The 56,353-nt window shown below is 69.5% G+C and carries 56 protein-coding genes and 2 pseudogenes (1 of these 58 cut by a window edge); 26 read left to right on the top strand and 32 right to left on the bottom strand.

Going from position 1 to position 56,353, the window contains the following annotated elements; all coding sequences use genetic code 11:
- On the bottom strand, positions 1-2,261 hold the 5' portion of the coding sequence (locus tag ON31_RS24060) for an ATP-binding protein (protein WP_063821559.1). Its footprint begins 949 nt before the window's first position; 2,261 of the gene's 3,210 nt are visible here — the first part of the coding sequence; its start codon is at positions 2,259-2,261; its stop codon lies beyond the left edge, outside the window.
- A gap of 121 nt (positions 2,262-2,382) precedes the next feature.
- Here ON31_RS24060 and ON31_RS24055 point away from each other — a divergent pair, with 121 nt between their 5' ends.
- From ON31_RS24055 to ON31_RS24040, 4 genes are all read left to right on the top strand, one after another.
- Positions 2,383-2,955, top strand: a complete 573-nt coding sequence (locus ON31_RS24055; RefSeq protein WP_039817028.1) for an NADPH-dependent FMN reductase — start codon at positions 2,383-2,385, stop codon at positions 2,953-2,955.
- Between the two features lie 19 nt (positions 2,956-2,974).
- On the top strand, positions 2,975-4,402 hold the full coding sequence (locus ON31_RS24050; protein ID WP_218007380.1) for an MFS transporter: 1,428 nt from the start codon (positions 2,975-2,977) through the stop codon (positions 4,400-4,402).
- A 105-nt stretch (positions 4,403-4,507) separates the two neighbouring features.
- Complete coding sequence (locus ON31_RS24045; RefSeq protein WP_039817186.1) at positions 4,508-4,870, top strand: hypothetical protein; 363 nt, start codon at positions 4,508-4,510, stop codon at positions 4,868-4,870.
- Positions 4,871-4,971: 101 nt separating this feature from the next.
- Entirely contained in the window at positions 4,972-5,367 is a 396-nt protein-coding gene (locus ON31_RS24040; RefSeq protein WP_039817027.1) for a RidA family protein, read from the top strand.
- Between the two features lie 118 nt (positions 5,368-5,485).
- Here ON31_RS24040 and ON31_RS24035 read toward each other — a convergent pair whose 3' ends face one another.
- Positions 5,486-5,908: a limonene-1,2-epoxide hydrolase family protein gene (locus ON31_RS24035; RefSeq protein ID WP_029931370.1), complete on the bottom strand. Its 423-nt coding sequence runs from the start codon at positions 5,906-5,908 to the stop codon at positions 5,486-5,488.
- 44 nt (positions 5,909-5,952) lie between these two features.
- Positions 5,953-6,666, bottom strand: coding sequence for a TetR/AcrR family transcriptional regulator (locus ON31_RS24030; RefSeq protein WP_039817025.1), 714 nt, complete (start codon positions 6,664-6,666; stop codon positions 5,953-5,955).
- A gap of 91 nt (positions 6,667-6,757) precedes the next feature.
- On the opposite strand from ON31_RS24030, the gene ON31_RS24025 reads away from it, so the two are divergent.
- Entirely contained in the window at positions 6,758-7,936 is a 1,179-nt protein-coding gene (locus tag ON31_RS24025; RefSeq protein ID WP_039817024.1) for an FAD-dependent monooxygenase, read from the top strand.
- A 286-nt stretch (positions 7,937-8,222) separates the two neighbouring features.
- Here ON31_RS24025 and ON31_RS34860 read toward each other — a convergent pair whose 3' ends face one another.
- The 3 genes from ON31_RS34860 to glpX all read right to left on the bottom strand — a co-directional run bounded on the left by ON31_RS34860 (position 8,223) and on the right by glpX (position 11,677).
- Entirely contained in the window at positions 8,223-9,056 is an 834-nt protein-coding gene (locus ON31_RS34860) for a PASTA domain-containing protein (RefSeq protein ID WP_051037678.1), read from the bottom strand.
- Positions 9,057-9,097: 41 nt separating this feature from the next.
- Positions 9,098-10,501, bottom strand: coding sequence for a class II fumarate hydratase (locus tag ON31_RS24015; protein ID WP_039817022.1), 1,404 nt, complete (start codon positions 10,499-10,501; stop codon positions 9,098-9,100).
- A 144-nt stretch (positions 10,502-10,645) separates the two neighbouring features.
- Positions 10,646-11,677: a class II fructose-bisphosphatase gene (gene glpX, locus ON31_RS24010; protein ID WP_029931375.1), complete on the bottom strand. Its 1,032-nt coding sequence runs from the start codon at positions 11,675-11,677 to the stop codon at positions 10,646-10,648.
- 171 nt (positions 11,678-11,848) lie between these two features.
- Between glpX and ON31_RS24005 the strand changes: the two genes are divergently transcribed.
- Together ON31_RS24005 and ON31_RS24000 are read left to right on the top strand one after the other, a co-directional pair.
- Positions 11,849-12,385: a DUF4245 domain-containing protein gene (locus ON31_RS24005; protein WP_370450327.1), complete on the top strand. Its 537-nt coding sequence runs from the start codon at positions 11,849-11,851 to the stop codon at positions 12,383-12,385.
- Between the two features lie 229 nt (positions 12,386-12,614).
- The gene (locus tag ON31_RS24000; protein WP_039817019.1) at positions 12,615-12,854 is read left to right on the top strand and encodes a hypothetical protein; all 240 of its coding nucleotides are present in this window, start codon (positions 12,615-12,617) and stop codon (positions 12,852-12,854) included.
- 30 nt (positions 12,855-12,884) lie between these two features.
- Here ON31_RS24000 and ON31_RS23995 read toward each other — a convergent pair whose 3' ends face one another.
- The 4 genes from ON31_RS23995 to ON31_RS23980 form a co-directional block, all read right to left on the bottom strand.
- Complete coding sequence (locus ON31_RS23995) at positions 12,885-13,229, bottom strand: VOC family protein (protein ID WP_039817017.1); 345 nt, start codon at positions 13,227-13,229, stop codon at positions 12,885-12,887.
- 4 nt (positions 13,230-13,233) lie between these two features.
- Positions 13,234-13,455 carry an exodeoxyribonuclease VII small subunit gene (locus ON31_RS23990; RefSeq protein ID WP_039817016.1) on the bottom strand — a complete coding sequence of 74 codons (222 nt, stop codon included), beginning with the start codon at positions 13,453-13,455 and terminating at the stop codon, positions 13,234-13,236.
- Positions 13,442-14,746 (bottom strand): exodeoxyribonuclease VII large subunit, encoded by a 1,305-nt coding sequence (gene xseA, locus ON31_RS23985; protein ID WP_255222237.1) that lies wholly within the window; start codon positions 14,744-14,746, stop codon positions 13,442-13,444. The genes ON31_RS23990 and xseA overlap by 14 nt, the downstream gene beginning before the upstream one ends.
- Before the next feature lie 391 nt (positions 14,747-15,137).
- Complete coding sequence (locus ON31_RS23980) at positions 15,138-15,872, bottom strand: lipid droplet-associated protein (protein ID WP_039817015.1); 735 nt, start codon at positions 15,870-15,872, stop codon at positions 15,138-15,140.
- 113 nt (positions 15,873-15,985) lie between these two features.
- Here ON31_RS23980 and ON31_RS23975 point away from each other — a divergent pair, with 113 nt between their 5' ends.
- The gene (locus tag ON31_RS23975; RefSeq protein ID WP_039817014.1) at positions 15,986-16,990 is read left to right on the top strand and encodes a 4-hydroxy-3-methylbut-2-enyl diphosphate reductase; all 1,005 of its coding nucleotides are present in this window, start codon (positions 15,986-15,988) and stop codon (positions 16,988-16,990) included.
- 461 nt (positions 16,991-17,451) lie between these two features.
- On the opposite strand, the gene ON31_RS23970 is transcribed toward ON31_RS23975, so the two are convergent.
- Together ON31_RS23970 and ON31_RS23965 are read right to left on the bottom strand one after the other, a co-directional pair.
- Entirely contained in the window at positions 17,452-18,348 is an 897-nt protein-coding gene (locus tag ON31_RS23970; RefSeq protein ID WP_218007379.1) for a DUF6542 domain-containing protein, read from the bottom strand.
- 67 nt (positions 18,349-18,415) lie between these two features.
- A complete protein-coding gene (locus ON31_RS23965) occupies positions 18,416-19,579 on the bottom strand; it encodes a DNA recombination protein RmuC (protein ID WP_039817011.1) in 1,164 nt (387 codons plus the stop codon).
- Positions 19,580-19,723: 144 nt separating this feature from the next.
- Here ON31_RS23965 and ON31_RS23960 point away from each other — a divergent pair, with 144 nt between their 5' ends.
- Both ON31_RS23960 and ON31_RS38410 read left to right on the top strand, forming a co-directional pair.
- Entirely contained in the window at positions 19,724-20,920 is a 1,197-nt protein-coding gene (locus ON31_RS23960; protein WP_039817010.1) for an exonuclease SbcCD subunit D, read from the top strand.
- Positions 20,917-24,231, top strand: coding sequence for an AAA family ATPase (locus ON31_RS38410; protein WP_039817009.1), 3,315 nt, complete (start codon positions 20,917-20,919; stop codon positions 24,229-24,231). The genes ON31_RS23960 and ON31_RS38410 overlap by 4 nt, the downstream gene beginning before the upstream one ends.
- A gap of 548 nt (positions 24,232-24,779) precedes the next feature.
- Here the strand turns inward: ON31_RS38410 and ON31_RS23950 are convergent.
- The 4 genes from ON31_RS23950 to ON31_RS23935 form a co-directional block, all read right to left on the bottom strand.
- On the bottom strand, positions 24,780-25,331 hold the full coding sequence (locus tag ON31_RS23950; protein WP_051037677.1) for a methylated-DNA--[protein]-cysteine S-methyltransferase: 552 nt from the start codon (positions 25,329-25,331) through the stop codon (positions 24,780-24,782).
- Entirely contained in the window at positions 25,328-26,815 is a 1,488-nt protein-coding gene (locus tag ON31_RS23945; RefSeq protein WP_039817008.1) for an AlkA N-terminal domain-containing protein, read from the bottom strand. The genes ON31_RS23950 and ON31_RS23945 overlap by 4 nt, the downstream gene beginning before the upstream one ends.
- A 58-nt stretch (positions 26,816-26,873) precedes the next feature.
- Positions 26,874-27,053 (bottom strand): YbdD/YjiX family protein, encoded by a 180-nt coding sequence (locus ON31_RS23940; protein ID WP_029931389.1) that lies wholly within the window; start codon positions 27,051-27,053, stop codon positions 26,874-26,876.
- Positions 27,054-27,138: 85 nt separating this feature from the next.
- Entirely contained in the window at positions 27,139-29,478 is a 2,340-nt protein-coding gene (locus ON31_RS23935) for a carbon starvation CstA family protein (RefSeq protein WP_039817007.1), read from the bottom strand.
- A gap of 207 nt (positions 29,479-29,685) precedes the next feature.
- Here ON31_RS23935 and ON31_RS23930 point away from each other — a divergent pair, with 207 nt between their 5' ends.
- The 3 genes from ON31_RS23930 to ON31_RS23920 all read left to right on the top strand — a co-directional run bounded on the left by ON31_RS23930 (position 29,686) and on the right by ON31_RS23920 (position 32,897).
- Entirely contained in the window at positions 29,686-31,029 is a 1,344-nt protein-coding gene (locus ON31_RS23930) for an ABC transporter substrate-binding protein (protein ID WP_039817179.1), read from the top strand.
- A 93-nt stretch (positions 31,030-31,122) separates the two neighbouring features.
- On the top strand, positions 31,123-32,052 hold the full coding sequence (locus ON31_RS23925) for a carbohydrate ABC transporter permease (protein WP_051037722.1): 930 nt from the start codon (positions 31,123-31,125) through the stop codon (positions 32,050-32,052).
- A gap of 8 nt (positions 32,053-32,060) precedes the next feature.
- Positions 32,061-32,897 (top strand): carbohydrate ABC transporter permease, encoded by an 837-nt coding sequence (locus ON31_RS23920; protein WP_039817177.1) that lies wholly within the window; start codon positions 32,061-32,063, stop codon positions 32,895-32,897.
- Between the two features lie 7 nt (positions 32,898-32,904).
- Here the strand turns inward: ON31_RS23920 and ON31_RS23915 are convergent, their stop codons facing one another.
- Positions 32,905-33,858 carry a helix-turn-helix transcriptional regulator gene (locus tag ON31_RS23915; protein WP_085996480.1) on the bottom strand — a complete coding sequence of 318 codons (954 nt, stop codon included), beginning with the start codon at positions 33,856-33,858 and terminating at the stop codon, positions 32,905-32,907.
- A 100-nt stretch (positions 33,859-33,958) separates the two neighbouring features.
- Between ON31_RS23915 and ON31_RS23910 the strand changes: the two genes are divergently transcribed.
- Positions 33,959-34,567 carry a TIGR03086 family metal-binding protein gene (locus ON31_RS23910; RefSeq protein ID WP_051037676.1) on the top strand — a complete coding sequence of 203 codons (609 nt, stop codon included), beginning with the start codon at positions 33,959-33,961 and terminating at the stop codon, positions 34,565-34,567.
- A 35-nt stretch (positions 34,568-34,602) separates the two neighbouring features.
- Here ON31_RS23910 and ON31_RS23905 read toward each other — a convergent pair whose 3' ends face one another.
- Positions 34,603-35,967, bottom strand: coding sequence for a tetratricopeptide repeat protein (locus tag ON31_RS23905; RefSeq protein ID WP_147286996.1), 1,365 nt, complete (start codon positions 35,965-35,967; stop codon positions 34,603-34,605).
- A 134-nt stretch (positions 35,968-36,101) separates the two neighbouring features.
- Here ON31_RS23905 and ychF point away from each other — a divergent pair, with 134 nt between their 5' ends.
- The gene (gene ychF, locus ON31_RS23900) at positions 36,102-37,181 is read left to right on the top strand and encodes a redox-regulated ATPase YchF (protein WP_039817005.1); all 1,080 of its coding nucleotides are present in this window, start codon (positions 36,102-36,104) and stop codon (positions 37,179-37,181) included.
- Between the two features lie 127 nt (positions 37,182-37,308).
- Here the strand turns inward: ychF and ON31_RS23895 are convergent, their stop codons facing one another.
- The gene (locus ON31_RS23895; RefSeq protein WP_039817004.1) at positions 37,309-37,662 is read right to left on the bottom strand and encodes an HNH endonuclease; all 354 of its coding nucleotides are present in this window, start codon (positions 37,660-37,662) and stop codon (positions 37,309-37,311) included.
- 520 nt (positions 37,663-38,182) lie between these two features.
- On the bottom strand, positions 38,183-38,317 hold the full coding sequence (locus ON31_RS38140; RefSeq protein WP_255222235.1) for a hypothetical protein: 135 nt from the start codon (positions 38,315-38,317) through the stop codon (positions 38,183-38,185).
- Between the two features lie 213 nt (positions 38,318-38,530).
- On the opposite strand from ON31_RS38140, the gene ON31_RS38135 reads away from it, so the two are divergent.
- Positions 38,531-38,659, top strand: coding sequence for a VOC family protein (locus ON31_RS38135; protein WP_255222234.1), 129 nt, complete (start codon positions 38,531-38,533; stop codon positions 38,657-38,659).
- Between the two features lie 86 nt (positions 38,660-38,745).
- On the opposite strand, the gene ON31_RS23885 is transcribed toward ON31_RS38135, so the two are convergent.
- Complete coding sequence (locus tag ON31_RS23885) at positions 38,746-39,126, bottom strand: DoxX family protein (protein ID WP_039817003.1); 381 nt, start codon at positions 39,124-39,126, stop codon at positions 38,746-38,748.
- A gap of 153 nt (positions 39,127-39,279) precedes the next feature.
- A complete protein-coding gene (locus tag ON31_RS23880) occupies positions 39,280-39,870 on the bottom strand; it encodes a TetR/AcrR family transcriptional regulator (protein ID WP_039817002.1) in 591 nt (196 codons plus the stop codon).
- Positions 39,871-39,954: 84 nt separating this feature from the next.
- Between ON31_RS23880 and ON31_RS23875 the strand changes: the two genes are divergently transcribed.
- Positions 39,955-40,560, top strand: a complete 606-nt coding sequence (locus tag ON31_RS23875) for a TetR/AcrR family transcriptional regulator (protein WP_039817001.1) — start codon at positions 39,955-39,957, stop codon at positions 40,558-40,560.
- Between the two features lie 56 nt (positions 40,561-40,616).
- Here the strand turns inward: ON31_RS23875 and ON31_RS38130 are convergent.
- The 3 genes and pseudogenes from ON31_RS38130 to ON31_RS23865 all read right to left on the bottom strand — a co-directional run.
- Positions 40,617-40,770: pseudogene (locus tag ON31_RS38130) on the bottom strand (dihydrofolate reductase family protein); the annotation flags it as partial.
- 35 nt (positions 40,771-40,805) lie between these two features.
- Complete coding sequence (locus ON31_RS23870) at positions 40,806-41,126, bottom strand: LmrA/YxaF family transcription factor (protein WP_051037673.1); 321 nt, start codon at positions 41,124-41,126, stop codon at positions 40,806-40,808.
- Positions 41,127-41,317: 191 nt separating this feature from the next.
- Positions 41,318-41,704 (bottom strand): winged helix-turn-helix transcriptional regulator, encoded by a 387-nt coding sequence (locus tag ON31_RS23865; RefSeq protein ID WP_157533765.1) that lies wholly within the window; start codon positions 41,702-41,704, stop codon positions 41,318-41,320.
- A gap of 46 nt (positions 41,705-41,750) precedes the next feature.
- Here ON31_RS23865 and ON31_RS23860 point away from each other — a divergent pair, with 46 nt between their 5' ends.
- The gene (locus ON31_RS23860) at positions 41,751-41,936 is read left to right on the top strand and encodes a hypothetical protein (RefSeq protein WP_039816999.1); all 186 of its coding nucleotides are present in this window, start codon (positions 41,751-41,753) and stop codon (positions 41,934-41,936) included.
- A 112-nt stretch (positions 41,937-42,048) separates the two neighbouring features.
- On the top strand, positions 42,049-43,035 hold the full coding sequence (locus ON31_RS35795) for a M48 family metalloprotease (protein ID WP_081592689.1): 987 nt from the start codon (positions 42,049-42,051) through the stop codon (positions 43,033-43,035).
- Here ON31_RS35795 and ON31_RS23850 read toward each other — a convergent pair whose 3' ends face one another.
- The 5 genes and pseudogenes from ON31_RS23850 to ON31_RS23830 form a co-directional block, all read right to left on the bottom strand.
- Positions 43,036-43,476 (bottom strand): SRPBCC family protein, encoded by a 441-nt coding sequence (locus ON31_RS23850; protein ID WP_039816997.1) that lies wholly within the window; start codon positions 43,474-43,476, stop codon positions 43,036-43,038.
- A gap of 89 nt (positions 43,477-43,565) precedes the next feature.
- A pseudogene (locus ON31_RS23845) lies at positions 43,566-43,979 on the bottom strand (arsenate reductase ArsC).
- A 16-nt stretch (positions 43,980-43,995) separates the two neighbouring features.
- Positions 43,996-44,730, bottom strand: a complete 735-nt coding sequence (locus ON31_RS23840) for an MIP/aquaporin family protein (protein WP_039816996.1) — start codon at positions 44,728-44,730, stop codon at positions 43,996-43,998.
- The gene (locus ON31_RS23835) at positions 44,727-45,098 is read right to left on the bottom strand and encodes an ArsR/SmtB family transcription factor (RefSeq protein WP_039816995.1); all 372 of its coding nucleotides are present in this window, start codon (positions 45,096-45,098) and stop codon (positions 44,727-44,729) included. The genes ON31_RS23840 and ON31_RS23835 overlap by 4 nt, the downstream gene beginning before the upstream one ends.
- Before the next feature lie 82 nt (positions 45,099-45,180).
- Positions 45,181-46,203 carry an NADP-dependent oxidoreductase gene (locus tag ON31_RS23830; protein WP_039816994.1) on the bottom strand — a complete coding sequence of 341 codons (1,023 nt, stop codon included), beginning with the start codon at positions 46,201-46,203 and terminating at the stop codon, positions 45,181-45,183.
- A 128-nt stretch (positions 46,204-46,331) separates the two neighbouring features.
- On the opposite strand from ON31_RS23830, the gene ON31_RS23825 reads away from it, so the two are divergent.
- The 3 genes from ON31_RS23825 to ON31_RS23815 all read left to right on the top strand — a co-directional run bounded on the left by ON31_RS23825 (position 46,332) and on the right by ON31_RS23815 (position 48,382).
- On the top strand, positions 46,332-47,234 hold the full coding sequence (locus tag ON31_RS23825) for a YobF C-terminal domain-containing protein (protein WP_039816993.1): 903 nt from the start codon (positions 46,332-46,334) through the stop codon (positions 47,232-47,234).
- Between the two features lie 96 nt (positions 47,235-47,330).
- A complete protein-coding gene (locus ON31_RS23820; RefSeq protein WP_039816992.1) occupies positions 47,331-47,723 on the top strand; it encodes a hypothetical protein in 393 nt (130 codons plus the stop codon).
- Positions 47,724-47,755: 32 nt separating this feature from the next.
- Positions 47,756-48,382 carry a MerR family transcriptional regulator gene (locus ON31_RS23815; protein WP_039816991.1) on the top strand — a complete coding sequence of 209 codons (627 nt, stop codon included), beginning with the start codon at positions 47,756-47,758 and terminating at the stop codon, positions 48,380-48,382.
- Positions 48,383-48,400: 18 nt separating this feature from the next.
- On the opposite strand, the gene ON31_RS23810 is transcribed toward ON31_RS23815, so the two are convergent.
- Positions 48,401-49,762, bottom strand: a complete 1,362-nt coding sequence (locus ON31_RS23810) for a wax ester/triacylglycerol synthase domain-containing protein (protein ID WP_081592716.1) — start codon at positions 49,760-49,762, stop codon at positions 48,401-48,403.
- A gap of 241 nt (positions 49,763-50,003) precedes the next feature.
- Between ON31_RS23810 and ON31_RS23805 the strand changes: the two genes are divergently transcribed.
- From ON31_RS23805 to ON31_RS23795, 3 genes are all read left to right on the top strand, one after another.
- Positions 50,004-50,699: a hypothetical protein gene (locus ON31_RS23805; protein ID WP_051037672.1), complete on the top strand. Its 696-nt coding sequence runs from the start codon at positions 50,004-50,006 to the stop codon at positions 50,697-50,699.
- A 187-nt stretch (positions 50,700-50,886) separates the two neighbouring features.
- Positions 50,887-51,564, top strand: coding sequence for a GNAT family N-acetyltransferase (locus ON31_RS23800; RefSeq protein ID WP_029931415.1), 678 nt, complete (start codon positions 50,887-50,889; stop codon positions 51,562-51,564).
- Positions 51,565-51,754: 190 nt separating this feature from the next.
- The gene (locus ON31_RS23795) at positions 51,755-52,285 is read left to right on the top strand and encodes a hypothetical protein (protein WP_039816989.1); all 531 of its coding nucleotides are present in this window, start codon (positions 51,755-51,757) and stop codon (positions 52,283-52,285) included.
- Between the two features lie 18 nt (positions 52,286-52,303).
- On the opposite strand, the gene ON31_RS23790 is transcribed toward ON31_RS23795, so the two are convergent.
- Positions 52,304-52,819 carry an MmyB family transcriptional regulator gene (locus tag ON31_RS23790; protein WP_147286995.1) on the bottom strand — a complete coding sequence of 172 codons (516 nt, stop codon included), beginning with the start codon at positions 52,817-52,819 and terminating at the stop codon, positions 52,304-52,306.
- 172 nt (positions 52,820-52,991) lie between these two features.
- On the opposite strand from ON31_RS23790, the gene ON31_RS23785 reads away from it, so the two are divergent.
- The gene (locus ON31_RS23785; protein ID WP_169335035.1) at positions 52,992-56,339 is read left to right on the top strand and encodes an ATP-binding protein; all 3,348 of its coding nucleotides are present in this window, start codon (positions 52,992-52,994) and stop codon (positions 56,337-56,339) included.
- Positions 56,340-56,353 lie beyond the last annotated feature (14 nt).

Below are 56,353 nucleotides of genomic sequence, written 5' to 3'. Positions count from 1 at the left end.
AGCACCTCGCCGAGGATCCATTCGGTGAACGCACGGCCCGACGGATCGCTCACTCCGTCGAATCCCGCGAGTCCGGCCTCGACCAGATCCGGCCGGTCGGGCGCGGCAATGCTGAGCAGCGTGAGCGCCGAGCGCCAGCCATTGGCCCGCGCCCACAGTGTGGGGGCGGCCTCCCGGCCGGTGCCGAGCGCCGCGTCGAGTTGTCGGATGCCCTCCCCGATCCGGCCGCGGAGAAACCAGTACCAGGCCAGCGCGCCGACGAGGCGCAGCGCGACGCCGGAATCGCCGCGCCGCACCGAATCCTCTACGACGGAACGCAGATTCGGGTACTCGATATCCAGCACTGCCAGCCAACGCCGCTGGTCGGCCCCCCGAAGTTGTGCGTGCGCCCGCTCGGACAACGCCGTGTAGTACTCGTTGCGCACCGTGTGCAGCAAGTCGGTCTCACCGGCCTCCGACAGTCGATCCGAGCAGTACATCGCGACCGATTCCAACAGCCGGTAGCGTGGGCCCGCTGCGGTGTCGGTCATCGCGACCAGCGAGCGGTCGACCAGGCGGGCGAGCAGGTCCGCGATCCGTTCCGGGGCGAGATCCTTACTCGCACAGACGCATTCGGCCGCCGTCAGCCCGAACCCGTCGCTGTGGACCGAGAGCCTGCGTAGCACGGCCTGTTCCGGTTCGGTCAGCTGCTCCCAGCTCCAGTCGATGACCGCGCGCAGTGTCTGCTGGCGGCCGGGCCCGCTCCGGCGTCCGGCGACCAACAGCTCGAATCGATCGTCCATCCGCGCCGCCAATTCGCGGACGCCGAACGCCCGCACCCGGGCGGCGGCCAGCTCCAGGGCCAGCGGGATTCCGTCGAGTCGGCGACAGATTGTCGCGACGGCCGCGGCGTTTCCCGCGTCGATGGCGAAACCGGGGGAAGCGGCCGCCGCGCGAGCCGTGAACAGCCGGACGGCACTGAACTTCGGCAGTGCCGCCACGCCGATATCAGCGGGCGAGTACGGCAGTTCGAGCGCGGCGACCGGATAGACGGCTTCACCGGAGACGCCGAGTGGTTCCCGGCTGGTGGCCAGGATCCGGAGACCGGGCACCGACCGCAGGAGTTGCTCGGTCAGGTCGGCGATCACGGCGACCAGATGCTCGCAATTGTCGAGGACGAGCAGCACCTGTTTGCCGTCCCACGCGGTGACGAGTCGGTCGAGCCGACCGGCGGCGGTCCGGCTGTCACCGCGGATTCCGATCACCGCGTGCAAGGTGTCCAGAATGGAAGTGCGGGCGACGGTCGTCGGGTTCATCCCGGCGAGCTCGACGAACCACACGCCGTCGGGGTGGTCGGTGATCAGTCCGCGCGCCGCCTCGATCGAGAGTCGAGTCTTGCCGACTCCGCCGGGTCCGACGAGGGTCACCAACCGGTAGTCGCCGACCAGGCCGTGCACCTCGTGCACCGCTTCGGCCCGACCGATCAGTTCGGTCAACTGGCCGGGCAGGTTCGTCGGTATGGTGGTCGGACGCGGCGTGAGCGCCGGGTCCTGCGTGAGGATAGCCCGATGCACCTCGGCGATCTCGGGGCCGGGATCGATGCCGAGTTCGGCGCGCAATCGTTCCCGCAACTCGGTGAAAGCGGCGAGGGCCTCACTCTGCCGCCCGGATCCGTACAGCGCGCGCAGATACGCGGCGCACAGCCGTTCCCGCAGCGGATGTTCGGCGACCAGCGGCGCCAATTCCGCTACCAGATCGGTGTATTCGCCGAGTTCGAGCCTTGCGGCGGCCCAGGCTTCCACTGCCGAGATCCGCAGTTCCGCCAAGCGCGCCGTTTCGACCGCCGCGAACTCCGCATCGGCCACATCGGCGAAGGGGGTGCCGCGCCAGAGACCGAGCGCGGTGGTCAACGCATCCGCCCGCGAGCGCGCGTCCAGGCCCGCAGTCGATGCCAGCATTGCCTCGAACCGGCCCGCGTCCACCGCGTCGGCCGTGACATCGAGACGATAACCCCCGGGCCCGGATGCCACCAGAGCGCGAGCGCTCGGCTCGGCGGCGGCGAGCACACCGCGCAGTTGCGAGACCTTGACCTGCAAGGCGGCCGCGGCGTCCCGGGGAGTCCGCCGCGGCCACAGCACGTCGACGAGGCGATCGGTGGATACCGAATGACCGCGGTGGGCCAGGAGTACGGCGAGCACCGTTCGCAACTGCCCGGCCGGGATCGCGACCTCTACTTCCCGATCCGTCCACACCTCTAGTGGGCCGAGCACACCGAACCTCATCCCCGTGACGATACGGACCGCACGGGCATGGTCGACCGGCGTGTAGGTCGGTCGTAGGGGTCCTGTAGGCCCCGGACGTGAAGGTCGTGGGGATCGACTTCACTGTGGAAAGGCAGACGCGATGCAACCAACCGATCCCCTGCGCGTGGCGATCATCATCGGCAGCACGCGAGCACAGCGATTCGGACCGACGGTGGCGACCTGGTTCCACGGTCACGCGAGGGCGCACGGCGGGCTCGACCTCGACCTGATCGATCTCGCCGACGTCGGTCTGTCCGATGTCCTGGACGAAACCGACGCCGCGACCGATTCGCTGGCTCCGCGCCTGGCCGGCGCAGACGCCTTCGTGATCGTCTCGCCCGAGTACAACCGCGGTTATCCCGCCCCGCTCAAGACCGCCATCGACTCCTACGTCGACGAGTGGAAGGCGAAACCGATCGCCTTCGTCAGTTACGGCGGAGTCTCGGGGGGACTGCGCGCCGTCGAGCAATTGCGCCAGGTGTTCGGCGAACTGCACGCGATCACCATCCGCAACACCGTGAGCTTCCACTCGTGCTGGAACAGGTTCGACGACGCGGGCCGCCCGCTGGACGCCGCCGGCGCGGAAGCCGCCGCGACCGCACTGCTCCACCAACTCACCTGGTGGGCCCGCGCACTACACGACGCCCGGGCCACCCGGCCGTATGCGCACTAGTACCGGAGAAGGACAGACCATGAGACGCCCTGCGACAACCCTGGCCCTATTGGCCTTCTCCAGCCTGATCACCTCGCTGGACTTCACGATCATCTATGTCGCTCTCCCCGATATAGCCAGCGACGTCGGCTTCTCCGGCCACTCGATGCAGTGGGTGGTCAGCGCCTACGCCGTCTTCTTCGGCGGCTTGCTGCTGCTGGGCGGACGCTCCGCGGATCTGCTCGGCAAGCGGCGGATGTTCGTCCTCGGCATGGTGGTTTTCGGCGCCGCGTCGCTGCTGGGCGGCCTGGCCACCACCACGACCGCGCTGATCGTCGCCCGGGCGCTGCAGGGGGCCGGTGCGGCGCTGCTGTTCCCCGCGACCTTGTCGCTGGTCAACACCATGTTCGCGGAGGGTGCGCAGCGGATTCGCGCGCTCGCGGTCTGGGCGATGGCCGGTGCGGGCGGGCTCAGCCTCGGTGCATTGCTGGGCGGCGTGCTGACCAGTGCCTTCGGGTGGCCGGCGGTGTTCTTGATCAATATCCCGCTGGTCGTCATCGGCGCGGTGGCGGCATTCGGGTTGCTGCGTCCGGACGGCCCACGCGATCGGGGCCGCGGGTTCGACGTGCCCGGTGCGCTCACCGGAACCGTGGGAATCACCCTGCTGGTATTCACCGTCGCGCAGGGGCCGGAGTCCGGCTGGACCTCGACACCTGTCCTCGGGGGTGCCGCGGCGGCGGTGGCGCTGCTGGCCGCGTTCGTGGTCATCGAAGCGCGCAGTGCCAGCCCGCTGATGCCGTTGCGGCTGGCCCACGCGCTGGGACCGGTGCTGGCGGTCATCTTCGTGTTCGGCGCGACGGTGCAGAACATCGTCTACTTCCTCACGCTGTTCCTACAGAACGTGTGGCGCTACAGCGCACTGGTCACAGGACTCGTGTTTCTGAGCCTGTCGCTGGTCATCGCGGTCGCGAATTTCGCCGCAGAGTGGCTCATCGTGAGAATCGGCCTCCGCGCCGCCCTGGTCATCGGCTTGGTGCTCGCGGCGGCCGGAGGTGCCCTGCTCGCGGTGGGAATGGTCACCGACGGGTCCTATCGGACGATCCTGGCTGGAATCGCGGTGTACGGCATGGGGACGGGCACGGTCTTCCCGGCCATGTTCGCCGCGGCCGGAACCGGCGTCGCCGCGCGGGAACAGGGCACCGCCGGTGGGATGGCGAACACCGCGATGCAGGTCGGTATCGGCACCGGACTCGCGATTCTGGTCGGCGTCGCGAACGCGGGCACCGCCGGGCTCGACGGCGAAGCCCTGCGGGTCGCGGCCGGGGACGGCCTGCGCACCACGGTCGTCATGGCCGCCGCACTCACCCTGCTCGGCGTGCTCGCCGCGGCGGCGCTGCCCGGGCGTCGCGCGGCGCGGCACGAACACCCCACAGCGGCGAGCGAGCCCGCTCCGGTCCGGGGCGGGTGAGCGCCGGAGCGGGACGCACAACCGGCGGGGGCGACCGCGCACCCACCATGCGGATTCGTCGGGTCACCGCTCGACGAAAACCACCGAGAAACAGGAGGAATCATCATGAAGAAGGCGATCATCACGGCGGCGCGACTCGCTGTCGCCGGCATTTCGGGCCTGGCCCTCACGGCGGTCGTCGGTTCCGGAACGGCGCCGGCGGCGCCGCACGATTGCGTGGTCGAACGGGATCTCACCGGAGCCTCTGCGATCTGTCTGCCCGACGGTGGAGACAACTATGTCCTGCGCGTCGAGTGCTTCGGTCTCCACGCCGCCGGCCCGTTCCCGCTGTACGCCGTCGGTCCCTACCATTCGCTCAGCTACCCGTTCACACCCTCCGGCGACCGAATCACCGCGAGCTGCATGGGAGCCGGTCCCGGCCTCCTCGCCATCACCACCAACGCCTACGTAGAGATCTATCGGGGCTAGAGCGCCGGGCGGGGCCGCCGCCGCGAGCAGCGGCCCCGCGACCTGGCGTGCGGGGCCATCGATCGCACGTAGAAACATGATGTGAGGAAAGAGATTCCGCTGTGACCGTACAACGCGCGGAGAAGATCGCTACCAGCCCCGACTGGTACGTGCCGTACAAGATCTCGCAGGCCATCAAGGCGAACGGCCTCATTCACGTGTCCGGACAGGCGGGCATAGACGAGCGGGGCCGCACCGTCTCCGATGAATTCCTGGCGCAGGGGCGGCAGGCGTTCGCCAACATCCGGCGGGTGCTCGCCGAGGCTGGGGCCGATCTGGACGATGTGGTGAAGGTCGGCATCTTCGTCACCGATATGGCCGCCAACCTCGACAAGGTCATTGCGCTGCGCGGAGAATTCCTCAGCGAGCCGTACCCGGCCGACACCTTGCTCGAGGTGTCGGCCCTCGCCCGGCCCGACTGGCAGATCGAAGTGGAAGTCACCGCCCTCGCCCGCTGACCCGGTTACAGGCTGGCGATCGCCCGTGTGACTCGGGCGGTCGCCGGTCGGTCATGGGAGCGGATGTCATGGCCGGGCGGGCTCGGATCATCCGCGTGAGTCGGCCCACCCGATGCGCTCAGCGCGAGAACAGCGCCCGCGCCACTCCCACGACGGTCCCCCGCACGAAGTTCTCCCACGAGAAGTGGTCGTGCCACACGAAGATGCGCCCGTCGACGAATTCGAATGTGCCGCACACCCAGAAGGCCACTTCCACCGACCCCACCCGCAGGTAGTCGGTGCGTTCGGTGAGCACGACGCCGTCCTCGGTGGCCGCGACATGGTGCATATCGGCGCGGAAACCGTACCGGGGTCCCGCGAAGCGATTCAGCACCCATCGCACGCGGTCGGCCCCGCGCACATCCGGCAGTGAGGTGTTCTTCCAGACGATTCCGGGATGGACGAGGTCCATGGCCTCGTCGAGGGCGTTGACCTCGAGGGCGGCGAAGAATTCGCGCACCGTCGTGACGGCGTCCTGCCGCAGTTCGGGTAAGTCGGACATCTTCCGACTCTAAGCCCGGGCGCTGCCGGACAACAGTATTCGGCTCACTTCCGCCGTGCGACCAGTGCCGCCACCCCGTCGAGAATCCGGTCGATACCGAATCTCAGCGCGTTGTCGCGTCCGGACTCCCCGGTCGGCCCGGCCGTCGCCGCGGCCAGCGCGGCGACCACGTGCGGGAAATCCCGACCGTGCGCGGCCAGCACCGCCGCCATCTCCCGCTGCAACCGTCCTTCCGCGTCCGCGCCGTCGCCGCCGCCGATCTGCTGGACGAGGCTGCGCACGTGTCCGATCAGCAGCACCACGGTGTCGAACTGTTCGGCGGCCGTCAACCCGGTGTCGGCGAGCGCGTGCAGCGCGGTCTCCACCCAGCTCATCTCGTGCGGGCCCATGACGTGCGCGCCGACGGAGAGTTCGATGGTCCACGGATGGGTGTGCATGCGCTGATACAGCGTCTCCGCCCACCGGCTCAGATAGTCGCGCCACGGTTCGTCGGCGTCTAGGTCCGGCGGTGCGCCCACGGCGGTATCGAGCATGAGGGCGGTGAGTTCGGCCTTCCCGGGCACATAGCGGTAGAGCGCCATCTTGGCGCAGCCGAGCCGCTCGCCGAGCCGCGCCATGGACAGGCTCGCGAGCCCCTCCGCATCGGCGAGGGCGACGGCCTCGGCGACGATGCGTTCCAGCGTGAGCGAGGGTTTGGGGCCGCGTTTGGGCCGCTGCCGGGTGCCCCACAGCAGTTCCGTGGTGGTGGGTGCCGCCATGGGGGCCATCCTTCCGGAAAACAGCGTTGACGTCTAACTGCGTCCGACATACGCTTTAATGCGTCCATGGGACGCAATTGAAGGGAACGTCATGCGCAATACCTCCGTCCTCATCTCCGGCGCGAGCATCGCCGGGCCCACGCTCGCCCACTGGCTGCACCGCTACGGCTTCGACGTGACCGTGGTGGAGCGGGCTCCCGCGCCGCGGCCCGGAGGTCAGGCGGTCGACTTCAAGGGGGCGACCCAGTTGACCGTGCTCGCGCGCATGGGCGTGCTCGACGACCTGCGCGCTCGCCGCACCGGCACCACCGACACCCGGTTCGTCGACGCCGACGGCACCGAATTGGCGTTCATGTCGGGAGATTTCACCGGCGGCGAGCTCGAGATCCGGCGCGGTGACCTGGCGCGTGTGCTGTACGACCACAGTGCGGCGAATTGCGAATACGTCTTCGGGGATCGGATCACCGGTCTGCGAGCGGATTCCGACGGTGTGCACATCGAATTCGAGAAGGCTCCGGCTCGGGTTTTCGACCTGGTTTTCGGCGCGGACGGAATCCACTCCGGCGTACGGCGATTGGCATTCGGTCCGGAGCGCGACCATGTGCGCCATCGCGGCTGGTATTACTGCATCGCCGGTGACCGACCGATCGACCCCGACACGCCGCGAACGCGGGAAACGGCCTATGCGTACAACACCCCCGGACGGCTCGTCATCGCGGGCGGGCCGAAATCACCGCAGCTGTATATGTTCGCGTCCCCGGAACTCGACTACCCCCGGGACGACACCGCCGCACAGAAACGCATCGTCATCGACAGGTTCACCGGAATGGGTTGGCGAGTACCCGAAATGCTCCGCGAACTCGAAGCCGCCGACACCTGCTATCTGGATTCGATCAGCCGGGTGCGAATGAAGAAATTCACCACCGGGCCCGTGGCGCTCGTCGGCGATGCCGCCCACGGCAATACGCTCGCCGGTTTCGGTACCGGGCTAGCGGTGGTGGGCGCCTACGTTCTCGCAGGTGAGCTCGCCGTTGCGGGCGGTGACCACACGGTGGCCTTCGCGCGCTACGACGAGGTCATGAAGCGATACCTGCGCACGGTCGACGGTGCCAACCCGGGACCCTTCCTGGCCCCGAAGACCGCGCTGGGAATTCGTTTCCGGAACCGGTTCCTGAGTTCGCGCGCCTTCGCGTGGATGGTGAAGTACAGCGACAGCGCCGCGAACGACATCGACCTGAGGGACTATCCGGAAAATATCGGTGCGAGATGACATTTGTAGCACTCCGGTGCGTGGGTATGGCGACCTACGCCACCATACCCACCGACCGAGATATTCAAATGATGATGCCCAGTGTCGCCAGGGCGGCCACGAGTCCGGCCGCGCCGAGAGAGACGAGGAGGGCAGCGAGTCCAGTCAACATTGTTCTTTCCTTTCGTGGAACATCCGTTGTTTTCACGGACACCCAGCTAATCGGGAGCAATGCGTGAGCTGTTTCACTTTCCCCGCCCGATATCGTAAATAGGGTTTTGACCGGGCGGATACTCGCGCGCAGATTTCAGCAGCTGCCCGCGCCGAATCCCACCTCACCGGTGGTGAGAGTAACCAAAGTCCCAGCAGTCACTTTCGTACCAGCGGCGGGATCCTGTTCCGCCACCACACACTGCCCGTCGTGCGGCCCGCGATCGGTGCCGCCCACGACCTTCGCCAGCAGTCCGGCCTCGGCGAGCAGGTTCTCCGCGCGGATCGGCCGCTCACCGCGCACATCGGGCACCGCGACCAGGGTCGCATCCGCCCCGCCGGAGCTCTCCAGCCGACTGGATTCCTTCGAGACGAAGAACGAAGCCCCGGACTCCCGCTGCTCGCAGGTTATGCCCACCTCGCGGGACAGACACCGCACATTCCCGACCTCCAGATAGGAGTCGTACGGCAGCGCCGCGATATCGCCCGGACCGTAGAACAATCCCTCGGTGGTGCAGGCGAACCGCGGCCCGTCCAGGCTCAGGCCGAAGGCGGGCATCGGCGGCTGCGCCCCGGATGTCTCCGCGCACGGCTGCTCGCCGTCCGGAACCGCCGCGACGCGGCCTTGGCAACCGGCCTCGACGGCCGTATCGGCGAGCGCCAGCGGTTCGTCGAAGATGGCGCAGCGGAAATTGCCGCTGGGCGTCCGGAAGTAGTACCCGGGCGTGCCGGTCGGCGTATCCGCCAGGTGGTACGCCGCCGCATCGACGGGCTCGCCCGTACTCGGTGCGGTTGTGGTCGGTGCGGTGGTGCCCGTCGTCGGTGCGGCGGTTGTCGTCGCGGTCGGCTCCGTCGCGGTGTCGGGCTGTTCGCTCGAGCAGCCGGACAGCAGGGCGGTCAGTGTCGCCGCGACCGCGACGACAACGCGCATTCTCACAAGCATCCCTTCGGGTAGGTCATACCCGCACGAGATTATTTGTCGTCGTTGACTTTTGCCATCGACAGCACATCCAGGCGGCGGTCGAGTTCCGCGACGGTCAGCGCGTCGCCGATGAGGCCGCGATCGATGACGGTCTGGCGAATCGTCTTGTTCTCCTGCAATGCCTGCTTGGCGACCGCGGCGGCCTCCTCGTAGCCGATGGCGGAGTTGAGCGGCGTCACGATGGAGGGTGAGGATTCGGCCAGCCGCTGCAGTCGCTCGACATCGGCGGTGAGGCCGCGCACGCACTTGTCGGCGAACAGGCGCGAGACATTCGCCAGCAGCCGGATCGACTCCAGCACATTGCGGGCCATCATCGGGATGTACACATTGAGTTCGAAATGGCCGTTGCCGCCGCCCCAGGCGACCGCCGCGTCGTTGCCGATCACCTGCGCGGCGACCTGGGTAACCGCTTCGGGGAGAACGGGATTCACCTTGCCCGGCATGATGGACGAGCCCGGCTGCAAGTCCGGCAGCTGCAATTCGGCCAAGCCGGTGAGCGGGCCCGAACCCATCCAGCGGATATCGTTGGCGATCTTGGTGAGGCTGATGGCGACGGTGCGCAGCGCACCGGAGACCTCGACCAGCCCGTCCCGGGCGGCCTGCGCCTCGAAGTGGTCCTTGGCCTCCGACAGGGCGTCGAGTCCGGTCGACTTCTTCAGTTCCGCAACGACTTTCGCCCCGAACCCAGCCGGGGCATTGAGGCCGGTGCCCACCGCGGTTCCGCCGATGGGCAACTCGCCCAGGCGCGGCAGGGTGGCGAGCAGCCGCTCGATCCCGGCGCTCACCTGCCTGGTGTAACCGCCGAACTCCTGCCCCAGCGTGACCGGCACGGCATCCATCAGATGGGTGCGCCCGGACTTCACCACGTCGCGCCATTCGGCGGACTTGTCCAGCAGCGCCAGCCGCAGATGATCCAGTGCCGGAACCAGATCCTTCACCACGGCCTCGGTGGCGGCCAGATGCGTGGCGGTCGGGAAGGTGTCGTTGGACGACTGCGACATGTTCACGTCGTCGTTGGGGTGCACGGTCACACCGGCCCGGGCGGCGATGGTCGCGATCACCTCGTTGGCGTTCATATTCGAACTGGTGCCGGACCCGGTCTGGAAGACATCGATCGGGAACTGATCGTCGTGTGCGCCGTCGGCGATCTCAGCGGCGGCCGCGATGATGGCATCGGCCTTGGCGGTGTCCAACCGGCCCAGATCCCGGTTCACCACCGCGGTAGCGGCCTTCAGCAACCCCAGCGCCCGGATCTGCGCCCGCTCCAGCCCGCGCCCGCTGATCGGGAAGTTCTCCACCGCGCGTTGGGTCTGCGCCCGCCACAGCGCGTCGACGGGGACGCGGACCTCGCCCATGGTGTCGTGTTCGATGCGGTACTCGGTCTCCTCGCTCATGCACTCGACCCTAGGCCCGTGCGGGGGCCCGTGGGGATGCCACGCCTGAGGGGATCGGCACACCGAAGACGATGGCGCACTGGGAATAAGCGGGGTGTCGTTCGGCCGCCCGCCGCCGGGGCGGAGCGGGCGGCCGCACGCGGGTCAGGGCATCGGGGGAGCGGCGTCCTCGTCGCCGACGAAGTCCACCGAGGAGTACTCGCGCAGTTTGGTGAGGCGGTGGTAGGCGTCGATGATGCGGACGGTGCCGGACTTGGCGCGCATGACGATGGACTGGCTGTAGGCGCCGCCGCCGAAGTAGCGCACACCGCGCAGCAGATCGCCGTCGGTGACGCCGGTGGCGCTGAAGAACACGTCCTCGCCGGAGACCAGGTCCTCGGTATTGAGGATGCGGTCCAGGTCGTGTCCGGCGTCGATGGCCTTCTGGCGCTCCTCGTCGTCCTTGGGTGCCAGCTTGCCCTGCAACGCGCCGCCCATGCAGCGCATGGCGGCCGCGGCGATGATGCCCTCGGGGGTGCCGCCGATGCCGATCAGCATGTCCACGCCGGATTCGGGGCGGGCGGTGGCGATGGCTCCGGCCACGTCACCGTCGGAGATGAGGCGGATGCGGGCGCCCGCGTCGCGCACCTCCTGGATGTGGCGGGCGTGGCGCGGGCGGTCCAGGACGACGACGGTCAGGTCGGAGACGGCGGAGTTCTTGGCCTTGGCGACGCGGCGCAGGTTCTCGCCGATGGGGGCCGACAGGTCGATGACATCGGCGGCCTCGGGGCCGACGGCGATCTTCTCCATGTAGAACACCGCGGAGGGGTCGAACATGGCGCCGCGCTCGGCCACCGCGAGCACGGAGATCGCACCCGCCGAACCCTTGGACATGAGGGTGGTGCCGTCGATCGGGTCGACCGCGAAGTCCAGCTCCGGGCCGGTGCCGTCGCCGACCAGTTCGCCGTTGTACAGCATGGGCGCTTCGTCCTTCTCGCCCTCGCCGATCACCACGATGCCGCGCATGGAGACGGTCGCCACCAGCTGCCGCATGGCGTCGACGGCGGCACCGTCGCCGCCTTCCTTGTCGCCGCGCCCCACCCAGCGTCCGGCGGCCATGGCCCCGGCCTCGGTGACTCGGACCAACTCCAGGGCCAGGTTGCGATCCGGAGCCTCGCGGCGGCTGGATGCGGTCATGACGGGTGCCTCCTTGGTTGTCAACTGCTGCGTGAATTGTCGCATTGAGGTCGACGGCGGCATTCAGGTACTCACGTTCCAATTCCGTAAGTACGGGAGGCGCACCTGTGTGCCGGGTCGCAGTACCCGGCCGTGGATACTGGGTGCGTGTCGTATCAAAAGCCGCGGATCATGAACGACTGGAAGGACCTGTTCTGGTCGTTGTTCCCGCTGGTGCTGATCTGCTTGGTCATCGCCGGGATCGCCAGCCAGTGCACCTTCTCGGCGAAAGGTCCGACGCCGGGGCAGATTCCGGACTTCGACGTGAGCGCCGCGCTGGCCGACGACGCCGCGAACATGCCGTTCGCCATTCGGGAACCGGTGCTCCCGGAGGGGTGGACGCCCAACTCGGGACATCGCGACACCATCGCGGGCACCGGCGGCGGCCCGGTGAGTACCGTGGGGTACATCACCCCGCAGGGCACCTACATGCAGCTCTCGCAGACCGACGCCACCGAGGAAGCCCTCGCCAAACACGTGGTCGACACCCGCTACGCCACCGGCACCGAACAGATCGGCGACCGCAAGTGGGTGGTCTACGCCGAGCCCGGCACCGAAACCGCCTGGATCACCGACTTCGGCGACTCCCGCGTCCTCATCAAGGGCGCGGGCAACCCCGCCGCCTACACGACGCTCGCCACGGCCATCGGCAGCGCCGACCCGCTGTAGCGTTCGGGACCACGGGGGCTGTACTCGCGCCCGACTGCACTCGCGCGCGACTTCGGAGCCGCGCTCGCGCTGGGTTGCGGGGGCTGTGCTCGCGCCCGACCGAGGGGCCCTACTCATGTCGGACCGTAGGGCCACGCTCACCCTCAGCTCATGCTCGGCCCCAGGGATTCGGGGCGTGCCGAATCTCGCGCACCGGCGAATACTCCTCGTCGTGAGAAGAGCCTGTGCCGTGTTGGTGACTTCCGCCGCCCTGCTCATCCCCGCCGGGTTCGCCGCCGCGGCCCCGGTCACGCTGGACCCCGCGCCGTCCGTGTCGGAGTCCGAGCCGGTCGCTTCCCCCAGTACCGGTTCGGCGGTCGACGCTGGTTCCGCCAACGGGCTGGTCAACGCCGTCTGCGGGCTGATCTACATTCTGAAGATCGGCTCCGTGGACAGCTCCGGCGGCCCCAAGTGCGGCACTCTGTCCTGATCGCAGCACGTCGCCGCGCTCGCGCGGCGGTCAGCGGTGACCGACCACGTTGACGACGGTCCCGTTCGGATCGCGGACGAAGAACCGCCGCACTCCCCACGGCTCGTCGCGCAGGGCGTAGACGATGTCCGCACCGGCGGCGACCATGGCGGCGTGTGCGGCGTCCACGTCGTCGACCTCGACGCTCATATCCGGCTGCGGTCCCTCCGCGTCCGGACCGATCAGCAGCACCTGGGCGGTCGGATTGTCGGGGCTGGCCAGGGTGACGACCCACCCGAGGTCCATGACCTCCTCGAAGCCGAGTTCCCGGTAGAAGGCTCGGCTGGCGGCCATGTCCGCGGTGCGGATGTCCGGGACGGCGCGGCGGATGCTCATCGGCTCACTCCTGATCGCGCCGCGCCAATGCGTCCTCCACACGCTGGCGCGCGCCCGCGAGGTGCTCCTCGCACCGGGTGGCGAGCGCCTCGCCGCGCTCCCACAGGGCGAGCGAGTCGTCCAGGTCCATGCCGCCCTGTTCGAGCATCTTCACCACGTTCACCAGCTCGTCGCGGGCGCGTTCGTAACCGAATCCGGCGATTTCGGCGAGGTCACTCTCGGTCATCGGTGGACTCCTTTCGGGGGCGGGGGCCGAGGGGTTGGCTGCCGAGCGCGGCGGCGGTGACCGCGCCGTCGGCGACGCGGATGCGCAGCTGACTGCCGGCCGGGGAATCGTCGATGGAGCGGACCACATGCCGCTCGCTGCCCGTAACCCGTTGCACCACCGCGTATCCGCGCGCCAGGGTGGCGGCCGGGCCGACGGCGGTGAGCTTCTCGCGCAGGTGCCGGGTGGTGGTGGATTCGGCGGTGAGCAGGTGCTCGACCGCGCGGCGGCCGGCGCTGCGCAGCCGCTCCGCCTCGTCGTAGCGCTGGTCGAGCAGGCGCAGTGGCTCGGCCAGCACGGGGCGGGAGCGCAGCTGCGCCAGGGCACGGGATTCACGGTCCACCCAGCCGCGCAGGGCGGCGGCGGCGCGTTCGGTGAGCTCGCGCAGCAGCGCCATTTCGGCGGCGGCGTCGGGGACGACCCGCTTGGCCGCGTCGGTGGGGGTGGCGGCGCGCAGGTCGGCCACATAGTCGCTGATCGGGTTGTCGGGTTCGTGCCCGATCGCGCTGACTATCGGCGTCTTGGCGGAAACGATTGCCCGGCACAGGGTTTCATCGGAGAAGGGCAGCAGGTCCTCGACGCTGCCGCCGCCGCGCGCCAGCACGATCACATCCACCTCGGGGTGTGCGTCGAGCGCGGCGATGGCCTCCAGGATCTGCGGTACGGCGGTCGGGCCCTGCACGGCGGTATTGCGAATCTCGAATTTCGCCGCGGGCCAGCGCTGGGTCGCCACGGTCACCACATCGTGTTCGGCGGCCGAGGCGCGGCCGGTGATGAGCCCGATTCGTCTGGGTAGGAAGGGGATCGGCCGCTTGAGCCGCTCATCGAACAGTCCCTCGGCCGCCAGCAGCCCCTTCAACCGTTCGATGCGGGCCAGCAACTCGCCGATGCCGACGGGGCGGATTTCGGTGACGCGCAGCGAAATGGTCCCGCGCCCGGTGAAGAAGGAGAGCTTGCCGTACACGACGACGCGGCTGCCCTCCTGCAAGGGCACCGGGGAATTCCGCAGCAGCTCCGGATCACACGTCACCGACAGCGACATATCCGCGGCCGGATCCCGCAGCACCAGAAACGCCGTCCGCGTCCCCGGCCGCAGATTGATCTGCGTGATCTGCCCCTCCACCCACACCGCACCGAGCCGCTCGATCCACTGCGCCACCTTGATCGAAATGGTGCGCACCGGCCACGGATTCTCCGGAGAGCTCGCCCCCCGCTCGGACTTAGCGGCATTCACCGCACCAGTGTCGGTCACCGCACCATTGTCACGGTCCCCACCGACACCCCCGACGCCCACCCACGAAACTCCGCGCATCCCACCTCCCGACCAGCGTCCAGTCCGCCCCATACGTCAGCGTTCGACGAAGGGGAACTGGTGGCGGCATCGCCCGAGAAGGGACCGCCACCAGTTCCCCCTCGGTGGTATCGGCCCTTCACACTCGCCTCCGAGCGCAACAACTGATCTCGCGAGCTTCGGGGTAACTCACCGGGCACGCCCATGGATTCGCTCCCGGACCGCCGGCACGCGTGCGCGACGGTCAACGGCTCTCCGCCGCGCGCTGAAGTCCCGGGGAGGCGGCACAGCACAGCACAGCGCCGGTCGGCCCGGCGGGTTGTCCGGGCGACCGGCGCTGGCGAGGGGTCTGCTACTTGGCCTGCACGGTGGCGATGCGGTTGGTCAGCATGGTGACGAACGGCGCACGCGCCTGGGTCTGCTGTTCGAAGGCGAGCAGCTGGGAGAGCTCCTCCACGCTGAGCATGCGCAGGCGGGCGCGCAGCTGTGCCAGCGTCATGTTCATGTAGTCGTAGCGGGAGGCGACCTCCGGCTCGACCGCCGCGAGACTGCCGTTGTGGCCATTGCCGGACGCGCTGGAAGTGCTTGCGGGGGTGCTGCTTTCGGCGGGAGCGGCCTCGGCGGGTTGCGGTGCGGCGGATTCGGGGTCGGCGGCCGGGGCCTCCTGCTCCTCGGCGACGACGGATTCCGGCTGGCTCGCGGGTGTTTCCGACACCAGGGCCTGCGGGGCCGAGACCGCGATCGGTTCCGGCTCCGGTGCGCCCGCGTCTTCGGGGCTGTACAGGTCGAAACGGCTCCTGCGTACCGGTTCCGCGGTGGTGCCGGGGAGTTGCGCGTCGTCGGCGTCCTCGTCGAAGGTGGCCCACTCGGGCTGTTCCTCGGGACGGTTCACGAAGCGGTCGAAAACCTCGTCGCCCTTGAGGGCGAGGCTGGTCACGAACTGCTGCACGTGCATGAAGTTCTGCAGCAGCTGGCTGACGGCGGTAATCGGGAGGTTGACCGCGGTATTCGGTAGCCGACGGGTTTCCTCGAGGGCATAGACGGCGGCCCCGGCGGCGACCCGGGCCAGGAAGGGAGGTCGAAACATGGTCCTAGCCTGCCCGAAACGGCGTGTGATGCAAAGGACGGAATTCGCCGGAAGTGATTATCGTCGCGCCTCCGACCCGATGCGGTTCATTCCGCACACGTATTCTGTGGGGCATGTCCTCGGCTATCCCATTGAACGTCGGAATCACCCGGTCGGCCGTCTCGGGTGCTGCCGACTCGCCGAAGCGGGTGCTGCTCGCCGAACCCCGTGGTTACTGCGCCGGTGTGGACCGCGCGGTGGAGACCGTGGAGAAGGCGCTCGAGAAGCACGGCGCGCCCATCTACGTCCGTAAGGAGATCGTGCACAACCGGCACGTCGTGGAGACGCTGCGGGAGCGCGGGGTGATCTTCGTCGACGAGACCGACGAGGTGCCCGAGGGGTCGGTGGTGGTGTTCTCCGCCCACGGCGTCTCGCCCATGGTGCACTCCTCCGCCGCCGAACGCAGCCTGCACACCATCGACGCCACCTGTCCGCTGGTGACCAAGGTGCACCAGGAGGCCAAGCGCTTCGCCCGCGACGACTTCGACATCCTGCTCATCGGCCACGAGGGCCACGAGGAGGTGGAGGGCACCGCCGGTGAGGCCCCCGACCACGTGCAGCTCGTGGACGGCCCCGACGCGGTGGACAACGTCACCGTGCGCGACGAGAACAAGGTCATCTGGCTCTCCCAGACCACGCTGTCGGTGGACGAGACCATGGAGACCGTGCAGCGCCTGCGGGAGCGCTTCCCGAGCCTGCAGGATCCGCCCAGCGACGACATCTGCTACGCCACCCAGAACCGCCAGACCGCCGTCAAGGCCATGGCCCCGGAATGCGATCTGGTGATCGTGGTGGGTTCGCGCAACTCCTCCAACTCGGTGCGCCTGGTCGAGGTGGCGCTGGGCGCGGGCGCGCGGGCCGCGTACCTGGTCGACTACGCCCGCGAGGTGGACCCGGCCTGGCTGGAGGGCGTTCGCACCATCGGCATCACCTCGGGCGCGTCGGTCCCCGAGATCCTGGTCGAAGGCGTGCTGGAACTGCTGGCGGACCACGGTTTCGGCGATGTGCAGCCGGTGACCACCGCCAACGAGACCCTGGTCTTCGCCCTGCCCCGCGAACTGCGCGCCGCCCGCGCCTGATCGCGCTGCTTGCGGTTGACCGTGCTGCTTGCGGTTGATCGTGCTGACCGCGCTGCGTGCGCCTGACTGTGCTTGACCGCGCCGCCCGAAGCCAACCGTGCGCCCCGTGCGAACCGCACGGGGCGCACGGCTGTCCGTGGTTCATGCGTGGCGCATGCTGTTGTCGCAGGGGCTGAAGCGGTTACCGGGGGTAGCAGGACCGCGACGACGCTTGGCCGCCGTGCGGCGGCGGGCCGAGTGTGCTGCGCGCGGGTGGCGGGGCGATCGAGCGGGTCGCGCGTGTGTGGAGTGGATCGCGCGTGTGGCGTGGGTCGCGTGTGTGGAGTGGATCGCACGTGTGTCGGTGCGGCGAGTTGAGTGGGTCGCGCGTCCGTACCGCGTATGCAGTGGGTCGAGCGGGGGCGTGTGCAAGCACCGGGGGCGGGCGTGGGGTGGCGCGGGTGTGCGTGGGGCCGGGTGGCTCAGCGTTCGATGCGGCCCGAATCGCGGTCGCGGTAGCGCACATTGGGGCGCGGGTGCGGGGGTACCTCGCCGCTCGCGGCGGCGCGGCGGCGCGGTGGCTGGTCGCCCCGGGGCTTGCGGGCCGCGGCGGCGGAGGGTGTGCGGTCGCCGGACCTGCGGTCGGCGGGGGGCGTGCGCTCGCCGGCGGGCTTGCGGTCCACCGGGGTGCGTTTGCGGTCGGCGGCGGTGCGGTCGGAGCCGACGCGGGGTGGGCGTTCGGCCACGCGGCCGGTGGGGCGGCGGCCGCGGGATCCGGATTTCGGTGCGGGATCGTCGAATTCGGCATCGGCCGCGCGGGCGGCGCGGCTGCGTCGCCGGGCCGGGTCCTGCTCGCCGGTGCGAGAGCGGCGGGCACGTGGGGCACCGCCGGAACGCCCGCCGCGGGTACGTGAGCGCGGTCGGTCGTCGCCGGGCATCCCCTCATGCCGGTGCAGGTATATGCGTAGGCCCCCGATAGCCAGAACCAACACGGTGGCCAGCGCCATGGTGGGGAAGCGGTTGACCAGCGGGATGGCCAGATTCAGCAGGATGTCCTTGAGCTTCAGGCTCCCGGCGTTGCCGAGCAGCTGCTGATAGGCCAGCGGCACCGCGAAGAACAACAGCAGCGGCGGCAGCACCAGCACCGTGAACAGACCCCGGTAGCGCACCGCCAGCACCGCCAGCACACAGCCCAGCACGTACAGCGACGAGAACGTCAACGTGAGCTCGGAACCCCCGCTGGCATCGATGAAGAAGCCCAGGAAGGTACAGGTCACCGCGATCAATACCGCCGCTCCGGCGGGGATGCCCGGCACCGTCGGCAGAATCGAACGGTGCGACACGGGCACCTCTGCTCGCTCGCTTGGGGTAACTGCCACGTCAAGCACACTAAAGCATGTAGCTATTCCGCGAGGGAGGCGACTCGAGCGGCTTGCCGAGTGCGCGTCACCCGCGCTGGTCGATACTGTCGGCATAACCGTCCGGCGCGTCGGTGAAACCCACCGCTCGCGGCCAATGGTCCACCCTGTCGATATCGGGCACGGGGGTCTCGGCGATTTCCAAATCGTGCAGTTTGCGCGCGGTCACCATGACCCGCGCCTCCACCGATGCCACGGCCTTGTTGAAGGCCATCACCGTTTTTCCGAGCTGTGCGCCCAGATCGTCCATATGCCGCCCCGCGACGCTCAACCGCGTGTACAGCTCGCGTCCGAGTTGATGCACCGTCGCCATATCGCGAGACAGCGCCTCCTGCCGCCAGCCGAGCGCCACCGTCCGCAGCAGGGCGACCAGGGTGGTCGGCGTAGCCAGGATCACATTCCGGCCGAAGGCGTATTCGAGCAGGCCCGAGTCGGTGGTGAGGGCCGCGTCGAGAAAGGGATCGCCGGGCACGAACAGCACCACGAATTCCGGTGACGGATCGAAGGCCCGCCAGTACTCCTTGTCGGCGAGTTGATCGATGTGCACGCGCAGCTGTTTGGCGTGCTGGGTCAGCTGCTGTTTCCGAATATGCGGATCCTCGGCGGCCGCGGCCTCCAGATAGGCGGTGCACGGCACCTTGGCGTCCACCACGATCTGCCGTCCGCCCGCCAGCCGCACCACCAGGTCGGGCCGGATCACCGTATCGCCGCGCCGGGTCACCTGGGTATCGAAGTCGCAATGCCGGGCCATTCCGGCCAATTCGACGACGCGTTCCAATTGGATCTCGCCCCAGCGGCCGCGCACCTGCGGCGCTTTGAGCGCCGCCACCAATTGACCGGTCTGGGTGGAGAGCTGATGCGAGGTGCGCTGCATTCCCGCGACCTGTTCGCGCAGTCCCGAATACGCGTTGATGCGGTTGTGCTCGACTTCCTGAATGTGGCGATTCAGATTCCCGACCGCTTCGCGCAGCGGTTCCACGAGGTTGCCGATGGCGTAGGACTGCCGTCGTGCCGCGTCCTCGCTGGCCGCGCTGAGCGACTGGCGTAGCAACCGCTCGTTGTCGTGCATGGCGGCGAGTCGCGCCTCGGCGGCCGCGGCGCGTTGACCCGCCCGCGCGGCGTGCGCGAGCCAGCCGACGGCCAGTCCGGCGAGGAACACCAACAGCAGCGCAAACAGCATCGGTGCGGTCATACCGCAGATAGTGCACTACGTCACCGACACAAACCCGGAATCGGGCAATTCGCAGCGAGTTTCCAGCAACCGACCGGCACGCTTCGGATCGCGGCACCGCCGCCGCTGGATAGTTGTCGGCCCCATCGCCTACCGTTGCGCGACATGCGGATACTGCACACCTCCGACTGGCATATCGGCCGCACCTTCCACGGTGTCGATCTGCTGGCCGATCAGGCGTGTTCGCTCGATGCCATGGCCGAGTTGGTGGCGGCGGAGGGGGTCGACGTGGTGGTCGTGCCCGGTGACGTATACGACCGTTCCATTCCGAGTGCCGACGCGATCGCGGTGTGCAATCGGGGGTTCGAGGCCATGCGGGCGGCTGGGGCAACCATCGTGGCGACCTCGGGCAATCACGATTCACCCACCCGGCTGGGGGCGCTGGGGAGTTTCGCGGCGGCGGGCGGGCTGCATCTGCGAACCACCATCGCCGAGGTGGCGCGGCCGGTGGTGCTTCCCGACGCCCACGGTGACGTGGCTTTCTACGGTATCCCGTATCTGGAACCGGATATCACCCGCGCCGAATTGGGCGTGCCGCAGGCGCGTTCGCACGCCGAGATTCTCGATGCGGCCATGCGGCGCATTCGCGACGATCTGGCCGGGCGCGCGGGCACGCGGTCGGTGGTGCTGGCCCACGCCTTCGTGGTCGGCGGTGAGGCCACCGGCTCGGAACGGTCCATCGCGGTGGGCGGGGTGGAGACGGTGCCGCTGCGCGCCTTCGACGGCATCGACTATGTGGCGCTGGGTCATCTGCATTCGCCGCAGATGCTCTCGGATTCGGTGCGCTATTCCGGGTCGCCGCTGCCGTATTCGTTCGGGGAGCGCTCCCATCGCAAAGCGGTGTGGATCGTCGACCTGAACGCCGACGGGCTGGGCGAGGTGCGCCGCGTCGACCTGCCGGTGGTGCGCGGGCTGAGCCAATTGGCCGGAACTCTCGATGAACTGCTCACCGAACCGGAGTTCGCCGCCGCCGAGAATGACTATGTGGCAGCGACTCTCACCGATCACGCCCGCCCGGTGGACGCATTGCGCAAACTGCGTACCCGATTCCCGCACGCCGTTCACGTGGAATGGGTTCGGCCCGAGGGCAATCCGGAATTGCGCTACCGTGAGCGCGTGCAGGGACGCCGGGACATCGAGATCGCGCACAGCTTCCTCAGCGATGTCCGCGGCGAGCCCTCCGGCAGCGAGCTGCAGTGGGTGGAACGCGCCCTGGCCGCTGCCGTGCGGGAGCCGGAGCGGGAGTCGACGGCGGCGGAAGGACTGTTCGCGGAACCGGGCACCACGGAACTCACCGCATGAGGCTGCACCGCTTGGAGTTGACCGCCTTCGGTCCGTTCGCGGAGACCACCGTGGTCGATTTCGATGTGCTCGGGGCCGATGGGCTCTTCCTGCTGCACGGGCAGACGGGGGCGGGTAAGACCACGGTGCTCGACGCCATCGCGTTCGCGCTGTACGGCCGGGTGCCCGGGGCGCGGGGGGAGAGCAAGCGGCTGCATTCCGATCACGCCGACGAGCAGACTCCGCCGCGAGTGGTGCTGGAGGCGACCCTCGGCGGGCGGCGGCTGCGGTTGACTCGGTCGCCGGAGTTCCAGCGGCCCAAGAAGCGCGGCACCGGCTGGGTCACCGCACAGGCCAGTGCCACCCTGGAATGGCTGGACGGGCGTGGGCTGAACCTGTCCCGCATCCCGGATATCGGCGACGAGGTCGTGCGCCTGCTCGGCATGAGCGCCGACCAGTTCTTCCAGGTGGTCCTGCTGCCGCAGGGCGATTTCGCGCGTTTTCTGCGCGCCGACAACGAGGATCGCGAGAAGCTGCTCGAAAAGCTCTTCGACACCGAACGTTTCGGCACCGCCGAACAGTGGCTCATCGACAAGCGCCGCGCCTCCGCCGCCGAGCTCGACACCCGCCGCCAGAGCATCGACCGGCTGATCGCGCGGATCGGCGGCGCGGCGGGCCTGCCCGCCACCGAGACCGTCGGACCCCTCGAAGCCGTCGAATGGTCCCAGGACCTGCTGGCCACCGCCCGCGCCGCCCTCACCGCCACCGCCACCGACCTCGAACGCGGTGAGGCGGCCGCGACCCTGGCCCGCCGGACCACCGAGGACCAGCGCCGCCTGCATGACCTGCACCGTCGCCTGACGGCCGCCCGCGACCAGCTCGACCGGTACGCCGCCGGAGCCGATCGCCGCACGCAGGCACAGGCCGAACTCGACCGGGCCCGCCGCGCCGAACCGGTCGCGGCCGCCCTCTCCGACGCCCGCGCCGCCGCCGTCGCCCTGCGCCGCCGCGAGGAGGCCACCAGCCGCGCCGCCGAAGAACTGGCCGCCCACCTCATCGAACCCGCGAGCCTGGAGCTGCCCGGAACCTACTGGGCAGCAGCCGATCTCATGCGCGGAGAGCTGGCCGGAACCGATCTCGCCGATGAACTCGCCATGATCGAACCCATGGCCGAGGGGGGCGTCGGCGACTCGGAACCGCTCGCACCGGGTGCCGGCGACTCCGAACCGGTCGCGGGCACATCGGGCGAAGGAGGCGCGTCACCGAGCGGTGGCCCCGGGCCGCTCGACCAGGCTGGTTCACCGGGTCGCGCGAACGTGGCCGAATACGGGGGGATGCGGGGGCAGTCCGAAACGGCCGGAGGTACCAGGACTGGGCTGGAGTCGGCCATTGCGCGCTGGACCGCGCAGATCGGCGCGCTGGACGAGGTGCGGGCGGATGCGGAGACGGCCCGGCGGCTGGCGGGGGAGATGACGCGGCTGCGGCGGGAGCAGGAGGAACTGGCGGGGCAGGCGGAGAAGCTGCGGCGGCTGCGGGCCGAGCTGCCGGAGTCGATCGCGTCGGCGGAGGGGCGGTTGCGCACGGCGTCCGATGCGGCGGCCAGGCTGCCGGTGCTGGAGGCCGACTGCGAGCGGTTGCGCACCGCCGCCAGTGCCGCGCTCGAATTGGCGACGCGGCGTGGGGAACTGGCGCGCGCACAGGCGGCGTTCGAATCGGCGCGCGGCGCGCACCTGGATGCCCGTGAACACACCCTGGCCCTGCGTGAGCGGCGACTGGCGGGGATGGCGGCCGAGCTGGCGGAGGCACTGGCCGAGGGGCAGCCGTGCACCGTGTGCGGCTCCACGGACCACCCCGATCCCGCCCGCGCATCGGGCGCGCCGGTGTCGAAGGATGCCGAGGACAAGGCATTGCAGGCCGAGCGGGTGGCCGAGGCGGCACGCGAGCGGGCGCAGCGGCAGGTCGCCGACCTGGAGCGCGCCATCGAGGTGCTGGTGGAGCGCGGCGGCGACGCCGACAAGGCCGAACTGACCGGTGCCCTGAACGCCGCCACCGAACGGTACGAGTCCGCGCGACGGCAGGCCGAACGCGTCGAGGCGCTGACGGCCGAGCTGACGCGGCTGCGCACCGATGAGACCCGCCTCCAGGACGAGTTGCGCGACTGTGAAACCCGCGCCGGTGCGACCACGGAGCGGATCGTGGCCACCGACCGTCGCCTCGCCGAACTCACCGAACGCCTGCGCACCGCCGCCGGTGCGGACGGCACCGTGGAGCGCCGCCGCGCCCGCCTGCGCACCCTCGTCGACGACGCCACCGCCGTGCGGTCCGCGCGCGCGGAGGCGGCGTCGGCCCGCGAGCAGGTCGCGGCAGCGGCGCTACGCGTCGAAACTCTCTCCCGCGACGCCGGTTTGGTGGAGTCGGCCGTTCCGGTCATGCGCGCCGACGGCAGCGGCCCCGACTACACCGTGCTCGCCGACTACGCCCGCGTGGTGGACGCCGCCGCCCGCACCGCACAGCAGCAGGCCGACCTCGAGGACGAACTCGTCGCGGCCGATCGCGCTCGCGCCAGCGCCGAATCGGTGCTCGCCGAACCGGAGGTCCGTGCCGCCGCGACCGCCGAGCTGGGCGATCTCGAGCAGTTGGAAGAGGCGGCGGCACAGGCACAGTCGCAGCTCAAGGACGCCGTGGCCGCACACGCGGACGCCACCCGCCGGGTCGAACAGCTCGAGGAGCTGTGCGGCCAGCTCTGGGCGGCCGTGGACCGGATCGCCCCGTTGCAGCGCGCCCACGAGGAGCTCTCGGGCCTGGCCGATGTGGTGGCGGGTCGCGGGGAGAACAACCGCAAGATGTCGCTGCGCTCCTATGTGCTCGCCGCCCGGCTCGAGGAGGTGGCACTCGCCGGTTCCGTGCGACTGCGCCGAATGTCCGGAGGCCGTTACGAATTCGTCCACTCCGATGCCGCCGGTCCGCGTGGCCGCCGCGGCGGTCTGGGCTTGGACATCCGCGACGACTACACCGGAGCCATCCGCCCCGCCAAAACCCTCTCCGGCGGTGAGACCTTCATGGCCTCGCTGTCCCTGGCGCTGGGCCTCGCCGACGTGGTGGCCGCCGAATCCGGCGGCCTGGTCCTCGACACCCTCTTCATCGACGAGGGTTTCGGCAGCCTGGACGCCGACACCCTCGACGCCGTCATGGGCGTGCTCGACGAACTCCGCTCCGGCGGCAGGGTGGTCGGCGTCGTCAGCCACGTCGACGAGATGCGCCAGCGCATCCCCAGCCGCCTGCACGTGGTGCGCGGCCGCACCGGCTCGTACCTGGAAACCAGCGTGGCATAACGGTTTCCGGCAGACACGGCACCGGCTCGGCCTGATCCGTCGCAGTCCCGGTCGGCAGCGGATCGTGCTCGATCGGTTGCGCCGCGGGCTCGGTCGGCTGCGTTGCGTGCTCGATCCGTTGCGCCGCGTGCTCGATCGGCTGCGTTGCGTGCTCGATCGGTTGCGCCGCGGGCTCGATCCGTTGCGCTGCGGGCTCGATCGGCTGCGATATGCGCGCGATCGGTTGCGTCGCGGGGCAGAGCAGCGGCGGCTTGGCGACGAGAAGGGCTCGACCCGTCGCGGCACGGGTACGACGGTCGCGCTACTCCTGCCGCAACCGCGATGTGAACCAACCGACGTCGCGGCTGCTGAGAGAGCTGGTGCCGAGAGGCGGACGTGGCGGTGCCACCGCCTACACGGGGGCGGCACTGCCGCGTGCGGGTCGCGGTGGCGTGTACACATTCTCGGCAGAACGGAGGTCGGCCGAGAGCCGTGCCCCGGAGCGGCCTATGACCGCGCCTCACGGGATCGCGGTCGGGCGTGGGGTTGCGGTCGTGCGGACTGCGTCGTCAGTTCGTCGCGGCGCTCTCGTGAACCAGCAGCCAGCGCTTGATATCGAGCCCCCACCGGAATCCGCCCAGGGTGCCGTCGGTGCGGATGATGCGGTGGCAGGGGACGAACAGGGCCGCAGCATTGCGGGCGCAGGCATTGGCGGCGGCACGGGTGGCGGCCGGGCGGCCGGATACGGTGGCGTATTCGGTGTAGGTGACCGGGTTTCCGGCGGGGATCTTGCGCAGGATGTCCCAGGCGTGCGTGAGGAACGGTCCGGATGTCTGGCGCACGCGCACGGTGTCGATGGCGAGCAGATCGCCGTCGTGGTACGCCTCCACGGCCGCGGTCACGGCCCCGAGCGAGTCACGTCGCCGCAGCGTGTCGGGGCGCAGCGCGGGGTGGATGACCCCGCGCAGCTGTTCGACGTCGTCGGTCCAGCCGGAGGCGAGTACCGCGCCGTCGCCGTCGACCACGGCGGTGAACGGCCCGATCGGTGTGGCGACGGTGGCGAAATCGGCTGTCCGCGAGTCTGTTCCGGTCGTGGACCGGGGGCGGTGGGCGGTGGTCACAGTGCGGTTCTCGTTTTCCGGGCGCGGGTCGCGCCGTCGGGGGCGGCGGCCGGATTGGCCAGGGCGTGCTTCCACAGGTGCATGGAGAGGTAAGACCGCCAGGGCGCGAAGCGGCCGGTATCGGTGAGGTCGAGTCCGAGCAGGTTCGCGCCGCGGCGTACCACCAGATCGGTGTGCAGCAGGATGTCGGGGTCGGCGAGCAGGCGCATGGTCACGTAATCGGCGGTCCACGGGCCGACCCCCTCCAGGGCGAGCAGGTCGCGGCGCACGTCGGCGGCGGTGCGTCCCGCGTGCAGGACCAGGTCGCCGGAGGCCAGCGCCCGCGCCGCGCCCACGATGGCGGCGGTGCGCCGGACCGGGCCGGTCAACACCTCCGCACCCCGTTCGGCGACGGCCGCGGGTGTCGGAAACAGGTAGGGGACCGGCCCGGGGGCCGGGTCGCCGAGCGCCGTCACCAGCCGCGCGGTGTGCGTATTGGCGGCGGCCACCGAGACCTGCTGCCCGATCATGGTGCGCAGCAACAGTTCCGGGCCGTCCAGGCAGCCGGGCACCCGAATGCCGGGACCGAGCGGCAGGCCCGATCCGGCGGCAAGCGCCTCGTCGATACCGACCGGATCGGCGTCGAGATCGAGCAGATGCCGCAGCCGGGCCACCGTCGGCGCTAGATCGCGCATATCGTGCAGTGACAGCGCCGCCCGCACATGTCCCTCTCGCACACTCAGCCGTACGGTGGCATGCCCGTGCGGGGTGCGCAGGGTGCGGGTGTAGACGCCGTCCTCCCACAGTTCCAGTCCGGGGGTGGCGTGCGCGGACAGGAACCACTCCAGCCACGTCCGGTCCAGCGGTTCCCGGTAGGGCAGCCGCAGGGTCAGCGACCCGTTGGTCGCGGCCACCGCATCGCTGTTGCGCCGCACCTCCTCGCGTAGTCGGGTGGGGCTGACGGCGAAGACTTCCCGCACGGTGTCGTTGAACTGGCGGATGCTGGCGAACCCGGCCGCGAAGGCGATATCCGACATGGACAGCTGGGTGGTCTGGATCAGCAGCCGCGCGGTGTGCGCACGGTGCGCACGCGCCAAAGCCAGTGGGCCAGCGCCCAATTCGGACGTCAGCACACGGGTCAGCTGCCGCTGGGAGTAGCCGAGGGAGTCGGCCAGCGCGGGCACTCCGCCGCGTTCCACCACGCCGTCGGCGATGAGCCGCATGGCGCGAGCGGCCAAGTCGGCCCGGGTGTTCCACAGCGGAGAGCCCGGTGCGGCATCGGGCAGGCAGCGGCGGCAGGCGCGGAATCCGCACTGCTGCGCGGCCGCCGCGGTGGGCAGGAAGGTGACGTTGGTGCGTTTCGGCGTTATGGCCGGACACGATGGGCGGCAATAGATTCCGGTGGTCCGCACGGCGGTGAAGAACTGCCCGTCGAAACGGGCGTCCCGGGTCGCGACAGCGCGGTAGCACCGTTCGAAGTCCAGTCCGGTTGCACTCACGCACATCACCCTCCCAGGCGGGGCGGATATCCGCTAGCGGAAATCCGCCATTATCCCCCGGCGGTCAGCAACAGCGGGTGCCGGGATTGCGGTCGGCGGCCGCGTGTCGTTGCCGCCAGTACTCGGCCTCGCTGGGAACCTCCTGGTCGGGGTGGTTCCGCCGCAGGTGCTGCACGTAGCGGGCGTAGTCGTTGCCGCCGAGTATCGAATTGAACCACCACAGGAACCCGCGGACGGCCCGAATCAACGCGCGAACCGCCGACCCCGGGCCGAAGCCCGCGGTCGGCGGCACAGTGGAATCGTTCATCGCTGTCGGTTGTACGCCACGGTCAGTGCGCGTGCACGCCCGATCGCGCGCCGGGTGCGCGAATCTGTCCGGAGGCGATGAGCTCGTCCCATTCCTGCTGAACTTCCTTCTCCGCCTTGGTGGCGAGGAAGCTGCTGGGGCCGAAGATCTTCGACGGCTCCTCCGGCGATTCGGTGGTCTCGCTACCGCCCCGGCGGATGGCGCGCACGCACACCAGCACACCCACGACGGCCACGATCAGCACCAGCACCGCGAAGATGATCGACAGCGTGCCCTGGATGAAGGTGTTGCGGACGATCTTCTCCAGGTCGGAGATCTGCTTCTCCAGCGCCGCCGCATCCGCGACGCCCGCGGGCAGCTGACCGCTGTCGCGGGCCGCCTCGTAGGCGTCCAGCTTGATCTTGGCGTTGTCGTGCGACTTCCAGTAGCCGATCTTCGGGTCGGCCGAGAAGATCTTCTGCCAGGACGCCGTCATGGTGACGATGAGATCCCAGGCCAGCGGCAGCGCCGGAATCCAGGCCCACTTCAGCAGGCCCTTCTTCACCACGATCACCGTCACCACGGTCAGCGCGATGGCCGCCAGCAGCTGATTGGCGATGCCGAACAGCGGGAACAGCGTGTAGATGCCGCCCAACGGGTCGGTGACGCCCATGAGCAGCACCGATCCCCAGGCCGCCACCACGATGGCCGAGCACAGCCAGGCACCGGGCCGCCACGACGCGTCCTTGAACCGGGTGAACGGGCCGCCCAGATTGCCCAGCGAATCCGACACCATGAAGCGCGCCACGCGGGTACCGGCGTCGATGGTGGTGAGGATGAACAGCGCCTCGAACATGATGGCGAAGTGGTACCAGAACGCCTTCCAGCCCGCACCGCCCAGGAACTGGTGCAGCACTTCGGACATGCCGACCGCCAGGGTCGGCGCACCGCCGGTGAGCGAGACGATCTTCTTCTCGCCGATGTCCTCCGCGGCCTGGGTCAGCTGTGCCGCAGTGACCGGATCGCCCTGGAGCCCGAGGCTGTTCACATAGGCGGCCGCCGTCTCCGGGGTATTGCCGGTGAGCGCGCCGCTGGCGTTCATGGCGAAGTAGAGATGCTGGTCGATGATGCTCGCGGTGACGATGGCCATCACGGCCACGAACGACTCCATGAGCATGCCGCCGTAGCCGATCATCCGCGCCTGCGACTGCTTCTCCAGCAGCTTCGGGGTGGTGCCGGAGGACACCAGCGCGTGGAAACCCGACAGCGCGCCACAGGCGATGGTGATGAACAGGAACGGGAAGAGGCTGCCCGCGAAGGCCGGGCCGTCGCTGTTGCTCGCGAACTCCGAGACCGCGGGGGCCTTCAGCACCGGCATGGTGATGAGAATGCCCGCGGCCAGCAGGAAGATGGTGCCGATCTTCATGAAGGTCGACAGATAGTCGCGCGGGGCGAGCAGCAGCCACACCGGCAGCACCGAGGCGAAGAAGCCGTAGAAGATGAGCAGCCAGCCGATGGTGGCGGCGGACAGGGTGAACCAGTCGCGGCCCCAGCCGGATTCGGCCACCCAGTTGCCCGAGACGATGGCGAGCATGAGCAGCGTGAAGCCGATCACCGACACCTCGCCGACCTTGCCCGGCCGCACGAACCGCAGGTAGATGCCCATGAACAGGGCGATCGGGATGGTCATGGCGATGGAGAACACGCCCCACGGGCTGCCGCCCTCGAGTACGCCGGTGACCGGGTTCTCGGTGGCGGCCAGGGCCTTCACCACCACGATGCCGAGCACCGCCAGCAGGATCATCATGATCACCAGCACGCCCACGATGGCGGCCACGCCGCCGACCGGACCCAGTTCGTCGCGGGCCATCTGGCCCAGCGACCGGCCGCGCCGCTTGGACGACGCCCACAGCACCAGATAGTCCTGCACCGCGCCCGCGAGCACCACGCCCACGATGATCCAGATGGTGCCGGGCAGATAGCCCATCTGCGCCGCCAGCACCGGGCCGACCAGCGGACCCGCACCCGCGATGGCGGCGAAGTGGTGCCCGAACAGCACCCGCCGGTCCATCGGCATGAAGTCCTTGCCGTTCTCCATGGCCTCGGCCGGAGTGGCGACGTCGTCGCGCGGCTTGGTGATCTTCCATTGGATCAGCCGGGCGTAGAACTGGTAGGCGAGGATGTAGGTGGACACGGCGGCGACCACGATCCACACCGCGTTCACGTTCTCGCCGCGCATGAAGGCCACGATCGCCCAGGCGATCGCGCCGAGGACGGCTATCGCGAGGAAGAGGCCCTTCTTGGCGGGTGTCAGCGGGGACCGGTCCACGATGCCCACCGGAGGTAGGGCGGGGTCCGTCCGGAGGTATTCGATGGTCGCCATGTCGACAACCCTCCCGTGCGGTACTGCGGTGTATTACGGAAACAGGCCGCCCAGCGAAGCCGACTTGTGGTCGGATCGGACGCGGTGCCGCCTGTCGGCGTTTCACCACGCTTCCGCTGGAGGCCGAACGTATGCTGCCATGCGCCGTGGGATCTGCGTCACTCGGTCCGACGAACGGTCTGTTTTCTGCGACCAACGGTAGGAGTGATGCTGAGCGGGGTCGGGAAGGTCGGTGAACGGCCGGGCGCGGTCGTACCGCGACGGACCGTACTCCGCGCGGGTCTGGCCCTGCCGCTGCTGACCGCCGGCTGCGGCGGCGACTCCGACGACGCGGTCACCTTCTTCTTCCAGGCCCGGCCGGAGGAGGCGCGCGCCCGGCTGCTCATCATCGAAGAATTCCGCAGGCGGCGACCCGATATCGCCATCCGCACCATCATGTCCGGGCCGGATCCGCTCCAGCAGATGCTGACCTACTGCGCGGGCGGTAAGTGCCCGGATGTGCTGATGGCGTGGGAGTTGCTCTATGCCGGGCTGGCCGAGCGCGGCGTGCTGGCGGATCTGCGCGAATTCCTCGATCGCGATCCCGGGTACGCGGCGCGGCTCACGGCGGACGGGTACGCGCCGCTGCGGGACACCTTCGTGTGGCGGGGCGGGCAGTACGCGCTGCCCGAGCAGTGGTCGGGAGTGTTCCTCTACTACAACCGGCGACTGTTCGAACGGGCCGGGGTCCGCGCGCCCACACGCTGGTCGCAGGCGTGGAGCTTCGACGAATTCCTGACCGCCGCACGGGCCCTGACGCGCCGCGACGCGGACGGCCGGGTGCGGCAGTGGGGTTTCGTGGACGCCTGGGTGCCCTACTATTCGGCCGCCTGCTTCGGCATGAACAATGGGGCGGAGTGGTTCAGCCCGCCGGTCGCGCCCACCCGGACCAATCTCGGCGATCCGCGGTTCGCGGTCGGCCTGCAATTCTATGCCGACCTTGCCGTGCGGCATCGAGTCGCGCCGCGCGCCGCCGATCAGCAGTCCGTCTCGGCCCCGGACCTTTTCGCGCGCGGCCGGGCCGCCATGCTGCTGGGCGGGCACTGGCTGTACTCCGAGTTCGTCGACCGTGACGACCTGGACTTCGATGTCACCGTGCTGCCGGTCGGCCCGCACGGGGGTCCCGACGCCGTCACCGACGTGGGCACCACCGGGCTGGCAGTCGCGGCGAACAGCCCGCGCCGCGAACAGGCATGGGAGTTCGTGAAATTCGCGACCGGGCCGGAAGGGCAGGAGATCATCGCGCGGTCCGGGCTGTTCGTGCCGGTGCTGAGGTCCGCCATGCACTCGGCGGGTTTCGCCGCCGCCCACGCCGGGATACGCAATCTGGACGTCTTCACCGAGGGGCCCGCACACTCCCGCCACCTCGCCGTCACACCGGTCTGGGGCAAGGTCGAATCGCTGCTGGAGCGCGGGTGCAATCGTGTGTTGCGCGGTGCGGCACAGGCGGATTCGCTGGGCGGGCGCACCGCGCGCGATATCGACGAGATCCTGCGGGCGGCGCGGATATGAGCGGGTTCGCGGTCCCCTGTCACCGGCGGTGGCGTGGACGGCGGGTTGGTATTGGGCGGTGGTGACGTGACCGGGGTGCTGGATCGCCAGCGAGTGGATGCGGGGCGGCCGCGGCGGGAGCGCTCGTCCGGGCCGGGCTCCGCGCTGGCTCGGCGGCGGGCGCGGGCGGGTGCGGCGTTCGTGGCTCCGAATGTGGCGGCGGTCGCGGTGTTCCTGCTGTTCCCGCTGGGTTTCTCGCTGTACCTGAGCTTCCATTCCTGGGATCTGTTCGCTCCGCCGCGGTTCGTCGGAACGGGGAACTACCGGCGGTTGTTCGCCGATGATCCGCTGTTCTATATAGCGCTGCGGAACACGGCGGTGTTCACGCTGCTCACCCTGCTGCCCACGGTGGTGATCAGTCTGGCCGTGGCCGGGCTGCTGAATCGGAAACTGCCCGGTATCGGCCTGTTCCGCACGCTGGCGTTCCTGCCGCTGGTGGCCGCCACGGTCGCCATGGCCGTGGTGTTCCGGTTCCTCTTCGCCACCGAGGACGGGCTGGTGAACCTCGGGCTCGGGTGGGTCGGGCTGGGGCCGGTGCCGTGGCTGACCGATCCGGATTGGGCACTGGTCTCGCTGAGCATCGTGACCGTGTGGAAGAGCGTGCCGTTCGCCACGGTGATCCTGCTCGCCGCCATGCAGGGCGTGCCCGAAAACCTGTACGAGGCAGCGCGAATCGACGGTGCGGGACCGCTGCGGCGCTTCCGGTCGATCACCCTGCCGCTCATCCGGGGCGCGCTGTCGTTCGTCTTCGTCATCACGGTCATCAACACCGTGCAGGCCTTCGATCAGGCGTATGCCCTCACCGGCGGCAACGGCGGTCCGGAAACCGGCACCTACGTGCTCGGAATCATGCTGTTCCAGAACGCATTCCGCTTCTACGAGATCGGCTACGCCGCCGCGCTGGCCTGGGTGATCTTCGCGCTGCTGCTGGTGCTCACGCTCGTGCAACTGCGGCTGGCTCGCCGCGACGAGGCGGAGCGGTGAGCGCGCGGGTGGGCGGCAATATCCGGCGGCGAATCGCCGGAGGCGCGCTCGCCTATCTGGCGCTCGTCGGTGTCGGCTGGTGTGCGCTGGTCCCCATTCTCTGGGCGCTGTCGGCGTCGTTGAAATCCGATGGCGGTGTGACCGATCCGTCCCCGCTGCCCGCGCATCCGCAGTGGTCCAACTACGCCGAGGTCTTCGAGCTCATTCCGTTGGGCCGCATGCTCCTCAACACCGCCGTCTACGCCGCCTGCGTCACCGCCGGGCAGGTGTTCTTCTGCTCGCTCGCCGGATACGCCTTCGCCCGCCTGCGGTTCCCCGGCCGCGATGTCCTGTTCGTCTGCTACCTGGCCACGCTGATGGTGCCACTCACCGTCACCGTCATCCCGCAGTTCATTCTCATGCGCTTCCTCGGCTGGGTGGACACCCCCTGGTCCATGATCGTCCCGAGCCTGTTCGGCAGCGCCTTCGGCACCTATCTCATGCGCCAGTTCTTCGCCACCCTCCCCGGCGAACTGGAGGAGGCCGCCATCCTCGACGGCTGCACCCCCTGGCAGATCTACTGGCGCGTCCTGCTCCCGCACACCCGCCCCGCCCTCATGGTGCTGGCCGTGCTCACCTGGATCACCGTCTGGAACGACTTCCTCTGGCCCCTGATCATGATCCAACGCAACGACTACGCCACCGCCACCCTCGGCCTGGTTCGCCTGCAAGGCCAGTACCACACCGATTGGCCCCTCCTCATGTCCGCCGCCATCCTCATCCTGCTCCCGCTGATCGTCGTCTACGCCCTGGCCCAACGCGCCTTCATCCGCGGCATCGCCCTCTCCGGGCTCGGCGGCCGGTGAGCAGCGGCTACTCGGGCGCGGTGGCGGCGGTGTAGCGGCGGGCCAGGGTGCGAATGTGTGCGACCAGTTCGGGCGGGTCGTCCACTCGGAAGTCCATCATGAGCATGCCGAGGTAGACGGCGATGGTCTCCAGAGTGTCCGCGCCGGTGAGCAGGAGGCAGGAGATGTCGTCGAGCGGTTCGACGACTCCGACGGTGGGGTTGATCCGGGCGATGACGGTCTCCGCCGGAGCCAGGACGGTGACCCGGGCATGGACTTTCCAGCCGCTGCTGGCGATTTCGCGCAGGACGAAGGCGACCAGGTCCGCCTCGGGGAGGGGGCGCGGGGCGAAGTGGCGGGATTCGGCGGTGAGCGTGGCCATCCGTGCGATCGGAAGTGCTTGCCAGGCATGCGATTCCAGGCTGTAGGCGACCAGATACCAACGCCGCTGCCAGCTGATCAGGCGGTACGGCTCCACTTCCGCGCTGTCGACACGGAGGGTCGTGGCGGCGCGAATGGCAGCGGCGACGGTGACCAGAGTTCCGGCGGGGACGGGGGCGTCGGGTTCGCGGGAGGCGGTGACCGCGGGGCCGATATCGGTCGCGCCACGTAGCGCGGTCACCCTGCGCTGCAAGCGTTTCGGCATGATGCGTGCCATTTTGGCCCAGGCGCGGGTCATGCTCTCGCTGATATCGGCGATACCGGTCGAGCCGTCCTCGGCCAGGCCCACCGCGACCGCGACCGCCACTGCCTCGTCGTCGTCGAGCAGCAGCGGCGGCATGGTCTTGCCCTGCCCCAGGCGGTAACCGCCGATCGCACCGCGTTCGGCGTGCACGGGGTAGCCGAGGGCGCGCAGTCGGGCTATGTCCTCGCGCAGGGTGCGTTCGCTGACGCCGAGGCGGATGGCGAGTTCCCGGCCGGTGTAGGTCCGGTCCTGGAGCAGGGATAGCAGCCGCAGCGCTCGTGTTGTGGTGGAGGTCACAGTAGGCATGTTCCCGGATTCGGATTATTAGGAAGAAAGTCAGCCTAATGGGGTCATACCTTTATCTCAACGGATCGAAACGACCTGGAAGGCAAGAACAATGACCGACTTGAACACCGCCGCCCTCGCCCCTGTCTGGCGCGATGTGCTCGCCACCTCCTACGCGGCGCTCACCGATGTGGTCGCCGGTATAGGCGACGACCAGTGGCAGTTGCCCACCCCCTGCTCCGAATGGACGGTCACCCAGGTGATCCAGCACGCCGCCGGTGATCAGCTCGCCTACGCCGCCGCGCTCGGCATCGGAGCCGGACCCGCGTCCGACCCGTTCGCGCCGTCCGGCACGCTCGACGGCGCGGCCGCCGACCTGGTGCGCGCGGCCGTCGACGAGACCGCCGCCGCCTGGGCCACCGTCACCGACGACACCGAAACCGTCCCCACGCCGCTGCCGCACGGCGCGCTGCCGACCCCCGTCGCCGCCGTCATGTGCGCGCTCGACGCGGCCGTGCACGCCTGGGATATCGCCGTCGCCACCGGTCAGCCGAACCCGCTCGACGACGAACTCGCCGGGCATCTGCTCGTCGCCGCCCGGGGGCTGGTGGAGCCGCTGCGGCAGTGGGGTGCGTACGCCGACATCGTGCAGACCGGTGACAGTGCGACCCCGGTGGTCGACGAACTGCTCGGCTACCTGGGCCGCGATCCGCGCAGCTGACGACATGCCGGGTGCGGTGGTCCCGGTACCGCCGGTCAATGGTGGCTGCGCAGGCTCTCCGCATAGGTGAGTGCCAGGTGCTCGCGCGACTTCAAGGTATCCGGATGGCTCGCGCCCAGCACCCGCTCGCGGTCGGCGACCACGCGCCGGAACAGGGCGATGGCCTCGGCGTACCGATGCAGCCCGAAGTAGGCGGAGGCCAGGTTGTTGCGGGCCAGCAGGGTGAGCGGGTGATCGGGGCCCTGCTCTCGTTCGCGGTCGACGACCGCCTGCTCGAACAGTTCGACCGCCAGATCCAGGCATCCCAGCCGGTCATAGGCGAAGGCCAGGCCGTTACGGGTGCGGGTGGAGACGGGGTGCTCCGCACCCAGTGTTCGTTCGGCGGTGGTGAGTGCACGGCGGTAGATCTCGACGGACTCCTCGTGGCGGCCTTGGTGGCCGCGATCCTCCGCCAACGCGTTCATCGCGTACAAGGTGTCCGGGTGGTCCGGCCCGAGTAGGCGCTCCCGGGTGGCCAGCAGCCGTTCGTCGAGTTCGGCTGCCTCGTCGATGCGTTCGGCGTCGCGCAGTGCTCCGGCCAGGAATTCGACGAGGGCGAGGGTGTTCGCGTCGTCGAATCCGCAGAGGCGCTCACTGGTGGCCAGCGCTGCGCGGAGCGTGGCGATGGCCTCGTCGAGACGGTCGGCCGCCCGATAGTCGTGGGCGAGGTTGTGCCGGGCCATGAGCGTATTCGGGTGGTCCGAGCCGTGTACCTGCTCGTTGTCCGCCAGGGTCCGTTCATCGGCGGCGATGGCCTCGGCGAGCCTGCCCGCCTCCCGGTAGGTGTGTCCCAGGCTGGCACGGAAGCGCAGGGTGTCCGAGTCATGCGCGCCAAATGTGCTCTCGCAGTCGATGACGACGCGTTCGTACAGATTGACGGCGTCGTCGTACGCTCCCGCCTCGCGGTAGGCGCGGGCGAGGTTCGCCCCGGACATGAGCGTGTCCCGATGGAGGGGACCGAGTAGTCGGTCCCGATCGGCGAGGATGCCCGCATGCAGGGCGATGATTTCGGCATGCGGGTCGGTCGGGGCGGGAGCGGGCGGCTGGGCATCCGGCTCCCCGGCGCTCACCCGTGCGAGTGGAGCGGGGGCGGTCCACTCGCTCGAGCCTGGCTGTAGCGTCAACGTGATTGTGTGCGAAGCGGTTTCGCCTGCCGCATCGGAGACGAGGAACTCCCGACCGTGCGCGGTGTCCACCGCGGTGAGTCGCAGCGTCAGTTCGACACTGTGCGGGAGCAGTCGCAGCGGGCCGCCGTCGGCCGGGACGGTGAGCGACAGCTGCCCGGCGGCCGCGGCATTCGCCAACTGCCTGTTCAGCGCGTTGAGCGCGTCGCCCAGCGGGATAGGTCTCGAATACGCCACCACGGCACCCCCTCGAATCGTCGGCGGCGGCCGGTTCGCGGCCTCGCCTCGTATCGGATGGTATCGGCGGGCACCGACGAGAACGCCCGCCCGGCGCGGTTCCCGGTGGTGCGCGCGGGTAGAATCTGCTCTCCGTGAGTCTCACCCTCGGAATCGTCGGCCTGCCCAATGTCGGAAAGTCGACGCTGTTCAATGCGCTGACCCGCAATGACGTGCTCGCCGCGAACTACCCGTTCGCCACCATCGAGCCGAACGTCGGCGTGGTCCCGCTGCCCGACCCGAGGCTCGACCAGCTCGCCGAGATTTTCGGCTCCGAGCGCATCGTGCCCGCCACGGTGTCCTTCGTCGATATCGCGGGCATCGTGAAGGGGGCGTCCGAGGGCGCGGGCCTGGGCAACAAGTTCCTGGCCAATATCCGCGAGGCCGACGCCATCTGCCAGGTGGTGCGCGTGTTCGCCGACGATGACGTGGTACATGTGGACGGCAAGGTCGATCCGCTGTCCGATATCGAGGTCATCGAGACCGAGCTCATCCTCGCCGACCTGCAGACCCTGGAGAAGGCGGTGGTGCGCCTCGACAAGGAAGCCAAGGTCAAGAAGGACCGCAAGCCGGTCGCCGACGCCGCCAAGCAGGCTCAGGAGTTCCTCAACGAGGGTAAGACCCTCTTCTCCGTCCGCGACAAGATCGACGGCGAACTCCTGAGGGAACTGTCCCTGCTCACCACCAAGCCGTTCCTCTACGTCTTCAACGCCGACGAATCGGTGCTCACCGACGAGGCCCGCAAGGCCGAGCTGAAAGCCGCCGTCGCCCCCGCCGACGCCGTCTTCCTGGACGCCAAGGTCGAAGCCGAACTCCTCGAACTCGACCCCGAATCCGCCCTGGAACTCCTCGAATCCATCGGCCAAACCGAACCCGGCCTGCACGCCCTGGCCCGCGCCGGCTTCCACACCCTCGGCCTCCAGACCTACCTCACCGCCGGTCCCAAGGAAGCCCGAGCCTGGACCATCCACCAGGGCGATACCGCCCCCAAGGCCGCCGGCGTCATCCACACCGACTTCGAACGCGGCTTCATCAAGGCCGAAATCGTCGCCTTCGCCGACCTGGTCGCAGCGGGCTCCATGGCGGCCGCCAAGTCCGCGGGCAAGGTGCGGATGGAGGGTAAGGACTACGTGATGGCGGATGGGGACGTGGTCGAATTCCGGTTCAACGTCTGAACGTCCGGGCTACCCGGCGATCGGCAGTCGACGCACATTGAATGCCGTGGCTCGGAGCGAGGCCCGTTGAGCGAGTTCGAGATCTCACGGTGACTGTGCACTGCGGCGACCACGGTTGGTGGCTGTGTCACTGGGCGAAGCGGGCGATGAGCTCGGTCGAGATCTCGTAGTGGCGCAGGAGGAATGCGCGTTCGTCCAGCTTCTTGCGTCGCAGCCAACAGGTCACCTCCGCGTTGCACTTGCTGGCATTGCACGACCCGCACGCGGGCACGACGTTACCGAGGGTGTAGCGGCCGCCGCGTGAAATGGCCTGCACACAGTCCTTCTGCAGCGGGATGGCGTGGGCGCCGCAGTAGGCGCACCCGCCCCAGCAGGTCTCGAGCGCGTCCCACTGCGCGTCGGTGAGGTCGTGGACGACGCGTGCCATCCGCCGCTTGCGCTTGCGCGCGGCACGAACCTGTCTGCTACCGCCGGACGGCATAGGTGCTGAGACTACGCGCCGCGGTGTCGGCTCAGGCTTCCGCCGCGCCCGGCGGTGCGGCTCAGTCGACCTGTGAGTCGGCGTGTAGGAGTTGCTCTGCGTTCCAGTAGACGGGTGCCGTAGCCGAGGGGAGGTCCGTCGTGCAATTCGGCTGCACGGCGATGAGTTTGCCCGCCGCTTGACGTCTACCTCATCGACACTCTGCACTGGTTGGGCGAGAGTAAAGCGTCCCCACACCGAGGAGGAGAGATGGAGGACGGGGTGGGCAATCCGATTCGGCTGTACATGTCGATGTCGGTCGACGGCTACATCGCTGGTCCGGACGATCGACCGGGCCAGGAGCTCGGACGTGGGGGTGGGCGTCTTTTCAACTGGCGCGACGACCGGAACTCCGAGGGGCCGAGCGGCGAGGTTTATCGCGAGGCGATGGCCACCGGCGCGGTGATCTCCGGCCGTCGGACCTTCGAACTCGCCCGGCGTTGGCAAGGCGACCATCACGATGGTGTACCTATCTTCGTCCTCACTCACCGGGTGGATGACGGGGACGCACCGCCCGGTCCTGCTCGGGGAAGGCCGACGCCTTTTCGACCACCTCGGTGGTCGGCACATCGAACTCGACCTGGTCCGACGGCTCGAGGACCGAGACGTCACGCACCTCCGCTATCGAGTGCGTCGACCCGAGGAGGTCGCGTGAAGACGCTCTTCGTCTCCTACCGCGTCACCGACCTGGACCGCTCGCTCGATTTCTACACCGCCTTGGGCTATGTCGAGTTGGGCAGGGTCGCCGTCGGCGACGGCAGTCTCCTCGTGATCCTTCGGTTCCCCGACGAACCGGCGGCGTCGCTGGAGTTGGTCCACCGCCCCGCCGGTGGAATACCCGGGAGGCCCGCAGGGTCCGAAAACATCGTGGCTCACCGACCCGGACGGCTACCGCATCGAGCTGGTGGAATGGCCGCCCGGACATCCGGACGGCATCACGGCCGCGGACTTGCCCTGAATGGTCGGGGCCAACGGTTGTGAGCCGCCGTGAGGTGGCTGCGCGGTCTGAAGGTGAGATGTCCGGGACCTGCGACACGCGTCGAGTCAGGCGAAGGGTTCGAGGGTGAAGCGGCCCCAGGCCACGAAGATCGCCATGGCCAGGTAGAGCACCTCGGCGACGGCCGTGGTCCACAATCCGCGCCGGATCCGCACGATGATCGCGCCAGCGAAAAGGAGGGCCGTGCCGGTTGCCGCCACCGGTACCAGGATCGGTGCGATGTCGAGTACGGCGGGCAGGATCAGGCCCACCGCCCCCATGAGGTCGACGACGCCGAGGGCTTTCAGGGCGGCCGGGCTGAAGTCCTCGGCCCACGCGGCGAATTTGCCGGTGGCGAGGATCTTTTCCTTGGGGATCACCAGCTTGGCGCTGCTGGCGAGGAGTACGGTCGCCAGCACCCCGGCGACTATCCACAGAGCTACGTTCATGATCGACTGCTTCCTGATTTCTGTCGGAACGGTTTCCTGCTGCTCTGACGAGTGAGGGCGCGGAAACCTGACACAGTGAGGCGAGATCTCAGGGATAGCTCATGACCGGGGTGCCGCGCGGTGTCGAAGGTCGCGACGGTATCGCGTTGGGCGCTAGGCGAATCCGTGCAGAACGGCGTCGACCACGGCGTCGGCGAAGGCGTCGTCGAGGGTGGGCGAGTGGAGGAGCCAGCGGTGAGTGAGGGGGGCGTAGAGCATGTCGATGACGAGGGGGAGGTCGGCGTCGGGGCGGAGTTGGCCGGCGTGTTGGGCGCTGCGCAAGCGGGTGAGGATCGCTTCTTGGGTGGGTTGTTGAAGTTTCTCTCGGTAGGTAGCGGCCAGGGCGGGGTCGGCGATGACCTCGATCATCACGGCGCGGATCGGGGCGCTGAACGCGGGATCGGCGAATTCGGCTGTGGTGGCGCGTAATACCGCTTTCAGGTCGGCGGCCAAGTCGCCGGAATCCGGGAGTTCGATCCCGGTGCCGTCCGGGTGCTCACTCACCGCGAGCAAGGAGTCGAGGACCACCGCGCCCTTGGATTCCCACCAGCGGTAGATGGTCTGTTTGCCGACCCCGGCGCGGGCGGCGATCGATTCGATGGTCAGTTTCGCGTACGGGACCTCGCTGAGCAGGGCGCGGGTGGCGTCGAGGATGGCGATGCGCGAACTCTCGCGGCGACGGGTGGGGGCGGGGTGGGTGGCCATGGGGTCCATCTTAACAAGACGGTACGTCTCGTATTGGCTCGTTGGGATGCCGGACGCCGGTCGAGCCGATGGTTGGATGGCGGTGTGAGTACAGCCGGAACCAAGGGCGTCCCGCGCGCGGAGCGGGAGCAGTCGATTCTCGATGCCGCCGTGGCCGAGATCGGGCGCGTCGGCTACGCGGGGCTCTCGCCGGTGGAGGTCGCGCAGCGTGCCGGTATCTCCAAGCCGCTGGTCTACACCTACTTCCAGTCCAAGGACAACCTGTACATCGCCTGCGTGCACCGTGCCGCCGCGATTCTGTCGGAGGCGATCGAGGGCGCTATCACCGCGGGCAGCGATCCGGCGATGGCGCAGCGCACCCTTGACGCGCTGTTCGTCGCACTGGAGCCGCGCCCGCACGACTGGACGGTCCTGTTCGACAGATCGCATCCCGAGACCGGCCCGGCCGCCGACGCCGTCCGGACCGCGCGTCGCGAGATCGCCGCCCAGGCCGCCCGCGGTGTCGCCGATGCGCTGCGCGCGACCGATCTCACCGATCCGATGGATCTGTCCGCGCTCACCGACGTCTGGATGGGGACGGTGACCTCACTCGTGCTGTGGTGGCAGCGCCACCCCGAGCAGACCGCCGCCCAGATGAGCGCCCGCAGCCGCCGCCTCATCGCGGCACTCGTCGCCGCGGCCACCGGCTGATGCGGATCTGATCGTTACCGGGCTGCTCGACCGCCCGCAGGGCTGAACGGGCGGACTCAGGTGTGCCGGGTCGGGCGGTGGATGAGCTCCTGGATGCTGCCGTCGAGGGTGCGTGTCCCGACCAGGTCGAGGTCGAAGTCCGCCGCGTGCTGGAAGATCGGATCCAGGCCCCGATGCGCCGGTAATGACGGGGAAGAGGGTCACCTGGAGTGGCGGTCACGCTGCGACCGGCGGTGTTCCGGTCCTCAGTGGACCGGCGTCGCGGCCAAGGCTGCCCGTGCGGCCCGGTCGGACGGGGTGGTGTCGCCGGTGGCGCGGCAGAGGATCTGGGCGCCTTCGAGCATCGTGATCAGGAGTTGGGACAGGTCGGCGGCGTTGGACGCGGGCATGCCCGCGGTGGTGAGGGCGGTGGTGAGTTGGTCGGCCCAGGCGGTGAAAGTCGTTGCGGCGAGGCGGCGCAGGTCGTCGGTGTCGGCGGGTGTGGTGACGGCCGCGACGGCGCAGCCGCGGCCGCGGGTGGCGTCGGCGATCACCGGGCGGGCGAAGGTCAGGAAGGATTCGACCACGGCGCGGCGGGTGGGGTATCGGCGGGGTCGCCTACGCCGACGAGGCGCTCGTCTCCGCCATCACCGCCGCGAGCTCCGCGTCCTGAACGACCGCGACAGTCCGTGTCATCCGTCCGCGGCGGGTGGCACGGATTGTGCCGGCATGAAAGAGGTTACGTGACAGCGGCTCTCGTTGGTCGTTCGATCGAGGCTCAGGCCGCCGCGGTCTCGCGGGTGATGTCGGCGCGGATGTCGGCGATATAGGCGTCCGGGTCGGTGCGGATGCGGTCGATGACGGATTGCAGTGGGGCGGAATCGGATTCGTGACGCATGCTCCACAGGGCCATATCGAAGAGCACGGGCAGTACGTCCACGGCCTTCTCGGTGGGGAGGTAGTGGACCTGATTGCGCTGGCCGGTGCCGCGGCGGCGCACCATATCCGCCGCCTCGAGGCGCTTGAGGCGGTCGGTAAGGATGTTGGTGGAGATGCGCTCGTCCGATTCCAGGAACTCGGCTGGTCGTCGTTTGCCGAGCAGCAGCATGTCGCGCAGCAGCAGTAGGGTCCAGGGGTCGCCGAAGAGCTCCAGGAAGAGGTTCATCGGGCAGGTCGATTTCCGGTCGCCGCGCTTCATACCGTCCGCCGCCGTGGCGTTCGAACCGGGCAAACCGGTATCCGGCGCCGCTGCCCTGCGGGCCGGTTTCGAAGCCTTCGCCGCCGTCACGCCCGTCTTCCACTACGACCGCGGCCACGATGTCATGATCAGCGGTGATGTCGCCGTCCACGCCGTCGACAACCCCTACGGAGACCATCCGCTCACCGCTACGCACTAGCGATTCGGTCCCGCGGTCCATGCCCGTCCGTACAGTTCACCGGATGTAGGGGTGTCCGCCACTTTCCCTGGCTACTCTGGATTTTCGGAGAGAGACCGCGCTGGGGGTAGCGATGTCGACACCTCGCCTGGAAGCCGCCGGAGCACGGGAACGCGCCCGATATCGTCGGGCTCTGCGTCGATACCGGTACGTCTCCACGGCGGTCCGGGTGGTCGTCTCCATGCCCGCGGTGGTGCTGTCGGGCATGATTGTGGCGCGGCTCGGCGGTCTCTTCGGGCTGTGGGGGACGATCATCGCCCTCGAGCTGTGGCTGCTTTCCCTTGTGCCCGTTGTGGATCAGACGCGAGCACAGCGGCGGCAACGGCTCGAAGGGTGCGTCGCTCCTACTCCGGAGCAAGCCCGCCGACTCACCCCGGCATGGCGTGAGGTCGTCGGCGCGGCCGGGGTACCGGCGACGGACTATGCGATCTCGGTGCCGGAGTCCGAGGAAGTCCGGGGTTCGGCAAGCGATGGCCGGATCATCGAAATATCAAGTGCTGCCGTGCATCGGATGGCCCCGGCACAACTGCGAGCACTGCTGGCTCACGAACTGGGGCATCTGCTCAGCGCTACCCACTATTTCTGGTACGTCATGCTGTACTGGTACGCGCTTCCGCTGCGCGCGCTGCCTGTCGCGGTATCCATCACCCGCGAGGTCCGGTCCCGGACCCAACGTCGCCGGACTCCTCTGGACGGGATGCTCGTCGCCGCCGACGCGGCCGCCTGGGCAGCGGTGATCGCCCTGCTGATATGGCTGTTCGGGCTTCGGGGCGCGCTCGTCGCCATCGCGCTGCTGGTCGCGCAGCGGCTGGCCACCCGCGCGATCGACCGGCGCGACGAGTGGGTGGCGGACCGGGTGGCGGTCGACCTCGGCTTCGGATCCGGGGTGGTGTCCTGGCTACGGGAATACGGGCATGATTTCCGCGGCGAAAGGCGTGGGTCCGGCCCGCCGTCCTGGCCCGATCGCCTGTTCACCTTGGTATCGACCCATCCGCTCGTCCACGACCGCATCGGCATGGCCGAGGCGATGGTCTTCGTTCGAGAACGTGACTCGCGGTGATCACCGATCGAGGAGTTCGCGCAAGCGGGACAGGGTGCCCTTCCAGCCGCGCTCCATGGCGTTGCGGGCCATCTTCTGGCGGCGGTCCTCGATGTCGAAGCCGGTTTGGGTGAGTAGGAGGCGGGTGCCGCGGCCTTGGGGGTGGATGGTCCAGTCGACTATCCAGCGGGCGGGGTAGTCGGCTCGGAGGTCGATCCAGCGGAAGGTCAGTCGGGTGGCGGGTTCGGCGGTCAGGACCTCGCAGGCGATCTCGCCGGGCGGGCGGGTGGGTAGGGAGAAGATGAAGTGGGTGCCGACGGCGGGGGCGAAGCCGACCGAACGCAGCAGCCACTGCTCCAGAAGATCCGGATCGGTCAGCGCGTGCCAGACCGTATCCGGCGGTTGTGGGAAGAAACTGCCGATCTCGACGGCAGCGGGGTTCAGCTCCGGATCGGACATCATCGGCGAATCACCTCAACGCACCCAGCCATGCCACCACCTTTCCATGGGTGGCGGCGGGCTTCAGGTATTCGACGCGGGTGAGTACCGGGTCACGCGCGCGGTGCGATGCCGAGCTCGTCCAGCAGGCCCCGCACCCGCCGTTCGATCTCGTCTCGGATGCCGCGCACGGCATCGACACCCTACCCTGCCGGATCGTCCAGCTTCCAGTCCAGGTACCGCTTACCCGGGAAGTAGGGGCAGGTGTCGCCGCAGCCCATGGTGATCACCACGTCGGAATCCTGGACGGCGTCGGCGGTGAGGATCTTGGGGGTCGCCGCGGAGATGTCGATGCCGAGTTCGCGCATGGCGGCCACGGCGGCCGGATTGATCTGGTCGGCGGGTGCGGATCCGGCGGAGCGGACCTCCACCCGGTCCCCGGCGAGGTGGGTCAGGAAGGCGGCGGCCATCTGCGAGCGCCCGGCGTTGTGGACGCAGACGAAAAGCACACTGGGAGTAGTGGTCATTGGTGGATGGCGTCCTTCAGCGTAGCGGGCGGTCGTCGTCGGCATGCGGGACGACGACATTGTTGGCGGTGTCCGGGGTGTCCGGGTACAGGGTCACGATGAGCGCCAAACCCAGTGCGCCACCGATGATCTGGGCGGTGATGAAGGCGGGCACCGACGCGGGGGCGATACCGGCGAAGGTGTCGGAGAAGATCCGGCCGACCGTCACGGCCGGATTGGCGAACGAGGTGGAACTGGTGAACCAGTACGCCGCGCCGATATAGGTGCCGACCGCGGCGGCCGACAGCGCGGCGCGCCCGGAGCGGGCCAGCGCGAAGATCACCGCGATCAGCCCGGCGGTGGCGACCACCTCGCCGACCAGATGTCCGGTGGTGACACGATCGCGTCCGGAGATCTGCAGCGCCGACAGGTCGAACATGATGTTCGCCAGCACCGCGCCGAGCATGCCGCCGATGAGCTGCGCGCCGATGTAGGCGGGCAGCTCGGTGGTGCTCAGGCCGGTGCCCCGGCGTCGCCCCGCCAGCCAATCGGCCGCCGACACCACGGGGTTGAAATGCGCGCCGGACACCGGGCCGAAGATGAGGATCAGCACCGCGAGGCCGAAGACCGTGGCGGTGGAGTTCTCCAGTAGTTGCAGGCCCACATCGTCCGGCGACAACTGCTGAGCGGCGATGCCGGAGCCGACGACGACGCACACCAGCAGCGCCGTCCCGACGAACTCGGCCAGCAGCCGCCGCGCCAGCGTGCTCATCGCGCCTCCTCCGTGCCGCCTCCGAGTAGCTGCGAAAGCTGGTGCAGTGCCGCGGGTTCGACGCGGTAGTACACCCAGGAACCCCGCCGCTCACTGCTGAGCAGCCCGGCCGCGCGCAACACCTTCAGGTGATGGGAGATGGTGGGCTGGCTGACATCGAAGCCCTCCGACAGATCGCAGACGCAGGCTTCCTGGCCGGTGTGGCTGGCCACCACGCTCAACAGCCGCAACCGCACCGGATCCGACAGCGCCTTGAACACCGCGGCGAGTTCGGCGGCCGCCGCGGTGGTCAGCGGTTGGCGAGCCAGCGAGGTGACCTCGCACCCGGGCGGGCTCGCCTCGAGCAGCGGCAACTCTCGATTAGACACACATCGATATTGATGATTGTCGAATCAGCGGGCAAGCAAACATCCGGTGAACATACGGTGGGCCGGGGAGCGGCGAGCGTGGTCAGAAGTCGGCGACCTCGACCAGTTGTTTGCCGAGATTGTGGCCTTCGAACAGGGCCCGCAGCGCCGAGGGTGCGGATTCGAGGCCGGGGGTGATGGTTTCGGCGAGGGCGAGTTCGCCCCGGTTGTGCCAGTTCAGGAGGGCGGTGAACGCTTCGGGGAAGCGGTCGACGTAATCGAGGAAGATGAAACCCTCCATGCGGGAGCGGGTGAGAGCCAGGCGCAGATAGTTGCGGGGGCCGGTGGCCGGGTCGGCGCCCCGGTAGCCGGTGGCCACGGCACCGGCCAGAACGACGCGGGCGTGATGGGCGAGGTGGGCGAGGCCGTGTTCGAGAACCGGCCCGCCGACACCGTCGAAGAAGACGTCGATACCGTGCGGCGCGAGGGAGCGCAGGCGGGCGTCGATATCGTCGCGGCGATGGTCGATCGCGGCGTCGAAACCGGCCTGTTCCAGCAGCCACGCGCACTTGCGGGGGCCGCCCGCGATGCCGATCACCGTGCAGCCCAGGATTTTCGCGATCTGGCCCGCCACCGAACCCGTCGCACCGGCGGCGGCCGAGACGAGCACCGTCTGACCCGGCTCCGGGCGGCCGATATCCAGCATGCCGAAGTACGCGGTCAGGCCGGGCGGGCCGAACAGACTGAGCATGAGTCGGGGCGGGACGCCGTCCGGCACCACATTCAATCCGAACAGGCCGGTCCCGGACGCGACGGCGTACTCCTGCCAGCCCACCATGCCGGCGACCCAGCTCCCCACCGGATAGTCCGGATGCGCCGAGGCCACCACCTGCCCGACACCGCTGCCGCGCATCACCGTGTCCAGCGGTACGGCATCGATGTAGTTGTCGGCGTCATTGAGCCATCCACGCTGCGTGGCGTCGATGCCCAGCCACTTCACCCGAACCAAAGCCTCCCCGGACGCCGGGCTCGGTATCGGTGCACTGCGCAGTTCGAAGTCTTCGTCCCGCACCGTCGCGCCGGGGCGATGGCGCAGAATCCACTGCCGATTGGTCGATGCCGTCACCCGGCCGATGCTAGAGGGCCCGAATCGGTTGATCGAGCGTATTTCGGGCCGCAAGGCCGAGACTGCGGCGAGACTACGAAAAATGCTCGGCTGTAGCGTTTTTCGGGAACTCCTGTCAGCGTGGGGCGATGGATGCCGGACAGCTGACGAGACAGATTTCGTATATCGGGTCGGGGCCGTACTGCTATGCGAACGGACTCGCCATGATGATGGGGGAGGCGGCTCCCGGTACGGCGGTGATCGAGACCGTGACCGGGAGTCCGTTCGGAATGCAGGTGGGGGACGGAGTCGCGTTCTTCGATCCGGGTGGGTGGAATCCGGAGATCGGCGTGGCGGAGGCGCTGGCGGCGTTGGGATGGCGAGCCACGGTGACCAGCGAGGATGATCCCGTGGGGCGGCTCGGAGCGGCGCTGCGCGGCGGGCCGGTGTTCATCGGTCCGGTCGAGATGGGGTATCTGCGGTACCAACCGGAGATGCGCGGGCCGATCGGGGCTGATCACTTCCTGGTCGTCGTCGACATGGACGCGGACGGGGTCACCGCACACGACCCGCAGGGATATCCGTACGCGCGCATCGAATTGTCGGACTTCCTCTCCGCGTGGCGTGGGGATTCGGTCGACTACGGCCAGCCGTACACCATGTACACCGAGTTCGAGCGGACCCGCGTGGTGGGTGCGGACGAGGCGGTCGCCGCCTGTCTGCCGCGGGCGCGGGAACGCTTGGCGGGCAATGGCAGCCCGGACGCCGCACGGAGTCTGGCGGCGATGCTGGCGGATGGGTGTCCGCCGGGGTTGCGGGCACACCTGACCGCGTTCGCCGTCCGGGTGGGCGCGCGCCGGACCGCGGATGCGGCGGATTGCCTGCGCCGGATCGGATACGGCGGTGCGGCGGCGGTCATGGTCGAGCAGGCACGGCTCATCGGATCCCTACAGCAGCTGCTGGTGTCGGAGCGGGATCGGGCGGCCGCCGAGGTGGTCGGTGAACTCGCGTCGACGTATGAGCGGCTGCGTGCAGCCCTGCATCAACGCTGACCAGCCGCAGGCTCGGGCCGGACCATTGCCTCCAGCGAAGTGGATAGTGTAGCTTTCTATTATAGAAAGTTCAGCTATCCATATTGGAGGCTTGCCATGCTCAAGTGGCTGTTGACCATTGCTTCGATCTATCTGGCCGTCATCGGGTCGGCGCTGGTGCTCGTGCCGGTGCAGTTCGGGGTGGAGGCCGTGCCCGCGGACGCGTCGCCGGAACTGGTGGCGCTGCTGCGGCTGCTGGGTGGGCCGTTCCTCGGGATCGCGGTCCTGAACTGGCTCTCGCGCGGCGCACCGGCGTCGCCGCTGCGCAATGCCGTGGTGCTGGCCAATGCGGTCGGGTTCGGGGTGGTGGCGGCCAATGATGTGTGGGGGGTGTTCAGTGGGGAGGCGCGCGAGCTCGCCAAGGTGTTCCTTGTCGTGCACCTTGGCTTCGCGATCGCCTTCGCGGTGGCCTGGGTGCGGGGGCGGCGGGCGGTCCCGGTCGGGGCGTGAACGGAATATCGAACGAGAGGAGTGGCGGCGGGATGCGGATGGCGGAGTTGAGCCGGGAGTCCGGGGTGGCGATCGCGACCATCAAGTACTACCAGCGGGAGGGGCTGCTTCCGCCCGGTGAACTCACCAGCCCCAACCAGGCCCGCTACGGTGCGGCGCATGTCCGTCGGCTCAAACTCGTTCGCGCACTGCTGGAAATCGGTGGGCTGACCGTCGCGGCGGCGCGCGAGGTGCTCTCCGCCATCGAGGAGCCCAGGGTGTCGACCCACGACATTCTCGGTGTGGCCCAGCACGGCCTGCCCGCACCGCGCACCGAGGTCGCCGAGGCGGACCGGGAGTGGGCGGCGGGCCGGATCGAGCGGATCTGCGCCGAACGCGGATGGACGCCGCCGCCCGGCTCCGCACTGGTCGAAGCACTGATCGGGGTGCTGTGCACCTTCCGCGAGGTCGGGCACGAGTGGGTGCTCGACGAACTGTCCGACTACGCCGCGGCCGCCGACCGGATCGCCGCCGCCGATATCGACGGCGTCGCCCGGCTGGGAGCCACCGAGGCCATTGTCGAAGGCGCGATCGTCGGAACCGTGCTCGGCGATGCCCTGCTGGCCACGCTGCGCCGGGTCGCGCACGCGGAGATCTCGCGGAAACGCTTCGGCGGCTGAACGATTCGCACGCCGGCGCTAGTCCTCCAGGATCGCCGCGCCGAGCGCGGTGACGGCCCGGAAGCCGGCGGCCAGGCATTCGGTCAGCAGGTCCGGGTCGGTGACCGCCGCGGCATCGGAATTGATTCCCACGCAACAGGTTTCGACATGCGAGACCAGTGTGACGTTCAGGGCGGTGCCGGTGGTGGGTCCGAAGGCGTAGATCCGCTGCACCTCGGCCCCGGCCACATACAGCGGCACCGGCGAACCCGGCACGTCCGAGGCGATGAAGTCGACATGCTTGAACATATCGGTGAGCAGCCCGACCGGTAGCCGGTTGAAGGTGGCCGCGACGGCATTGGACAGCGGTACGGCCGGTTCGTGCCGCCACCCCTCGACCACACCGTCCAGGGCATGCATGAGATCGTCGGGCTCGGCGATATCGGCGGGAACGACGAAGCGGGCCAGGGAGATCCGATTGCCGCCGATCGGATCACCCGGATGGCGCAGGCTGATCGGCATGGCCACCCGCAGCCGCGCCACCGTCGCCCCCCGACGCTCGTGATAGGTGCGCAGCCCGATCAGCACCGCGGCGAGGAAGGCGTCGTTCACCGTGCATCCGGTGCGGTGGGCGGCGCGGTGCAGCGTCGGCAGCGGCACGTCGAGTACGGTCAACCGCCGCACCAGGCTCCGCTCGGTCATGAGCGGCGACAGCGTGGTGGTGACCGGCCGGGCCAGTCGCAGCAGCGAACGCGCCAGCGTGACCCCGTCGCGGACCGCCCCGACCGGATTCGTCACCGTCCGCCGCGCGGCCGAGACCGCCGTCGCGACCCCGTCGCGCACCAACTCGGTGCCGGTGGCCCAGTTCCAGGTGATGATGTCGCCCACCGCGCCGTTCCCGTCCACCTCCGCGCTTTCCGCGAGCTCCGGCCGAGATGTGCCCTCCCGCTCGAAATCCAGTATCTCCCCGGCGATCTGGATGCCGCCGACGCCGTCGGTCAGGCTGTGGTGCACCTTCAGCACGAGCGCGCAGCGCCCGTCGGCCAGCCCGCTCAGCACGGTGAACTGCCACAGCGGGCGGGCCGGATCGAAGGCCGCCATCGCCTCGGTGCGCGCGAACTCGAGCACCGCCGACAGATCCCCGGGTGCGGGCGCGGCCAGGCGGCGCACATGCCAGGACAGATCGAAGTCCGGATCGGGGAGCCAGCGCGGGGGCGTCAGCCGCAGCGGGGCCGCCACCAGCCGGTGCCGGAAGCGGGGTACCGCGTGGCTGGCGCGATCGAGCGTGTGCCACAACCGATCCCGGTCCGGTTCGGAGTCGAGCAGCAGCAGCGTGACGATCGTCGAGCGAAGTGCTGGATCCTGCTCCATGCTCCACGTGAAGAGGTCCGACTCTGTCATATGGGACTCGTGCGCGTCCATTGCCCGTCACCGTCTCGTCGCCTGTCCTGGTCGTCCGCGTCGCCGCCGGAAACCGACCACCACCCATACTGTGACGCCGATCACCGCCGACCGGGAGAGGCGAAGGTCCCCGCGCGGACGTCGGTCGTAACGGACCCGTGGATTCCCGTGTCGGAACCCGAACCCGGGCACGGCGGTCCGTACGCTCGGGCGTTGCCGACGACGAAAGGGGACGCCCGCCATGTTCGAGCGCACAGTGCAGAAGTCCATCGAGTTGCTCCTGCGCGGCGGCACCGGGGTGCAGGCGCCGCTGGCGGCCAGGTACGTGGACCGGCTGCGGCGCAAGCACCCGAGCCGGTCACCCGAGGACATCGCGCAGGGGCTGGAGACGCGCTACCTGGTGCTGGTCACCGCCAGCGGTACGGTCGCGGGCCTGAGCGCGGCGGTACCCGGCGTGGGCACCCTGATCGGCCTGGCGGTGAGCGGCGTCGAGTCGGTGTTCTTCCTGGAGGCGTCGGCGCTGTACGCGGCCTCGGTGGGCGCGGTGCACGGCATCGGTGCACTGCCGCCCGAGCAGCGTCGCGCCATGGTGGTGAGCGTCGTGCTCGGCGAGACCGGCACCGCGGTGATGGGCAAGAACGCCAGCCAGTCGGCGCGGGATTGGGCCGCCGTGGTGGCCGACCGGCTGCCGGTCGTGCGGAACATCGACAACGCGCTGGTGAAACGCTTCGTCGTGCAGTTCATCGTCAAGCGGGGTGTGCTGGTGTTCGGGCGGGCGCTGCCCGCGGGCATCGGCGCGGTGATCGGCGCGGTCGGCAACCGGGCGCTCGGCAAATCGGTGATCGCCAACGCGCACAGCACCTTCGGCCCGCCGCCCCGCACCTGGGACGACGCCGCGTCCGGGACCGTCGCCGCGGGGACGTCCGCGCTGGGCTGACCGCCGCCGGGCGGGCCCCGAAATTCGTGTGTCGCCTGCCGTCCTGTGCGCGGGTGTTCCGTTATCGTTCACCTCACTGATTCACGCTGCTACTGGCGCGCCAGGGCTGGTTCGTCCTATCCGGAGCGGGTAGCCGGTGCGGCACCGCCCGACGCGACCCCCGACCGCTTCGAAAGATCGAGGGAACGTGCCTGTACCGGTCATTCTCGACGGCCGCGTCGTGCGGCTGGAACCCCTTGCGCCGCAGCATGCTCCGGGGATCGCGGAGGCGGCGGCGGACAATCGCGACGACTTCGCCTTCACCCCCGTTCCGCACGGGGTGGACGAGGCCATCGACTACATCGCCCAGGCGGTCGCCGGGCACGCCGCGGGCACCTCGTTGGCCTTCGCCATCGTCGCGGCGGGCACCGGGCGGGTGCTCGGGTCCACTCGATTCACCAGATTCGACTATTGGCAGGGGCCGGTGGTGTGGCCGCTGGTGCACGGGTTGCCGCCGGGCGACCCGCTGCTGGCCATCCCGGACGCCGCCGAGATCGGCAATACCTGGCTCGCGCCGGACGCACGGGGAGCCGGGATCAACCTGGAGTCCAAACTGCTGCTGCTCGCGCACGCCTTCGAGGTGTGGCGGGTACGCCGCATCGCCCTGCGCGCGGATATGCGGAATCTGCGGTCCCGCATGGCCATCGAGCGGCTCGGCGCGACCAGCGACGGGGTGCGGCGGGCGCATTCGCGCGGGCTGGACGGCGAGGTGCGCAGTACGGCGTTCTACTCCATCCTGGACGAGGAGTGGCCGCTGGTACGGGCCACCATCGAGCGGCAGTTGGCGAGCCCGCCCGCGACCCGGCGCGGATTGATCGACGCCTGACGAACGCCCGCGGCAGGTCATGCGACTCGACTATAATTCGCTGGTGTGCTCCGGTCGCGCTGCCGGGCGGTCTGCTGACCGCCTCCGGGTCCGCGGCGAGATATCGAATACCAGCTGACTGCACCACCCCGGGCCCGCCGCCCCGGGCGCGGACCGCACCGCGGGTTCCGCACAATCGAGGGAGAAGCGCATGCCCGATCCCATGACCACCAAAGTCTGCCTGGCCGACGGAGTCTCCGGCGCACCCGTGCTGAGCCTGTTCCTCGTCCCCGAACCCCGGGTGCCCGGCGGCAGCATGCTGCACCTGCTCGAACAGGACCCGCTCGCCGGGCGGTCGGTGCGTCGTCCGGCCGCCGTACTGCTCGACCGGCTGGAGACCGCGGCTCCCGGCCGCCGCGGCGTCCGGGTGCGCTTCCTGGCCTTCGCGCCGGGTAGCCCCGACCCGGCGCGCACGCACGCCATCCTGCACGACCACTTCATCGCCGACGCCCCGCCCATCGGACTCGACGCCACCGATCCCGATGAGCTGACCCGACTGGAGCTGCTGCCCGAGCACCGGCTCGGCGCCCGCCGCATCGACGACTTCCACGCGCACGCGGTACGGCGGGCCATGCTCGCGGTGTACCGCCACTTCGAGGTGGACCGGCGGATTCCGCTGGTGTACCACGGCTACGCCGACCCGGTCGACGGCTGGTTCGAGAGCCCGGCCGCCCAAGCCTGACGCGGCGGCGGACCGGGCTCAGGTCGCCGGTACGAGGGTGTACAGCAGCCAGGGGCGCGGTGGGGCCTCGAAGCCGAAGGTGTGCGCGTACATGGCGCGTTCGAGGCCGGTCTCCGCATCCCGCACCAGCAGCAGTCGCTGCGCGGTGTCCGGGACCCGGATCTCCTCTCCCCACAGCCGATCCCAGTCCGGTGCGCGGCGGCACAGCGTCAGGATCTCCTCGATGCGGCCGGATTCGGCCTGCGGCACCGACTTCCGGAACCGCTGCACCAGCAGCTGCGCCTCGACTTCCCATTCGACCAGCACACAGCGGGCCATGGGATCGAGCAGCATCCAGGTGAGCAGGTTGGTGCCGGGCTCGAGGCCCGGGAACATCTCCGCGAAGGCGGTATTGGTGGCGACCACATCGCAGGTCGCCGGGGTGCGGTAGGCGGCGGGATATGGGAAGCCCTGTAGCACCGATAGTTCGGCGCCACGCGGCTCCTCGCCGATCGACCGCGTGGTGGGCACGCGCAACCCGGACTGAGACACCATGGCAGTGTGCGGCATCACTCTTCGTGTCCACTTCGTATTCGGTTAAGTCGGATCACACCGATGAGACGTCTCGCAGAATTTCTGTCATTCTGTGTGTCGCAAGCAAGTCAATTGTCCAAGACGGCAGTGGTTACGGGGGTTTCGGCACGGCATGGCGGTCACACGGATCGGAGTGCTGGGACCTCTGCAGATCACCATCGACGGCCAGCGGGTGCCACCCGGCGCGCCCATGCAGTGCGCGGTGCTGGGACGCCTGGTCGCGGCCGGGGGCCGGGTCGTCCCCACCGACCGGCTCATCGACGATCTGTGGAACGGCGACCCGCCCGCCAAGGCCACCGCCGCGCTCCAGGTCTACATCCACAATCTGCGACGCCTCTTCGAACCGGATCGGCCGCGCCGGGCCCGCGCCCGCGTCATCGTCTCCGAATCACACGGGTACGCACTGAATCTCGAACCCGCGCAGGTCGACGCCTGGGAGTTCGAGCAGCTACTGCACGGGCACGAGGCCGCCCTGCGCGATCCCGCCCTGCGACCCGACCCGCTCGAACAGATCCGGGTGCTCGACGCCGCCCTGGCCTGCTGGCACGGCACCGCACTGGAAACCTTCCTCGGAATGCCCTGGGCGGCACAGGAAGCCGCGCGGCTGACCGCCCTGCGGCTCACCGCGCTGGAGCTGCGGGCACGGGCGGCACTGGAGCTGAACCGGCCCGCCGAGGTGGTGCTGGCGCTGCGGCCGGTCTTCGAGGAGCATCCGGGCCGCGAGGAATGCGCGCGACTGCTCGCCCTGGCCCAGTACCGGCTCGGGCAGTCCCTGGACGCGCTCACCACGGTGCGCCGCTGCCGGGAATTCCTCAACGGCGAATTCGGAGTGGACCCCGGACCCGCGCTGCGCGACACCGAGACCGCGATCCTCACCCACAAGGTCGGCACCGATACCCCGACCGCGCCGATCACGGTGCGCGCAGCGCACCCGGATCCGCTGCCGGACAGTGGATATGCCGAGCAGCGGGCCGCCGTGCTGGCGGCGGCGGAAGCGGCGGCGCTGGGCAGCGTGCGCCTGGTATGGCTCTCCGGCGAGGCGGGCGCGGGCAAGAGCACCCTCGCCACCGCGGTGGCCGCGCAGCTGGCCGAGCGGGACTGGGCCACCGTCTTCGGCCGCTGCCCCGAGGTGGAGGACGCGCCCCCGGCCTGGGCCTGGGCCGAGGTGCTGGTCGAACTCACCGCCGCCGACCCCGACGCCTGTGCCGCCGTCGACGCCTTCACCCTCGCCCGCCGCGTGGTCCGACACTGTCGCGCCGCCGCCGGGCCGGTGCTCATCGTGCTCGAAGACGTGCACGGCGCGGATACCGCGACCCTCCAGGTGCTGCGCCAGGTGGTGCACTGGCTGCGCGACCGCCCCGTGCTGATCATCGCCACCCTGCGTGGCACCGAAGCCGGTGCGGGAGTGCGCGATACCGCCGCCGCCCTGGCCCTGTTCACCGCCGACCGCATCGAACTCGACGGCCTCGACCTGAACGGCACCCGGTGGGCCGCGGTCGCCGCCGGACTCGTGGACGCCGATGACCAGTTGGTGGCGCTGCTGCGCCGACGCACCGGCGGCAACCCGCTGTTCGTGCGCGAACTGGCCAAACTCGTCGCCACCCAGGGCACCACCGACGCGCTGCCCGACACCGTGCGAGATCTGCTGGGCCGCCGCGTCGCCCAGTTGCCCGCCGCGGTTGTCGACCTGCTCGAACTCATGTCGGTCTGGGGCGAGGACTGCGACGTTCCCACCCTCGCCACCGCCGCCGGGCTCACGCCCGACCAGATCATCGACCGGGTCGCGGCGGCCGAACAGGCCCGGCTGCTGCGCACCGAGCGCGGCGGCCGCATCCGCTTCGACCACGCGCTCATCCGCGAGACGGTGTACTACGGCATCCCCGTGCTGCGCCGCCTTCGCATGCACTGGGCGGTGTTCGAATCACTGTCCGCGCGGATCTGCGTTCCGGACTGCTCCGCCCTCACCGGACGCGACGCCGAAACCCTCGCGCACCACGCGGCGCTCGGCGCCACCGTCGAAACCGCCGAGCGCGCACTGCTTTTCGGTCGGACCGCGGCCCGCCTCTGCGTGGAACGGCGCATGCGGGCCGACGCGGTGCGCCGCTGGCAGTCGGTGCTGACACTGCACGAAATGGCCGGGCACGACGGGGCCGCCGCCACCGACGAGCAGCTGTCGGCGGTATTGGAGGCGCGCTGCGAGCTCGTCACCGCCCTCGCCTACGACGGGCGGCACGAGCAGGCGCGGGACGTGCGCGAACAGGCCCTCGATCTCGCCGACCGGCTCGGTGGTGTCGAACCGCTGGTCCGGGCCGCCACCTGCTGGCCCACCCCGCTCATCTGGTCGGCGCGAGACTGGCACACCGCCGACCCGCGGGTGCTGGAACCACTGCGCATCGCCCGTGCCGACACCGGACTGCCGGTGCGCGAGCGCATCCTGGTGCTGGTCACCACCGTCTTCCACACCGCGCTGACCGATCTCGGTGACGCCCGGGCCGCCGCCGACGCGGCCGTCGCGCTGGCCGAACCGCTCGGCGATGCCGATCTGCTGTGCACGGCCGTCAACGCCCAGGCGTTCATCGCGTTCGTGCGGGGCGGATTCCTGCGCGCCGACGAACTGAAAAGTCTTGCGACCCGGCTACTTCTCGTGGCGGCCGCGGCCGAACTCACCGAATTCCAGGCGCTGGCACGCTATCTGCTCTTCCGGGCGGCGCTGGCCGACGCCGACCTCGCCACTGCCGCCGAACATGCCGGGCGCGCCGCCGAATTCGCCACCGACGGGCAACTACGCCATCTGCTCGACGCGCTCGTACCCTTCGAGTTCCTGCTCGAACTGGTGCGCGGCGATATCGAGTCCGCCGAACGCATGCTGGGCGACTGGCACCACGAGGGTGTGCTCGGACCCGCGCCGCTGGCCACCCAGGCGCTGCCCGTCGACGATGTCACCCGCGACGCGGAGGCGCTGCACATCGGGCTGCTGCTGGCGCTGGCCTGGGTGCGCGGGGGCGACTTCTCCGCGCTCGCGGGCGCGCTCGGGGAACGCGCCGCCGTCGCGCCGGAGCTGTTCTCCTACGGCTACGCGCTGGCCCTGCTGCACTGCGGGGACACCGCGCACGCCCGGCGGGTGCTGGCCGCCGCGCCCCCGGTGGGGCCGCCGTTCTGGGCCACCTTCAGCATCATCCGCTCCCGGATCGCGCTGTTCCTCGGCGATACCGACGTCGTCCGCGAGCTCTACACCGCGCTGCTGCCGCTGGCCGGGACCATCGGCGGACTGGAGACCGGCGCGTCGTACCTGGGGCCGATGGACGCCGTACTCGCCGAACTGGCCGCCGCGCTCGGAGATACCGACCGCGCCGCCGCGCATCGCGACGACGCCGAGCGCCTCATGGCCCGACTGCGCGAGGAGGTGGCCGCCCTCCGGGCCGATCTGGCGCACCGGACGCCGCCGCGACCGGGTGTACGCGGTATGCCGTCGCGGCGTTAGCCGCGCGGGGCGCT

Source organism: Nocardia otitidiscaviarum NBRC 14405, assembly GCF_000308635.1.
Taxonomy (GTDB): domain Bacteria; phylum Actinomycetota; class Actinomycetes; order Mycobacteriales; family Mycobacteriaceae; genus Nocardia; species Nocardia otitidiscaviarum.
This window is presented reverse-complemented; position numbering and strand designations above follow the sequence as displayed.

Bases quoted from the DNA above. Each gene is read 5' to 3' on its own strand.
- ON31_RS24055 (WP_039817028.1), top strand. From the start codon at position 2,383: ATGCAACCAACCGATCCCCTGCGCGTGGCGATCATCATCGGCAGCACG.
- ON31_RS24050 (WP_218007380.1), top strand. From the start codon at position 2,975: ATGAGACGCCCTGCGACAACCCTGGCCCTATTGGCCTTCTCCAGCCTG.
- ON31_RS24045 (WP_039817186.1), top strand. From the start codon at position 4,508: ATGAAGAAGGCGATCATCACGGCGGCGCGACTCGCTGTCGCCGGCATT.
- ON31_RS24035 (WP_029931370.1), bottom strand. From the start codon at position 5,908: ATGTCCGACTTACCCGAACTGCGGCAGGACGCCGTCACGACGGTGCGC.
- ON31_RS24030 (WP_039817025.1), bottom strand. From the start codon at position 6,666: ATGGCGGCACCCACCACCACGGAACTGCTGTGGGGCACCCGGCAGCGG.
- ON31_RS24025 (WP_039817024.1), top strand. From the start codon at position 6,758: ATGCGCAATACCTCCGTCCTCATCTCCGGCGCGAGCATCGCCGGGCCC.
- ON31_RS34860 (WP_051037678.1), bottom strand. From the start codon at position 9,056: ATGCGCGTTGTCGTCGCGGTCGCGGCGACACTGACCGCCCTGCTGTCC.
- ON31_RS24015 (WP_039817022.1), bottom strand. From the start codon at position 10,501: ATGAGCGAGGAGACCGAGTACCGCATCGAACACGACACCATGGGCGAG.
- glpX (WP_029931375.1), bottom strand. From the start codon at position 11,677: ATGACCGCATCCAGCCGCCGCGAGGCTCCGGATCGCAACCTGGCCCTG.
- ON31_RS24005 (WP_370450327.1), top strand. From the start codon at position 11,849: ATGAACGACTGGAAGGACCTGTTCTGGTCGTTGTTCCCGCTGGTGCTG.
- ON31_RS23995 (WP_039817017.1), bottom strand. From the start codon at position 13,229: ATGAGCATCCGCCGCGCCGTCCCGGACATCCGCACCGCGGACATGGCC.
- ON31_RS23990 (WP_039817016.1), bottom strand. From the start codon at position 13,455: ATGACCGAGAGTGACCTCGCCGAAATCGCCGGATTCGGTTACGAACGC.
- ON31_RS23980 (WP_039817015.1), bottom strand. From the start codon at position 15,872: ATGTTTCGACCTCCCTTCCTGGCCCGGGTCGCCGCCGGGGCCGCCGTC.
- ON31_RS23975 (WP_039817014.1), top strand. From the start codon at position 15,986: ATGTCCTCGGCTATCCCATTGAACGTCGGAATCACCCGGTCGGCCGTC.
- ON31_RS23965 (WP_039817011.1), bottom strand. From the start codon at position 19,579: ATGACCGCACCGATGCTGTTTGCGCTGCTGTTGGTGTTCCTCGCCGGA.
- ON31_RS23960 (WP_039817010.1), top strand. From the start codon at position 19,724: ATGCGGATACTGCACACCTCCGACTGGCATATCGGCCGCACCTTCCAC.
- ON31_RS38410 (WP_039817009.1), top strand. From the start codon at position 20,917: ATGAGGCTGCACCGCTTGGAGTTGACCGCCTTCGGTCCGTTCGCGGAG.
- ON31_RS23945 (WP_039817008.1), bottom strand. From the start codon at position 26,815: ATGTGCGTGAGTGCAACCGGACTGGACTTCGAACGGTGCTACCGCGCT.
- ON31_RS23935 (WP_039817007.1), bottom strand. From the start codon at position 29,478: ATGGCGACCATCGAATACCTCCGGACGGACCCCGCCCTACCTCCGGTG.
- ON31_RS23930 (WP_039817179.1), top strand. From the start codon at position 29,686: ATGCTGAGCGGGGTCGGGAAGGTCGGTGAACGGCCGGGCGCGGTCGTA.
- ON31_RS23910 (WP_051037676.1), top strand. From the start codon at position 33,959: ATGACCGACTTGAACACCGCCGCCCTCGCCCCTGTCTGGCGCGATGTG.
- ON31_RS23895 (WP_039817004.1), bottom strand. From the start codon at position 37,662: ATGCCGTCCGGCGGTAGCAGACAGGTTCGTGCCGCGCGCAAGCGCAAG.
- ON31_RS23885 (WP_039817003.1), bottom strand. From the start codon at position 39,126: ATGAACGTAGCTCTGTGGATAGTCGCCGGGGTGCTGGCGACCGTACTC.
- ON31_RS23880 (WP_039817002.1), bottom strand. From the start codon at position 39,870: ATGGCCACCCACCCCGCCCCCACCCGTCGCCGCGAGAGTTCGCGCATC.
- ON31_RS23865 (WP_157533765.1), bottom strand. From the start codon at position 41,704: ATGAACCTCTTCCTGGAGCTCTTCGGCGACCCCTGGACCCTACTGCTG.
- ON31_RS35795 (WP_081592689.1), top strand. From the start codon at position 42,049: ATGTCGACACCTCGCCTGGAAGCCGCCGGAGCACGGGAACGCGCCCGA.
- ON31_RS23850 (WP_039816997.1), bottom strand. From the start codon at position 43,476: ATGATGTCCGATCCGGAGCTGAACCCCGCTGCCGTCGAGATCGGCAGT.
- ON31_RS23840 (WP_039816996.1), bottom strand. From the start codon at position 44,730: ATGAGCACGCTGGCGCGGCGGCTGCTGGCCGAGTTCGTCGGGACGGCG.
- ON31_RS23825 (WP_039816993.1), top strand. From the start codon at position 46,332: ATGGATGCCGGACAGCTGACGAGACAGATTTCGTATATCGGGTCGGGG.
- ON31_RS23820 (WP_039816992.1), top strand. From the start codon at position 47,331: ATGCTCAAGTGGCTGTTGACCATTGCTTCGATCTATCTGGCCGTCATC.
- ON31_RS23815 (WP_039816991.1), top strand. From the start codon at position 47,756: ATGCGGATGGCGGAGTTGAGCCGGGAGTCCGGGGTGGCGATCGCGACC.
- ON31_RS23810 (WP_081592716.1), bottom strand. From the start codon at position 49,762: ATGACAGAGTCGGACCTCTTCACGTGGAGCATGGAGCAGGATCCAGCA.
- ON31_RS23805 (WP_051037672.1), top strand. From the start codon at position 50,004: ATGTTCGAGCGCACAGTGCAGAAGTCCATCGAGTTGCTCCTGCGCGGC.
- ON31_RS23795 (WP_039816989.1), top strand. From the start codon at position 51,755: ATGCCCGATCCCATGACCACCAAAGTCTGCCTGGCCGACGGAGTCTCC.
- ON31_RS23790 (WP_147286995.1), bottom strand. From the start codon at position 52,819: ATGGTGTCTCAGTCCGGGTTGCGCGTGCCCACCACGCGGTCGATCGGC.